The organism is Caballeronia glathei (assembly GCF_000698595.1).
Lineage (GTDB): Bacteria > Pseudomonadota > Gammaproteobacteria > Burkholderiales > Burkholderiaceae > Caballeronia > Caballeronia glathei.
On sequence record NZ_JFHC01000007.1, the window covers coordinates 57,240 to 113,780 of the forward strand.

The 56,541-nt window shown below is 66.0% G+C and carries 55 protein-coding genes (2 of these 55 running past the window's edge); 37 read left to right on the forward strand and 18 right to left on the reverse strand.

The window, feature by feature from the left end; genetic code table 11:
• The 7 genes from BG61_RS07275 to oxlT all read left to right on the forward strand — a co-directional run.
• On the forward strand, positions 1–893 hold the 3' portion of the coding sequence (locus tag BG61_RS07275) for a peptide ABC transporter substrate-binding protein (protein ID WP_035932950.1). The gene continues 670 nt to the left of window position 1, outside the view; 893 of the gene's 1,563 nt are visible here — the last part of the coding sequence; the start codon falls outside the window, past its left edge; it ends in the stop codon at positions 891–893.
• A gap of 55 nt (positions 894–948) precedes the next feature.
• Positions 949–1,869 carry an ABC transporter permease subunit gene (locus tag BG61_RS07280; protein ID WP_035932261.1) on the forward strand — a complete coding sequence of 307 codons (921 nt, stop codon included), beginning with the start codon at positions 949–951 and terminating at the stop codon, positions 1,867–1,869.
• Positions 1,870–1,883: 14 nt separating this feature from the next.
• On the forward strand, positions 1,884–2,783 hold the full coding sequence (locus tag BG61_RS07285) for an ABC transporter permease subunit (protein WP_051672349.1): 900 nt from the start codon (positions 1,884–1,886) through the stop codon (positions 2,781–2,783).
• 5 nt (positions 2,784–2,788) lie between these two features.
• Positions 2,789–3,790, forward strand: a complete 1,002-nt coding sequence (locus BG61_RS07290) for an ABC transporter ATP-binding protein (protein WP_035932259.1) — start codon at positions 2,789–2,791, stop codon at positions 3,788–3,790.
• On the forward strand, positions 3,783–4,766 hold the full coding sequence (gene oppF, locus BG61_RS07295) for a murein tripeptide/oligopeptide ABC transporter ATP binding protein OppF (RefSeq protein WP_035932257.1): 984 nt from the start codon (positions 3,783–3,785) through the stop codon (positions 4,764–4,766). Before BG61_RS07290 ends, oppF begins: the two co-directional genes overlap by 8 nt.
• A 292-nt stretch (positions 4,767–5,058) precedes the next feature.
• Positions 5,059–6,420: an OprD family outer membrane porin gene (locus BG61_RS07300; RefSeq protein WP_051672361.1), complete on the forward strand. Its 1,362-nt coding sequence runs from the start codon at positions 5,059–5,061 to the stop codon at positions 6,418–6,420.
• 403 nt (positions 6,421–6,823) lie between these two features.
• Positions 6,824–8,134, forward strand: a complete 1,311-nt coding sequence (oxlT, locus tag BG61_RS07305) for an oxalate/formate MFS antiporter (RefSeq protein ID WP_035932250.1) — start codon at positions 6,824–6,826, stop codon at positions 8,132–8,134.
• A gap of 330 nt (positions 8,135–8,464) precedes the next feature.
• Here oxlT and BG61_RS42725 read toward each other — a convergent pair whose 3' ends face one another.
• Positions 8,465–8,629: a hypothetical protein gene (locus BG61_RS42725; protein ID WP_158447169.1), complete on the reverse strand. Its 165-nt coding sequence runs from the start codon at positions 8,627–8,629 to the stop codon at positions 8,465–8,467.
• Positions 8,630–8,837: 208 nt separating this feature from the next.
• Between BG61_RS42725 and BG61_RS07310 the strand changes: the two genes are divergently transcribed.
• The 6 genes from BG61_RS07310 to BG61_RS07335 all read left to right on the forward strand — a co-directional run bounded on the left by BG61_RS07310 (position 8,838) and on the right by BG61_RS07335 (position 15,767).
• Positions 8,838–9,932 carry an ABC transporter ATP-binding protein gene (locus BG61_RS07310; protein WP_035932244.1) on the forward strand — a complete coding sequence of 365 codons (1,095 nt, stop codon included), beginning with the start codon at positions 8,838–8,840 and terminating at the stop codon, positions 9,930–9,932.
• Complete coding sequence (locus BG61_RS07315) at positions 9,919–11,010, forward strand: ABC transporter ATP-binding protein (RefSeq protein ID WP_035932238.1); 1,092 nt, start codon at positions 9,919–9,921, stop codon at positions 11,008–11,010. Before BG61_RS07310 ends, BG61_RS07315 begins: the two co-directional genes overlap by 14 nt.
• On the forward strand, positions 11,007–11,897 hold the full coding sequence (locus BG61_RS07320) for a carbohydrate ABC transporter permease (RefSeq protein ID WP_035941615.1): 891 nt from the start codon (positions 11,007–11,009) through the stop codon (positions 11,895–11,897). The genes BG61_RS07315 and BG61_RS07320 overlap by 4 nt, the downstream gene beginning before the upstream one ends.
• Complete coding sequence (locus tag BG61_RS07325) at positions 11,890–12,702, forward strand: carbohydrate ABC transporter permease (protein ID WP_035929523.1); 813 nt, start codon at positions 11,890–11,892, stop codon at positions 12,700–12,702. Before BG61_RS07320 ends, BG61_RS07325 begins: the two co-directional genes overlap by 8 nt.
• Positions 12,702–12,983, forward strand: coding sequence for a DUF2160 domain-containing protein (locus tag BG61_RS07330; protein ID WP_035929526.1), 282 nt, complete (start codon positions 12,702–12,704; stop codon positions 12,981–12,983). The genes BG61_RS07325 and BG61_RS07330 overlap by 1 nt, the downstream gene beginning before the upstream one ends.
• 1,041 nt (positions 12,984–14,024) lie before the next feature.
• A complete protein-coding gene (locus BG61_RS07335) occupies positions 14,025–15,767 on the forward strand; it encodes an ABC transporter substrate-binding protein (RefSeq protein ID WP_035929529.1) in 1,743 nt (580 codons plus the stop codon).
• Positions 15,768–15,955: 188 nt separating this feature from the next.
• On the opposite strand, the gene BG61_RS07340 is transcribed toward BG61_RS07335, so the two are convergent.
• From BG61_RS07340 to hmpA, 5 genes are all read right to left on the reverse strand, one after another.
• Entirely contained in the window at positions 15,956–16,339 is a 384-nt protein-coding gene (locus BG61_RS07340) for a hypothetical protein (protein WP_035941616.1), read from the reverse strand.
• Positions 16,340–16,494: 155 nt separating this feature from the next.
• Positions 16,495–17,712, reverse strand: a complete 1,218-nt coding sequence (locus BG61_RS07345) for an NnrS family protein (protein WP_035929533.1) — start codon at positions 17,710–17,712, stop codon at positions 16,495–16,497.
• A gap of 123 nt (positions 17,713–17,835) precedes the next feature.
• Positions 17,836–18,267: a cupin domain-containing protein gene (locus BG61_RS07350; protein WP_035929536.1), complete on the reverse strand. Its 432-nt coding sequence runs from the start codon at positions 18,265–18,267 to the stop codon at positions 17,836–17,838.
• Between the two features lie 11 nt (positions 18,268–18,278).
• On the reverse strand, positions 18,279–18,716 hold the full coding sequence (locus BG61_RS07355) for a carboxymuconolactone decarboxylase family protein (protein ID WP_035929538.1): 438 nt from the start codon (positions 18,714–18,716) through the stop codon (positions 18,279–18,281).
• Positions 18,717–18,919: 203 nt separating this feature from the next.
• A complete protein-coding gene (gene hmpA, locus BG61_RS07360; RefSeq protein ID WP_035929541.1) occupies positions 18,920–20,101 on the reverse strand; it encodes an NO-inducible flavohemoprotein in 1,182 nt (393 codons plus the stop codon).
• Positions 20,102–20,236: 135 nt separating this feature from the next.
• Between hmpA and norR the strand changes: the two genes are divergently transcribed.
• The 8 genes from norR to BG61_RS07400 all read left to right on the forward strand — a co-directional run bounded on the left by norR (position 20,237) and on the right by BG61_RS07400 (position 28,546).
• Positions 20,237–21,841 carry a nitric oxide reductase transcriptional regulator NorR gene (gene norR, locus BG61_RS07365; protein WP_035929545.1) on the forward strand — a complete coding sequence of 535 codons (1,605 nt, stop codon included), beginning with the start codon at positions 20,237–20,239 and terminating at the stop codon, positions 21,839–21,841.
• A 380-nt stretch (positions 21,842–22,221) separates the two neighbouring features.
• On the forward strand, positions 22,222–22,845 hold the full coding sequence (locus tag BG61_RS07370) for a c-type cytochrome (protein WP_051672362.1): 624 nt from the start codon (positions 22,222–22,224) through the stop codon (positions 22,843–22,845).
• A gap of 2 nt (positions 22,846–22,847) precedes the next feature.
• Positions 22,848–24,158, forward strand: a complete 1,311-nt coding sequence (locus BG61_RS07375; protein WP_035929989.1) for a c-type cytochrome — start codon at positions 22,848–22,850, stop codon at positions 24,156–24,158.
• A 7-nt stretch (positions 24,159–24,165) separates the two neighbouring features.
• Positions 24,166–24,339 carry a hypothetical protein gene (locus BG61_RS43215; RefSeq protein WP_035929552.1) on the forward strand — a complete coding sequence of 58 codons (174 nt, stop codon included), beginning with the start codon at positions 24,166–24,168 and terminating at the stop codon, positions 24,337–24,339.
• Between the two features lie 10 nt (positions 24,340–24,349).
• On the forward strand, positions 24,350–24,916 hold the full coding sequence (locus BG61_RS07385; RefSeq protein WP_035929992.1) for a cupredoxin domain-containing protein: 567 nt from the start codon (positions 24,350–24,352) through the stop codon (positions 24,914–24,916).
• The gene (locus tag BG61_RS07390) at positions 24,906–26,531 is read left to right on the forward strand and encodes a b(o/a)3-type cytochrome-c oxidase subunit 1 (protein WP_035929555.1); all 1,626 of its coding nucleotides are present in this window, start codon (positions 24,906–24,908) and stop codon (positions 26,529–26,531) included. Before BG61_RS07385 ends, BG61_RS07390 begins: the two co-directional genes overlap by 11 nt.
• Positions 26,528–27,328, forward strand: coding sequence for a c-type cytochrome (locus tag BG61_RS07395; protein WP_035929558.1), 801 nt, complete (start codon positions 26,528–26,530; stop codon positions 27,326–27,328). Before BG61_RS07390 ends, BG61_RS07395 begins: the two co-directional genes overlap by 4 nt.
• Positions 27,329–27,457: 129 nt before the next feature.
• On the forward strand, positions 27,458–28,546 hold the full coding sequence (locus BG61_RS07400) for an NAD(P)/FAD-dependent oxidoreductase (protein ID WP_035929560.1): 1,089 nt from the start codon (positions 27,458–27,460) through the stop codon (positions 28,544–28,546).
• A gap of 10 nt (positions 28,547–28,556) precedes the next feature.
• On the opposite strand, the gene BG61_RS07405 is transcribed toward BG61_RS07400, so the two are convergent.
• The 4 genes from BG61_RS07405 to BG61_RS07420 all read right to left on the reverse strand — a co-directional run bounded on the left by BG61_RS07405 (position 28,557) and on the right by BG61_RS07420 (position 32,476).
• On the reverse strand, positions 28,557–29,453 hold the full coding sequence (locus BG61_RS07405) for an ABC transporter permease (protein ID WP_035929562.1): 897 nt from the start codon (positions 29,451–29,453) through the stop codon (positions 28,557–28,559).
• Complete coding sequence (locus BG61_RS07410; protein ID WP_035929565.1) at positions 29,450–30,289, reverse strand: ABC transporter ATP-binding protein; 840 nt, start codon at positions 30,287–30,289, stop codon at positions 29,450–29,452. Before BG61_RS07410 ends, BG61_RS07405 begins: the two co-directional genes overlap by 4 nt.
• A 223-nt stretch (positions 30,290–30,512) precedes the next feature.
• Complete coding sequence (locus tag BG61_RS07415) at positions 30,513–31,574, reverse strand: ABC transporter substrate-binding protein (RefSeq protein WP_051672350.1); 1,062 nt, start codon at positions 31,572–31,574, stop codon at positions 30,513–30,515.
• 35 nt (positions 31,575–31,609) lie between these two features.
• Positions 31,610–32,476 (reverse strand): TauD/TfdA dioxygenase family protein, encoded by an 867-nt coding sequence (locus BG61_RS07420; RefSeq protein ID WP_232256082.1) that lies wholly within the window; start codon positions 32,474–32,476, stop codon positions 31,610–31,612.
• Between the two features lie 427 nt (positions 32,477–32,903).
• On the opposite strand from BG61_RS07420, the gene BG61_RS07425 reads away from it, so the two are divergent.
• Both BG61_RS07425 and BG61_RS07430 read left to right on the forward strand, forming a co-directional pair.
• Entirely contained in the window at positions 32,904–33,317 is a 414-nt protein-coding gene (locus BG61_RS07425) for a DUF3331 domain-containing protein (RefSeq protein WP_035929572.1), read from the forward strand.
• Between the two features lie 50 nt (positions 33,318–33,367).
• Positions 33,368–34,084, forward strand: coding sequence for an extensin-like domain-containing protein (locus BG61_RS07430; protein WP_232256077.1), 717 nt, complete (start codon positions 33,368–33,370; stop codon positions 34,082–34,084).
• 410 nt (positions 34,085–34,494) lie between these two features.
• Here BG61_RS07430 and BG61_RS42730 read toward each other — a convergent pair whose 3' ends face one another.
• Complete coding sequence (locus tag BG61_RS42730) at positions 34,495–34,641, reverse strand: hypothetical protein (RefSeq protein ID WP_158447170.1); 147 nt, start codon at positions 34,639–34,641, stop codon at positions 34,495–34,497.
• A gap of 174 nt (positions 34,642–34,815) precedes the next feature.
• On the opposite strand from BG61_RS42730, the gene BG61_RS07435 reads away from it, so the two are divergent.
• The 6 genes from BG61_RS07435 (at position 34,816) to BG61_RS07460 (ending at position 39,339) form a co-directional block, all read left to right on the forward strand.
• Positions 34,816–35,775 carry a GlxA family transcriptional regulator gene (locus BG61_RS07435; RefSeq protein ID WP_035929578.1) on the forward strand — a complete coding sequence of 320 codons (960 nt, stop codon included), beginning with the start codon at positions 34,816–34,818 and terminating at the stop codon, positions 35,773–35,775.
• A gap of 216 nt (positions 35,776–35,991) precedes the next feature.
• Positions 35,992–36,486: a hypothetical protein gene (locus BG61_RS07440; protein ID WP_035929581.1), complete on the forward strand. Its 495-nt coding sequence runs from the start codon at positions 35,992–35,994 to the stop codon at positions 36,484–36,486.
• 177 nt (positions 36,487–36,663) lie between these two features.
• On the forward strand, positions 36,664–37,608 hold the full coding sequence (locus tag BG61_RS07445) for a pyridoxal-phosphate dependent enzyme (protein WP_035929583.1): 945 nt from the start codon (positions 36,664–36,666) through the stop codon (positions 37,606–37,608).
• A gap of 185 nt (positions 37,609–37,793) precedes the next feature.
• On the forward strand, positions 37,794–37,997 hold the full coding sequence (locus tag BG61_RS07450; RefSeq protein WP_035929585.1) for a cold-shock protein: 204 nt from the start codon (positions 37,794–37,796) through the stop codon (positions 37,995–37,997).
• Between the two features lie 279 nt (positions 37,998–38,276).
• Positions 38,277–38,501: a hypothetical protein gene (locus tag BG61_RS07455; protein ID WP_035929588.1), complete on the forward strand. Its 225-nt coding sequence runs from the start codon at positions 38,277–38,279 to the stop codon at positions 38,499–38,501.
• 304 nt (positions 38,502–38,805) lie between these two features.
• Positions 38,806–39,339, forward strand: a complete 534-nt coding sequence (locus BG61_RS07460; RefSeq protein ID WP_035929589.1) for a hypothetical protein — start codon at positions 38,806–38,808, stop codon at positions 39,337–39,339.
• Here the strand turns inward: BG61_RS07460 and BG61_RS41800 are convergent.
• Positions 39,327–39,737: a hypothetical protein gene (locus tag BG61_RS41800; RefSeq protein WP_129572106.1), complete on the reverse strand. Its 411-nt coding sequence runs from the start codon at positions 39,735–39,737 to the stop codon at positions 39,327–39,329. The two genes, BG61_RS07460 and BG61_RS41800, sit on opposite strands and share 13 nt — an antisense overlap.
• 166 nt (positions 39,738–39,903) lie before the next feature.
• Between BG61_RS41800 and BG61_RS07465 the strand changes: the two genes are divergently transcribed.
• A complete protein-coding gene (locus BG61_RS07465; RefSeq protein ID WP_035929591.1) occupies positions 39,904–40,308 on the forward strand; it encodes a GFA family protein in 405 nt (134 codons plus the stop codon).
• Positions 40,309–40,314: 6 nt separating this feature from the next.
• Here BG61_RS07465 and BG61_RS07470 read toward each other — a convergent pair whose 3' ends face one another.
• Positions 40,315–41,325, reverse strand: coding sequence for a zinc-binding alcohol dehydrogenase family protein (locus BG61_RS07470; protein WP_035929593.1), 1,011 nt, complete (start codon positions 41,323–41,325; stop codon positions 40,315–40,317).
• Between the two features lie 188 nt (positions 41,326–41,513).
• Here BG61_RS07470 and BG61_RS07475 point away from each other — a divergent pair, with 188 nt between their 5' ends.
• Positions 41,514–42,350, forward strand: coding sequence for an NAD-dependent protein deacetylase (locus BG61_RS07475; RefSeq protein ID WP_035929999.1), 837 nt, complete (start codon positions 41,514–41,516; stop codon positions 42,348–42,350).
• Positions 42,351–42,375: 25 nt separating this feature from the next.
• Here BG61_RS07475 and BG61_RS07480 read toward each other — a convergent pair whose 3' ends face one another.
• The 5 genes from BG61_RS07480 to BG61_RS07500 form a co-directional block, all read right to left on the reverse strand.
• Positions 42,376–43,629, reverse strand: a complete 1,254-nt coding sequence (locus tag BG61_RS07480) for an aminotransferase class V-fold PLP-dependent enzyme (RefSeq protein ID WP_035929595.1) — start codon at positions 43,627–43,629, stop codon at positions 42,376–42,378.
• 207 nt (positions 43,630–43,836) lie between these two features.
• A complete protein-coding gene (locus tag BG61_RS07485) occupies positions 43,837–45,102 on the reverse strand; it encodes a mechanosensitive ion channel family protein (protein WP_035929598.1) in 1,266 nt (421 codons plus the stop codon).
• Positions 45,103–45,225: 123 nt separating this feature from the next.
• Positions 45,226–47,283 carry an FUSC family protein gene (locus BG61_RS07490; RefSeq protein ID WP_051672351.1) on the reverse strand — a complete coding sequence of 686 codons (2,058 nt, stop codon included), beginning with the start codon at positions 47,281–47,283 and terminating at the stop codon, positions 45,226–45,228.
• A gap of 229 nt (positions 47,284–47,512) precedes the next feature.
• Positions 47,513–48,493 carry an aldo/keto reductase gene (locus tag BG61_RS07495; protein WP_035929601.1) on the reverse strand — a complete coding sequence of 327 codons (981 nt, stop codon included), beginning with the start codon at positions 48,491–48,493 and terminating at the stop codon, positions 47,513–47,515.
• A 309-nt stretch (positions 48,494–48,802) separates the two neighbouring features.
• Complete coding sequence (locus BG61_RS07500) at positions 48,803–49,603, reverse strand: SDR family NAD(P)-dependent oxidoreductase (protein ID WP_035929604.1); 801 nt, start codon at positions 49,601–49,603, stop codon at positions 48,803–48,805.
• 107 nt (positions 49,604–49,710) lie between these two features.
• Between BG61_RS07500 and BG61_RS07505 the strand changes: the two genes are divergently transcribed.
• From BG61_RS07505 to gsiC, 6 genes are all read left to right on the forward strand, one after another.
• Positions 49,711–50,262: a MarR family winged helix-turn-helix transcriptional regulator gene (locus tag BG61_RS07505; protein ID WP_035929607.1), complete on the forward strand. Its 552-nt coding sequence runs from the start codon at positions 49,711–49,713 to the stop codon at positions 50,260–50,262.
• A 202-nt stretch (positions 50,263–50,464) separates the two neighbouring features.
• Positions 50,465–51,427, forward strand: coding sequence for a MurR/RpiR family transcriptional regulator (locus BG61_RS07510; RefSeq protein WP_035929609.1), 963 nt, complete (start codon positions 50,465–50,467; stop codon positions 51,425–51,427).
• Positions 51,424–52,401, forward strand: coding sequence for an isoaspartyl peptidase/L-asparaginase family protein (locus BG61_RS07515; RefSeq protein WP_035929612.1), 978 nt, complete (start codon positions 51,424–51,426; stop codon positions 52,399–52,401). The genes BG61_RS07510 and BG61_RS07515 overlap by 4 nt, the downstream gene beginning before the upstream one ends.
• Positions 52,402–52,419: 18 nt before the next feature.
• A complete protein-coding gene (locus BG61_RS07520) occupies positions 52,420–54,321 on the forward strand; it encodes a dipeptide ABC transporter ATP-binding protein (RefSeq protein ID WP_035929616.1) in 1,902 nt (633 codons plus the stop codon).
• 59 nt (positions 54,322–54,380) lie between these two features.
• Entirely contained in the window at positions 54,381–55,940 is a 1,560-nt protein-coding gene (gsiB, locus tag BG61_RS07525) for a glutathione ABC transporter substrate-binding protein GsiB (RefSeq protein ID WP_035929619.1), read from the forward strand.
• Positions 55,941–55,998: 58 nt separating this feature from the next.
• Positions 55,999–56,541, forward strand: the 5' portion of a protein-coding gene (gene gsiC, locus BG61_RS07530) for a glutathione ABC transporter permease GsiC (RefSeq protein ID WP_035929622.1). 378 nt of this gene lie beyond the right edge of the window; only the first 543 of its 921 coding nucleotides appear in the window; the start codon lies at positions 55,999–56,001; its stop codon lies off the right edge, out of view.

A 56,541-nucleotide genomic window follows, 5' to 3' on the forward strand; every position in this document is an offset into this window, starting at 1 on the left:
TGAGCCAGGTGACGTATCTGCCCGTCGAGGATGAAAATACCGACATCAAGCTTTTCCAGTCGGGCGAGAACGACTGGGTGAACCAGTTGCCGTCGGGCACGTACCAGAAGTACAAGCAGCAGTTCCCCGCCGAGATCCGCAACGCGCCGATGCTCGGGCTGCGCTACTACTCGTTCAACAACAAGGACCCGCTGCTGAAGGACGTGCGCGTGCGAAAGGCGCTTTCAATGGTCATCGATCGCGACATCCTCGCCCAGCGCGTGACCGCCGACGGGCAACTTGCCGCTTACGGCGTGATTCCGAAGGGCGTGAAGGGCGCCGACGTGACGGCCTACGACTGGGCCGCGTGGCCCATGGCAAAGCGCGTCGAGGAGGCGAAGAAGCTTCTGGCCGAAGCCGGCGTGAAGCCCGGCACGAAGATTCGCTTCGCGATGAACACCAGCGAATATCACAAGAAGATGGCGATTTTCGCGGCATCGGAATGGAAGACGAAGCTTGGTCTCGATACCGAGATCGAGTCGATGGAATTCAAGGTGCTCGTGAAGAAGCGTCATGACGGCGACTACCAGATCGCCCGCAACGGCTGGGTGGCGGACTACAACGACGCGACCACGTTTCTCACGCTCGTGCAGTGCAATTCGGAACAGAACGACAATGGCAACTGCAATCCGAAAGCCGACGCGCTGATCCGCGAGGCCAACGAGACCACCGACCAGGCGAAGCGCACCCGATTGCAGACGCAGGCGGCGAAGCTCGTGATGGACGACTATCCGCTGCTGCCGCTCCTGCAGTACACGCTGGTGCGGCTGGTCAAGAGCTATGTCGGCGGGTACTCGCTGAAGAACCCGATGGACCGGTACCGCAGCAAGGACCTCTACATCGTCAAGCACTGAGGCAGCCACGACGGCGCCGCGCCCGTGCGCGCGCCGTTCGCGAGGAGGAAAACACATGTGGTCCTATACCCTGAGGCGCGTGCTGCTGACGCTGCCCACGCTGCTCATCGTCGTCACGGTCTGCTATCTGCTGCTGCACGCCACACCCGGCGGCCCGTTCGACGGCGAGCGCAAGGTCTCCGCCGAAGTGCTCGCCAACCTGCAGGCGAAGTACCACCTCGGCGAGCCGCTGTGGAAGCAGTACCTGCTGTATCTCGGGAGCCTGCTGCACGGCGATCTCGGCGCGTCGTTCCGTTACGCCGACTGGAGCGTGAACGAGCTCGTGCTGCGCGCGCTGCCGGTGTCGCTCACGATCGGCGGCGTCTCGATGCTGCTTGCACTCGTGATCGGCTTGACGCTCGGCGTGCTCGCCGCGCTCTACCGCAACAGTCCCGCGGACTACCTGTTGATGCTCGTCGGCAACGCAGGCAGCGCGTTCCCGTCGTTCGTGATCGGGCCGGTGCTGATCCTCGTGTTCGCGATTCAGCTGAGGTGGCTGCCCGCGGGCGGCTGGAACGGCTTCGGGGTCCGCTACATGGTCCTGCCCGTCATTCTGCTCGTCACGATCAACGTGGCGACGATCGGCCGCGTGACGCGCGCGAGCCTGATCGAGACGATGAACACGAACTACATCCGCACCGCGTACGCGAAGGGCCTGTCGCGCCGGACCATCGTGTTTCGCCACGCACTGCGCCCGACGCTGATCCCGGTCGTCTCGGTGATCGGTCCGCTCGCGATTTCGTCGATCACGGCGGCGGTCGTCACCGAATCGGTGTTCTCGCTGCCGGGCATCGGCAAGCTGATCGTGAACGGCGCGGCGAACCGCGACTACACGCTCGTGCTCGGCCTCGTCGTGCTGGTGACCGTGGTGGCCGTGCTGCTCAACCTGCTCGTCGATCTCGCGTATGCGTGGCTCGATCCGAAAATCCGCTACTGATGATGAGGCCAGCGATGAAAGCTTCTCTCGCGCCGCTGCTGCAAAAGGCCGCCGACGCGCCGCTCGAAGGCCGCAGCCCCTGGCAGGACGCACGCCTGCGCTTCATGCGCAACAAGGCGGCCGTCGCGAGCCTCCTGATGCTCGCGGTGATCACGCTCGCGTGCATCGCCGGCCCGATGCTGCTGCCGAACCAGTTCGATTCCGCTGACTGGAACGCGATGAGCGCGGGGCCCACGTTCGCCGGCTGGCACCTCTTCGGCACCGATGAAACCGGCCGCGACCTGCTGGTGCGCTGCCTGATCGGCGGGCGCGTGTCGCTCATGATCGGCGCGCTCGCCACGCTCACCTCCGTCACGCTCGGCATCGTGTGGGGCGCGATCGCGGGCTTCGTCGGCGGGCGCGTGGACAACGCGATGATGCGCATCGTCGACATGATGTATGCGATTCCCTACCTGCTGATCGCGATCCTGATGGTGACGCTGCTCGGGCGCGAGTTCTACCTCGTCGTGCTGACCATCACCGTGTTCTCGTGGATGGACATGGCGCGCGTCGTGCGCGGCCAGACGCTTGCGATCCGCTCGAAGGAATACGTCGAGGCCGCACGCGCGATCGGCGTATCGACGGGCGGCATCATCGTGCGCCACGTCGTGCCCAATCTGCTTGGGATCGTCGCGATCTACACGACCGTGACCGTGCCCGGCGTGATCCTGACCGAATCGGTGCTGTCGTTCCTCGGCCTGGGCGTGCAGGAGCCGATGACCAGCTGGGGCGTGCTGATCCAGGACGGTGTCGGCGTGATGGAAACCGCGCCGTGGATCCTGCTGTTTCCGGCGGGGCTCCTGTCGGTGACGCTCTATTGCATCAACTTTGTGGGCGACGGGCTGCGTGACGCGCTCGACCCGAAGGACCGGTGAACGCCATGTCTTTGCTCAAGGTCGACCATCTTGCGGTCGAGTTTCAGACCCCCGATGCCGCCGTGCGCGCGGTGAACGGCGTGAGCTTCGAGCTGGAGGAGGGCAGCACGCTCGGTATCGTCGGCGAGTCGGGCTCGGGCAAGAGCCAGAGCGTGCTCGCGATGCTCGGGCTCCTCGCGCGCAACGGCCGTGCGAGCGGCACGGCGCTGTATCAGGGCGAGAACCTCCTGACGATGCCGCCGAAGGCGCTGAACCGCATCCGCGGCAACCGTCTTTCGATGATCTTCCAGGACCCGATGACCTCGCTCAATCCGTATCTCACGATCGAGCGCCAGATGACCGAAGTGCTGGAACTGCACAAGAACATGACGCGGCGCGCGGCGAAGAAGCGCGCGATCGGCATGCTCGAGGCGGTGCGCATTCCCGAGGCGGCGCATCGCATCGACCAGTATCCGCACGAGCTCTCGGGCGGCATGCGCCAGCGCGTGATGATCGCAATGGCGCTGCTCTGCGAGCCGCAGGTGCTCTTCGCCGACGAGCCGACCACCGCGCTCGACGTCACCGTGCAGGCGCAGATCCTGCAACTGCTGCGCAACCTGCAGCACGACTTCGGCACGGCGATCGTGCTGATCACGCACGATCTGGGCGTTGTCGCGGGCCTGTGCGAAAAGGTGATGGTGATGTACGGCGGACGCGTGATGGAGCATTGCAGCGCGGCCGACCTGTTCGCGCGGCCGTCGCATCCGTACACGATCGGCCTGCTGCGCGCGCTGCCGCGCCTCGATGAGGAGGGCGCCGCGTTGCGCGGCATTCCGGGCAATCCGCCGAACATGGCGCATCCGCCTGCGGGCTGCCCGTTCCAGGAGCGCTGCGTCGATGCGAACGCGCAGTGCGCCGAACGCATGCCCGCGCTCGATCCGCTGAACGGCGATGCGACATGGCTGCGCGCATGCCATCGGCCGGTCGAACAGATGAAGTCGCTGCACGAGGAACCGAGCCATGTCTGAGCAAACCATTCTCTCGGTGCGCGACGTGCAGGTGCACTTCAAGGTGAAGGCGAAGAGCCGCCTGCCGTGGGCGCCGCCGCGCACGCTGAAGGCTGTCGATGGCGTCAGCTTCGATCTGCGCGCCGGCGAAACGCTCGGCGTGGTCGGCGAATCGGGCTGCGGCAAGTCCACGCTGTCGCGCGCGATCCTCAATCTCATCCCTGCGACGCAGGGCGAGATCGTGTGGATGGGCGAAACGCTTTCCACGGCGTCGCCGCGCGCGTGGCACGACGTACGCCGCGACATCCAGATGATCTTCCAGGACCCGCTCGCCTCGCTCGATCCGCGCATGACGGTGGGGCAGATCATCGCGGAGCCGCTGCGGGAGCATCGGCGCGGGATGTCGAAGGAAGAAACGACGCAGCGCGTGCGCGCGATGATGGCGAAGGTCGGCCTGCGCGAGCAGATGATCAACCGCTATGCGCACGAGTTCTCGGGCGGGCAGTGCCAGCGCATCGGCATCGCGCGGGCGCTCGTCGTCGAGCCGAAGCTCGTGGTGTGCGACGAGCCGGTGTCGGCGCTCGATGTCTCGATTCAGGCGCAGATCGTCAATTTGCTGAAGTCGCTGCAAGCCGAGATGGGGCTCGCGCTGATCTTCATCGCGCACGATCTCGCGGTGGTGAAGCACATTTCCGATCGCGTGATGGTGATGTATCTCGGTCACGTGATGGAGCTTGCCGGGAAGCACGCGCTCTACGCCGCGCCGCGCCATCCGTATACGCGCGCGCTCCTCTCGGCGGTGCCGGTGCCCGATCCGGCGGTCGAGCGCGCGAAGGTGGTGCAGATCCTCTCGGGCGACATCCCGAGTCCGATCGATCCGCCGTCGGGCTGCGTGTTCCATACGCGCTGCCCGATCGCGCAGCCGCGTTGCGCCACCGAGGTTCCTTCCTTGCGCGCGGTGTCGGACCATGCCGCCGCGGCCTGTCACTTTGCATGAACCACTTTGCCTGAACCACCTTGCACGAGCCATTTTGAAACCATGACCTGAAAAATCTTCACCCCCGCTGACGCCGCCTCCGGACCCACGCCCCGCTGATATCGGGGCAGGGAGCCGCGTTTTCCCTCGCCGCCACGTTCGACGCTCCGACCCTTCCGGTCGCCGGGCGCGGCCCTTTACGTCCCTTCGATTTGAAACGGCTTTAGGCAGTAACTGAATCATCCAGTGGAGATCGTCCGTGAAAAAACAAAAGCATTCACTCGCCTTATCGATTTTGCTGTTCAGCGGCCTGATGGCCGGAAGTGTCATCGCGCATGCCGATGAAACGGAAACCGAGGCCGAATTGCCGTCCCGGCATACGGAAGCGCCGCCGAGTTCACCGCCCAATTCCGAAGCCGATGCGCCGATCAGCAATCAGGCGAAATCGAATGGATTTATAGAAGATTCACATTTCAAGCTGCTGTTTCGCTCCTACACCGAACATTTCGAGATGAAGGGCGGCGGGAAGAAGGATGCGTGGGTTCTCGGCAATCAGGCGGTTTTTGAATCGGGTTATACGCGCGGTCTTTTCGGTGTCGGCGTCGACGCCTCGCTTTTCAGCGCGCTGAAACTGAATGGCGGGGTCGGGGCCGGTAATCGCGTGCACCTGAATGCGGACGGCACCGGACAAAACCAGCTTGCATGGACGTATCCCGGAGTGTGGGACGTGAAGGCGCGCGTCTCCAATACGGTGCTCAAATACGGCCAGCAACTGTTCGATAATCCGTTTCTCGTGCCCCACGATAATCGCGCATTGCCGCCGACTTACCGCGGCTTTTCGCTCGCGAGCGATGAAATCAGGAATCTGACGATCAAGGCGGGCAGCGTGGACGCTGTGCTGGCGCGCGGCATGACGAGCACCTCGTCGCTTTCGACGGAGTACGGCGGCATCAGGTTCAGCCGGTTCACGTACGCGGGTGGCGATTATACGATCGGCGACGATACCTCGTTCACGCTTTACGGCAGCCGCGCCGAAAATGTGTGGGATCAGTATTATTTCAACGCGACGCACAGTATCGGCAGCCCTTCGGCGATACGCTGGACCGGCGCGCTGAATTACTATTACACGCACAATGTCGGGCAAAGCCGAAGCGGCCCGATCAATAACCACGCCTATAGCCTGGCGCTTTCCGGACAACATGGCGCCCATACGGTTCAGGTCGGTTTCCAGCAGATTGCGAGCAATCAGTTCTTCGATTATGTCGGCCAGTCGGCGGGGGATTATCTCGCCAACTCGCTCGACGTCGATTACAACGCGCCGCATGAAAAGTCGATCAGTCTTTCCTATTCGCTCAATTTCAAGGATTACGGCGTTCCGGGCCTGAAAATGACGGCATGGACCGCGTATGGCTGGGGTGCCGACGCGACAACTTCGGCGAATCGCTATGCCGATCCGGATAGCGCGCTTCACGGACTTTACTGGAAAGACGGACAGCCGGTTCACGGCACGCATTACGAATTCGGCGTCATTCCAAGCTATACGGTGGCGAGCGGCAAGCTGAAGGACACCAGCATCAAGTTTTATTACATGCATCACCACGGCAGCAAATACTATTCGGACAGCACGAGCGACGTGTACCGTCTGATGATCAACGTGCCGGTGAACGTGTTCTGACCATCCGGCGACGGTTCGGCCCGCACGGACGGCCTCGGAAGCTTGCCGTAAACTTCGGGTCGACGCATGCTAGGGAAACCTACAATAAGAAAGTTAAACATTACGTTTGTCTTTCATATATAACTGCAACGTGTGCTGCGGATCGCCATGTCTCGCATCACGCCTCCGGCCCGTCAGGCTTTCCTGCGGGCCTTTTTTTATGCATCCGCTGAAAGCAGTAAGCACTGGCTTTCAAACCATTACAAATCCGGTGTGCCTAGTGAAAACCCCATCGATTCTTTCGCTTGACTTACTTGATATATCACATACTGTGTATATCTGATCGCTCATGAAAAGTTGAGCTTCGATGGAGGTGCCAATTCGGCATCGAGACAAAGGCAAACAATGCCAAGGAGACAGGCAAATGGAAACGGATCGCCAAGTGGGAGCGTCGCGGCTCGCGTCGCCGTGGGTGCAGCTCGTGTTCGGTGTGATTTGCATGGCAATGATCGCGAACATGCAGTACGGCTGGACCCTGTTTGTGAACCCCATCGATGAAAAGTACCACTGGGGGCGGGCTGCCATTCAGGTCGCGTTCACGATCTTCGTCGTGACCGAGACCTGGCTGGTTCCCGTCGAAGGCTATCTCGTCGACAAATACGGTCCACGGCCGGTGGTCGTCATCGGCGGCCTGCTGTGCGCGGTCGCCTGGGTGCTCAACTCGGTGGCGTCGTCGCTGCCGATGCTGTATTTCGCGGCGGCCGTAGGCGGCGTCGGCGCCGGTGCGGTGTACGGCACCTGCGTGGGCAATGCGCTGAAGTGGTTCCCGAATCGCCGGGGGCTCGCGGCGGGCATCACAGCGGCGGGTTTCGGCGCGGGTTCGGCCGCGACCGTCGTGCCGATCGCGACCATGATCAAGCAAAGCGGCTACGAGTCGACCTTCCTCTGGTTCGGTCTCGGCCAGGGCCTGATCGTGTTCCTGCTCGGCATGGCGCTCTACCACCCGCCGGCGAGCCTGCTCGAGCCGGCCAAGAACGCGCTCAAGCGTGCGGTGTACAACGCGACGCCGAAGCAGGTGCTGAGCTCGCCGATCTTCTGGGTCATGTACCTGATGTTCGTGATGATGGCGGCCGGCGGCCTGATGGCGACGGCGCAGCTCGGTCCGATCGCGAAGGACTTCGGCCTGCACGATGCGCCGGTGTCGATCCTCGGCCTGGCCTTGCCGGCGCTCACGTTCGCGCTGACCATCGACCGCGTGCTCAACGGGCTGACCCGGCCGTTCTTCGGCTGGATCTCGGACCGCATCGGCCGCGAGAACACGATGTGCCTGGCATTCGCGATCGAGGCGGTCGGCATCGTGGCGTTGTCGAAGTATGGTCACAGCCCGGTGGCGTTCGTGATACTCACGGGTATCGTGTTCTTCGCCTGGGGTGAGATCTACAGCCTCTTCCCGGCTACCTGCGGCGACACGTTCGGACCGAAGTTCGCCGCCACCAACGCGGGCCTGCTCTACACCGCGAAGGGAACGGCCGCGTTGCTGGTGCCGTTCAGCAGCGTGATCACGACGATGACCGGCAGCTGGCACGCCGTGTTCATGGTGGCGTCGGGCATGGCGGCGCTGTCCGCGTTCCTCGCGATCTTCGTGCTCAAGCCGATGCGCAATGCGCACGCGCAGAAGCATTCGAACTCGTCGAGCGCGGTCGACATTCAGTATGGGCATCCAGTGAAGGACTGATGCTCCGGAACAAACCGACGCTTCGAACCTGAGACGGCAGGCGGCGCACGCAACGTGCGCCGCCTGCTTTTTGCATTTTTGCGGTTCTGAGCGGTGCCCGGATGGTGCACGGACGGTGCGCGAATCGCGCCGGGAGGCCGCGCCGCATTGCCGTGTTTTCCCTCAGCCGTTCAATACCTTGTTCCCACATCGGCGCCGCGCCAGTATCGTGTGCAAGGCGCACGCTGCGCCCGGCCCCGCGTGCCGGTTTTCGCTCTCTTTACGTCCGCTTTTGCTGGTGTCGGCAGTTCGTCGGTCTCACTGCGCGAATTTGTATGGTTAACCCCGATTTCAACGTAAACGAACAAAAAGGAACATCCTGATTGTTGTTTTGGTTTCCTTTTTGAAAATAAGGGCCACGAACTGCAGCATCGGTGTCCAAATAAAAACGAACGAGACATGGATGATCCCAACGCCCAGCCGAACCACCGGCAGCGCCCCGATCAGGGCGCGCATGCGTTTTTCCCGGGTCCGCTATTGCGCGCGCCCGGCGAGTCCGTTTCAAGCATCGACAAGCAGTCAAATGAATTCACGCGATGGCTCGCGCGCCGAGTGTGAGCCATTTCCATGAACCGGCGATGACGCCGCGCGGCCGCGGCGTGCGCGGCATCGCACCGACCGGGCAGGACGAGCGCAACACAGGCATCGACACAAGGAGCGGAATTTGGTCTTGGAACTGGAGCGGATCACCGTCGTTTCGGGCGGGCAGACGCATCTGTACAGCGTCGATCTCCGCTTGACGCCGGGCGCCATCAACGTGCTGCTCGGGCCCACCCAGGCGGGCAAGACGACGCTCATGCGCGTGATGGCGGGCCTCGACAAGCCGAACGCGGGCCGCGTCATCGCCGACGGCCGGGACGTGACGGGCGTCGGCGTCCGGGAGCGCAACCTCGCGATGGTCTACCAGCAGTTCATCAACTATCCGGCGATGACGGTGTTCGAGAACATCGCGTCGCCGCTGAAACTGCAGAAGACGGACGCGAAGCAGGTGCTCGAGCGCGTGAACGAGGTCGCGGCGAAGCTGCATATCGAACATTTGCTGCAGCGCCGGCCGGGCGAGCTGTCGGGTGGACAGCAGCAGCGCTGCGCGCTCGCGCGGGCGCTCGTGAAGCGCTCGTCGCTCGTGCTGCTCGACGAGCCGCTCGTCAATCTCGACTACAAGCTGCGCGAAGAGTTGCGCGCCGAGCTGGCGACGCTTTTCGCCGACGGCAAGACGACCGTCGTCTACGCGACCACCGATCCGCTCGAGGCGCTTTTGCTCGGCGGCTACACCGCGGTGGTCGACAAGGGTCGAGTGCTGCAGTACGGCCCCACGCTCGACGTGTACAACGCGCCGGCCACGGTCGACGTCGCCGCCGTATTCAACGATCCGCCGATGAACATGCTGACGAGCGAGCTCACCGCCGGGGGCATCGCGCGCCTGCCGATCGGCATCGACGTGCCGCTCGAGCGCGGCATCGCGAACGGCGGCATGTGCCGCATCGGCATTCGCCCGGGGCACCTGCGGCTCGCGCCGCGCACGCAGCGGGCGATCGCCGTGCCGTGCCGGCTCGAACTCGCGGAGCTGAGCGGCTCGGAAACCTATCTGCACGTGCACACCAGGGACGGAGGCATCGACCTCGTCGCGCAACTGCAGGGCGTGCACCAGATCGCGCTCGGCACGGCGCTCGACGTGTTCGTCGAGCCCGACGAACTGTTTGTATTCGACACGGACGCGAAACTCGTGTCCGGACCGGAGGCGGGACATGGCGCGCATTGAGTTCCAGAATCTCGCGCACGCCTACCGGCCAAACCCGGCGACGCTCGACGACTACGCGCTCCAGCCGATGAGCATGGTGTGGGAAGACGGCGGCGCCTACGCGCTGCTCGGGCCGTCGGGTTGCGGGAAGTCGACGCTGCTCAACATCGTGTCGGGCCTCGTCACGCCGTCGGAGGGCAAGGTGCTGTTCGACGGCCGCGACGTGACGGGCCAGAGCGCGCGCGCGCGCAACATCGCGCAGGTGTTCCAGTTCCCGGTCATCTACGACACGATGAGCGTGTTCGACAACCTCGCGTTCCCGCTGCGCAACCGCAAGCTGGCCGCGGCTGAAGTGACGGCGCGCGTGCACGAGGTGGCCGAGATCCTCGACATGACGCGCGAACTCAAGCGCAAGGCGAGCAACCTGTCGGCGGACGCGAAGCAGAAGATCTCGCTCGGGCGCGGGCTCGTGCGCAAGGACGTCGCCGCGATCCTGTTCGACGAACCGCTCACCGTCATCGATCCGCACATGAAGTGGATGCTGCGGCGCCAGCTGAAGAAGATCCACCAGCAGCTGAAACTCACGCTGATCTACGTGACGCACGATCAGGTCGAAGCGCTGACCTTCGCCGACGAAGTGGTCGTCATGACCAACGGGCGCGTGGTGCAGAAGGGCGGCCCGCAGGCGCTTTTCCTCAGCCCGGATCACGCGTTCGTCGGGTATTTCATCGGCAGCCCGGGGATGAATCTCTGCCCGATCGAGCTCGATGCGCACGGCGTCAGGATCGGCGGGCAGCGCTTGCAGGTGGATGCGGACACGCTCGCGTCGCTCAGGCACGCGAGCGGCGAACTGAAGCTCGGCATCCGCCCCGAGTTCACGCGCCTCGCGGCGAGCGAGGAGCCGGGCACCGTGAAGGCGCAACTCGTGCGCGCGCAGAGTCTCGGCAACTATCAGCTCGTGACGGCCGCGTGCGACGGCCACGTGTTCAAGGCGAAGGTCGAGCCGCACGTGACGCTGAACGAAGGCCCGGTGTGGCTGCGGCTCGCCGCGCCCGAAACGGTGTTCTTCAGCAACGACGAAAGGATCGGACGAGGATGAAGCCCATCAATCAGAAAGCGTGGCTGCTGGTCGTGCCGGTGTTCATCTGCGTCGCGTTCTCCGCGATCCTGCCGCTGATGACGGTCGTGAACTACTCGGTGCAGGACATCATCAGCCCGACGCAGCACGTGTTCGTCGGCACGGAATGGTTTCGCAACATCATCAACGACTCGGACCTGCGCGGCGCGCTGGGGCGCCAGGTGATCTTCTCGCTGTGCGTGCTGCTGCTCGAGATTCCGCTTGGCGTCGGACTCGCGCTCGCCATGCCCGCGTCGGGATGGCGAGCGTCGGCGGCGCTCGTGATTCTCGCGATGCCGCTTTTGATTCCATGGAACGTCGTCGGCACGATCTGGCAGATTTTCGCGCGGCCCGACATCGGCCTGCTCGGCTACTGGCTGAACCACGCGGGCATCGACTACAACTACACCGCGAGCCCGTCGGATGCGTGGGTGACGGTGCTCGTGATGGACGTCTGGCACTGGACGCCGCTCGTCGCGCTGCTCTGCTACGCGGGGCTGCGCGCGATTCCCGACGCCTTCTATCAGGCCGCCGAAATCGACGGCGCGAGCCGCTTCGCGGTGTTCCGCTACATCGAGTTGCCGAAGATGCGCGGCGTGCTGATGATTGCCGTGCTGCTGCGCTTCATGGACAGCTTCATGATCTACACCGAGCCGTTCGTGCTGACGGGCGGCGGTCCGGGCGACTCCACCACGTTCCTCTCGCAATACCTCACGCAAAAGGCGGTCGGCCAGTTCGACCTCGGGCCGGCGGCGGCTTTCTCGCTGATCTACTTCCTGATCATCCTGCTGCTCTGCTTCATCCTCTACAACTGGATGGAGCGCGTGGGCAAGGGCGGCCCGGCGACGACAGGAGACGATCATGCGTGACGACCGCCGCTGGATGCGCACGCTCGTGATCGTCGTATACATCCTCTTTGCGCTGCTCCCGCTCTACTGGATGCTGTCGATCTCGCTGCGCACGAACGAGGAAACGCTCTCGTCGTTTTCCACCTTGCCGCAGCACGTCACCTTCGACAACTACAAGGTCATCTTCACCGATCCCTCGTGGTACTGGGGCTACATCAACTCGATCATCTACGTGCTGATGAACACGGTGATGTCGGTGCTGGTCGCGCTGCCGGCGGCGTATGCGTTCTCGCGCTACCGCTTTCTCGGCGACAAGCACATGTTCTTCTGGCTGCTCACGAACCGCATGACGCCGCCCGCCGTGTTCCTGCTGCCGTTCTTCCAGTGGTATTCGAGCGTCGGGCTGATGGACACGTACATTGCCGTCGCGCTCGCGCACATGCTCTTCAACGTGCCGCTTGCGGTGTGGATTCTCGAAGGCTTCATGTCGGGCGTGTCGCGCGAGATCGACGAGACCGCGTATATCGACGGCTACTCGTTCCCCACGTTCTTCATCAAGATATTTCTGCCGCTCATCAAGTCGGGCGTTGGCGTGACGGCATTCTTCTGCTTCATGTTCAGCTGGGTCGAGCTGCTGCTCGCGCGCACGCTCACCACCGTCAACGCGAAGCCGATCGCCGCCGTCATGACGCGCACGATCTCGGCGGCGGGCATGGACTGGGGCGTGCTGTCGGCGGCGGGCGTGCTCACCATCATCCCTGGGGCGCTCGTCATCTACTTCGTGCGCAACTACATCGCGAAGGGCTTTGCGATGGGGAGAGTGTGATGATCACGTGGATGTACTGGACGCCGGAAGTGGCGATCTTTTTCGGGTGCGTCGCCGTGATGCTCGCGGGCATGACGGTGTGGGAGATCCGCTCGCCGACCATCGAGCGCAAGGGCTTCTTGCCGATCGCGACGACGCGCGGTGACCGGCTCTTCATCGGACTCTTGACGGCGGCGTACATCAACCTCGCCTGGATCGGGATCAGCGCCGAAGGCGCGAGCGCGTGGCCGGGGTTTGCTGTGTCGATGCTCGTGGTGATTTTTATCATGTGGAAGGGGTAGGGGTGTTTGATCCGCTCGCGCTCCTATGAAACTTGTTTTGTTATTGGTCTATTAGCTTCGCCCCTGTGCGGGGCGGCAGTCACTTTCTTTGCTGCTGCAAAGAAAGTAACCAAAGAAAGCAGCTTTTCAGCCATCAGTCTCAGGAGGACAACGCACTCGCAATCCTCATCGGCACAGCGCCTAAGTGTCGCCGTCACAGAACTACCGGGCTTGGTGCGCGGCAAGCACCGTGACATCGCGCAGCGAACAGATCGGCACAGCAGTCATCCACCCATCTTCGCTTCGCTCAGACGTCGGGTACACCTTGTCGCGTATTTGAGGTTTTCCGTTCTGTTTGAAATTGTCGTTGTGGTTGCTGTTGCGTTGCGGTTGGGTTCGGCGTTGGCGTTCGGGTTGCGGTTTGGGTTGGGATTGCGTGGGCGGTGGCGAACTGCTGGTTGTTGGTTGTGCCAGACGTCCGAGCGAAGCGCGGACGGAGCGGAACGGAGTGCATACCGCTTCGGGGGAATGTGAGTGGTGTCGGTGCGTGCCGCGCACCAAGCCGGGTGGTCTTATGAGGGCGACACTTAGGGGCTGAGCCAATTGGTATTGCAAATGAGTTGCCGTCCTAAGACCGATGACTGAAAAGCTGCTTTCTTTGGTTACTTTCTTTGCAGCAGCAAAGAAAGTGACTGCTGCCCCGCACAGGGGCGAGCAAATAGACCGCGAACGATACAAGTTTCATGGGAGCAAGACCGCATCAAACGGTTTAAGAAACAGGCGACCCGAGCGCAAGCGGCCTCCTTGTGCAAAGAAAGTGACTGCCCCGCACAGGGGCGAGCAAACAGACCGCGAACGATACAAGTTTCATGGGAGCAAGAGCGCATCAAACGGTTTAAGAAACGCGCGACCCGAGCGCAAGGCGAGCTCAGCAGAAGCGCATCGAAATCAAACGGTGTAAACACGAACACGCGCTAGCAGTCAAATGTGTCCGGTTCCGTTGTTGCCCCGAGCGGGCGCCGGCAGATGATCCAAGGGGTGCGGAGAACTGAGGAGAAGACAATGAAACACAGGAGACGGATCGTCGCGCTTGCGGTGGGGAGCATCTTCGCGGGGTCGCTCGCGAGCAGCGCCGCGTTCGCGGACACGGCCGCGGCGCAGAAATGGGTCGACAGCGAGTTCCAGCCGAGCACGCTCTCGAAGCAGCAGCAGATGGACGAGATGAAGTGGTTCATCGACACGGCCGCCAAGCTGAAGTCGCAAGGCGTGAAGGAGGTGCACGTGGTGTCGGAGACGCTCGACACGCACATGTACGAATCGAAGACGCTCGCAAAGGCGTTCGCGGAAATCACCGGCATCCAGGTGAAGCACGACATCATCCAGGAAGGCGACGTCGTCGAGAAGCTGCAGACGTCGATGCAGTCGGGCCAGAGCATCTACGACGGGTGGATCTCGGACTCCGACCTGATCGGCACGCACTATCGCTATGGCGTGATCGTGCCGCTCTCCGACTACATGGCAGGCGAAGGCAAGGCGTACACGAATCCGGGCCTCGACATCAAGGACTTCATCGGCACGAGCTTTACCACCGCGCCGGACAAGAAGCTCTACCAGTTGCCCGACCAGCAGTTCGCGAACCTCTACTGGTTCCGCGCCGACTGGTTCGCACGCAAGGACCTGCAGGACAAGTTCAAGGCCAAGTACGGCTATGACCTCGGCGTGCCGGTGAACTGGAGCGCGTACGAGGACATCGCGGACTTCTTCACGAACGACGTGAAGACCATCGACGGCGAGAAGGTCTACGGCCACATGGACTACGGCAAGAAGGACCCGTCGCTCGGCTGGCGCTTCACCGACGCGTGGCTTTCGATGGCGGGCGAAGCCGACAAGGGCATTCCGAACGGGATGCCGGTCGACGAATGGGGCATCCGCGTGACGCCCGACGGCTGTCATGCCGTGGGCGCCTCGGTGTCGCGCGGTGGCGGCACGAACAGCCCCGCGGCCGTGTACGCGACCACGAAGTACATCGACTGGCTGAAGAAGTATGCGCCGCCGGAAGCGTCGGGCATGACGTTCAACGAAGCCGGCCCGGTGCCCGCGCAGGGCAGGATCGCGCAGCAGATCTTCTGGTACAGCGCGTTCACGGCGTCGATGCTCAAGCCCGGCAACGTGACGAACCCGGACGGCACGCCGAAGTGGCGCATGGCGCCGTCGCCGCACGGCCCGTACTGGAAGGACGGCATGCAGAACGGCTACCAGGACGTCGGCTCGTGGACCTTCTTCAAGTCCACGCCCGCCAACCAGCGCGCGGCCGCCTGGCTTTATGCGCAGTTCGTGACGTCGAAGTCGGTGTCGCTCAAGAAGTCGATCGTCGGTCTCACGTTCATTCGCGACTCCGACGTGCATAGCGAGTACTTCACGAAGAACGCGGACAAGTACGGCGGGCTGATCGAGTTCTACCGGAGTCCGGCGCGCGTCGCGTGGACGCCGACCGGCAACAACGTGCCCGACTACCCGAAGATGGCGCAGCTGTGGTGGAAGAACGTCGCGACGGCGGTGGCCGGCGAGAAGACGCCGCAGGCTGCGATGGACAACCTCGCGAAGGAGATGGATCAGGTGCTCGCCCGTCTGCAGCGCGCGGGCATGAAGGTGTGCGCGCCGCAGCTGAACGCCGAGAGCGATCCGTCGAAGTGGCTCTCCGACCAGCACGCGCCGTGGAAGAAGCTCGCCAATGAGAAGCCGAAGGGCGAAACGGTGAAGTACGACGAGCTGCTGTCCGCGTGGAAGAGCGGGAAGGTGCGTTAAGCGGGGAAGCGAGCGCCGCAGAGGCGCCGATGAGGCAGGAGGCGGGCGACCCCGGCAAAGTCGCCCGTTTTTTTATGAGCACGCGCGATCGGACGGCTCACGGGCCGCGCACGGATGCGCGCTGATTTCGCGTTTGCCGGCGGATGGTCTCCTCGCTCATATTCGAGCGGGTCCGGCGACGCGAAACGTCAGCTTGGCATCCGTGCTTCCGGCATGCGCGGCGCGATCCGGTAGGTCCACGTATCGCAGACATTCACCGCGCGGTCTTCGATGACGTGCCCGCTGGAAAGCACCGTTTCGAAGTCGAAGAGACAGACGCCGCTTGCGTCGTCGGTGTCGACCACGGCGGAGAAGCGGGGCGGGAGCATGTGCCGCCACAGCAGGTTGGGCCCGGGATCGGGGTCGAAGATGTTCGTCGCGTGGAAGGCGCGGATTGCGAGCCCCGTCTCGTTGACGAGCTTGATCCGGTAATCGTTCACGCTGGCCTGGGCGGGAAGCGCTGCGAGTGCCGCCGACGTTGCGGCGATCGACATTGCGGCGAGCTTCGAAACCAGATTAACGTGAGCGTTCATGCCTTTCTCCAGTCATTTCGCAGGGCACCGGTCGTTGAACCGATGCGCCAGTGTCGCCGCCCGCGGCCGGCATTGAAACCCGGCACGCGGAGGGGGCCGCGAATATTCAGGAGATAGGCGGACGTATCCCTGCGAAGGGGGGCATCGGCACGGCTTCAGCCCGGCTTTCCGTCCGCGCGCGGCCGCAGGAGCGGGCGCGCGTAGGCCGCCACGTAGATCGTGAAGCCGGCCGCCCAGCACAGGCCCGCCCCCCAGATCCAGACCGGATGGAGCTGCGGCGCCGCGAGCGGGCCGAACACGCGCATCGCGGACCCGGCCATGACGAGGGCGTAGCTCAAGAGGTCGGCGGTATCGGCGACGAGCGGCCTGCCCGTATGCCCGCGCGCCGTACGCGTGATCATCGCGATGATCGCGCCGCCGATCGCGCCCGCCGTGAATGCGTGCATCGCGAGCGTGTGCGGCACGTAACCCCACGCGCTCAGCGCGAGAAGCGCGAAGCCGAGCGGAATCCACGCATAGGCGATGTGCAGCACGGCGAGGATCGCGGGCCCGCGCACGGCGAACGAGCGCCAGCCGGCAAGCCGCGCCGCGTGCGTCGCGCAGGCGATTCCAGCGAGCACGCCCGTCGCGCGCGGATCGAGCCCGAACGCATCGGCGAAGAGCGCGAGCAGCGTGACGGGCGCCACGGCCAGTTCGATCAGGCGCCACCTGCGCGTGACGAAGCCGGGAATCGCGTTGGCGGTGAACATCGGAATGACGCGTCCGCCGATCACGCTGACGAGCACCACCACGATGCCCGAGGCCGCATAGACGCAGCGCATCGCGAGATCGGGGCGTGCGTCGATGGTGAAGAAATGGAAGGCCGCATTGAGCGCGCCGAAAAGCAGCACCACCGGCACGATGAAATAGTTGCGCCGGTTGCCGGCCGCGAGCAGGACGCGAAGCAGCAGGAGCGCCGCGAACGGCAGGAACGCGCTGTCGACGAGCGCGGCGGGCAACGCCGGGCCGCTCCACACGAGCACGCGCGCGAGAAGCCAGAGCGCCGCAAGCGCGGCGAGCGTCGCGCCCTTCGCCGTGTCCCGGCCGGTCCACGCGCGCACGGCAGTCAGCAGGAAGCCGGCCACGATCGCCGCCGCAAAGCCGAACACCATCTCGTGCGCGTGCCACGCGATCGGGCTCGCGCGCATCAGGTAGCCACCCGCCAGCGGTGCTCCGCCCAGCACCATCAGCCAGACGACGAGCGCCACCGCCGCGCAGGCGGCGCCGCCGAGGTAGAACGGCCTGAAGCCGAGATTGAAGAGCGCGAAGCTCCCCGGCGGCTGACGCCTGCCGGGAGGCGCGATGTACGAGGTGGCGGGCTCCGTGATCTTCATGCTGTTCTCCTGCGATGCGTGTGGCTTCATCCGTCAGTATGGCCCGCGGCATCGCTCGCCTGGCGCGTCGGAAGGTCGCGTGGCCGTGCCGTGCATGTCACGGCCACGCGGGCTTGCATCGCTTCACTTGGGGATGGGCTGCTTCACCGGATCGCCTTCGCCGACGATCGCGAACACCAGCAGCTTCGCGGGCTTTGTCCTGCTCGCGTTGCGCGACACGAGGTGATGGTCGCCGGGCTTTTCGTACCACGATTCGCCCGGTCCATAGGTCTTCGCGGGCGAGCCTTCGAGCTGCGAGACCACGTGTCCTTCGAGCACGTACGCGAAAATCGAGCCGGGGTGCATGTGCGACTCCGAAGCCTGCCCCGGCTTGTAGGCGACCGTCGCGATCAGCACGCTCTTGCCGGCCGCCTCGGGGATCGCCTGGCGCATGACCGGCGTCACGGTTTCCTCGGCCGCGTCGTGGGCGCGGGCCGCGCCCGCGCCGAACAACGCGAGCGTTGTCGCGAGTGTGGCGGCGGCGCGTCGCAGGCGCGGATTGCGGGAAATGCTCATCGCTCGCTCCTTCAGGCCGGCAGCTTGCGAAACGCGATCGCAAAGCGGTTCCAGCTGTTGATCGCCGAGACGAGAAGGGTGAGATCGACGATTTCCTCGTCGCTGAAATGCGGCCTGACCGCGGCCCAGACCGAGTCGGGCACATGCTCGTGCGACACCAGCGTGAGCGCTTCGGTCCATTCCAGCGCGGCGCGCTCGCGGTCGGTGAAAAACGGCGTTTCGCGCCACACGACGACGGTGGCGAGGCGCCGGTCAGTTTCGCCGCCCTTGCGCGCGTCGGCGGTGTGCATGTCGACGCAGTAGGCGCAGCCGTTGATCTGCGAGGCGCGCAGCCGCACCAGTTCCATCAGCGATTTTTCGAGCGCCGATTTGCCGATGCGCTCTTCGAGGCCGATCATCGCCTTGATGGCTTGCGGGCTGGCTTTGTAGAAGTCGAGACGGGGTTCCATGGACGAGTCCTCTTTTCAGGTTGAGCGGCACGCCACAGTGGCGCGACAGGAACAAGATTAGGCTTCGGACTGGCTTCTGAAAATAGCCGTTTCTGGAGATTTTCAGGTAACCAGTGAGCTGCTTGCGCGACGCGCCCCCAAGGCGCGCAGAAGGCAAAAATGCGCCGCCTGCGCGCCCTGCGCGCCCTGCGCGGCCGCCTTCGTCACTCCAGCGCGGACGCGGGGCCGAAGAACTCGTACCGGCTCTGCGACTCGGGCACGCCGAGCGTCCTGAGGTGCTTCTTCACCGCCTTCATGAAGGGCACGGGGCCGAGGAAATACGCATCGACGTCGCGCGTCTTCGGCAGCCATTCGTGCAGCCGCGCTTCGTCGAGATAGCCGAAGCCGTGCGCGCCGGCGTCGCCGTCGCGCTGCAGTTCGTAGCAGTAGAAGCGCTTGAGCTGCGGATGGCGCGCAGCGAGGTCGTCGATCGTGTCGCGAAACGCGTGCACGCCGCCATGCCGGGCCGAGTGGATGAAGTGCACGGGGCGCTCGGTGCCGAGCGCGGCCTGCAGCATCGCGAGCGTGGGCGTGATGCCGACGCCGCCGCTGATCAGCACGAGCGGCTTCTCGCTGGGTTCGAGCCGGAAGTCGCCGGACGGCGCGAAGAGTTCCATCCGGTCGCCTTCATGAACGTTTGCATGCAGATGGTTCGACACCTTGCCGTCCGGCTCGCGCTTCACGCTGATCCGGTATTCGTGCCCGTTCGGCGCGGCGGAGAGCGAGTAGTTGCGGCGCATTTCCTCGCCGTCGATCACCACGCGCAGGCCGATGTACTGGCCGGGATGAAAGTCGAGCACCGCGCCGCCGTCGTCGGGGCGGAAGTAGAACGACGTGATCTCGTCGCTTTCCGGCACCTTGCGCGCAACGCGGAACACGCGCGTGCCGCGCCATCCGCCGGGCGCGGCTTCGCGCTCGCTGTAGATTTCCTCCTCGAGACCGATGAGCAGGTCGGCGAGCTGCTGGTACGCCGCGGCCCATGCTTCGATCACGGCGTCGGTTGCGACCTCGGCGCCGAGCACCTCGCGGATCGCCCTGAGCAGGCACCGGCCAACAATCGGATAATGCACCGGCAGGATGTTGAGCGCGACGTGCTTGTTGATGATCTGCCCGACGAGGCCGCCGAGCTTCTCGAGCTGGTCGATGTGGCGCGCATACATGAGCACGCCGTTCGCGAGCGCGCGCTGCTGCGAGCCGCTCGCCTGGTGGGCCTGGTTGAAGAGCGGCCGCACCTCGGGGTTTTCGCTGATGAGGATCTTGTAGAAGTGCGTGGTGAGCGCTTCGCCGCCGCTTTCGAGAAGCGGCACGGTGGCTTTGACGATTGCACGGTGTTCGGCTGACAGCATCTTGACGGTTCCTCGTGGTTTCCGGTTGATGTGGGCCGTGTGGATCAATGCGGCCCGGGGTAAAGTTGCCTCGTCTACAATCCACGATTCGTGCCAGAATAGAATGTCAATAAAATCAATGACGTACCGCCAATAATGGTCAATCGGACACTGGTCAAAGAGACTCCATCCGAGGTCAAATCGACTGCACGGGAGCTGCTGGACGCCCTCGTGCCGCTGATGCAGGACCTTTCGCGCGACCTGCCGGACACCGAACGCTACCGGCGGCTCCTGCAAGGCCTGCGCGCGCTGGTGCCGAGCGACGCCACCGCGCTCCTGCGCCTCGACGGCGACACGCTGGTGCCGCTCGCCGTCGACGGCCTGAGCAGCGACACGCTCGGCCGGCGCTTTCGCGTGGGCGAGCATCCGCGCTTCGCGCAATTGCTGTCGCAGACAGGGCCGACGCGCTTCGCCTCCGATTCGGATTTGCCGGACCCCTACGACGGCCTCGTGACGGGCCTCGCCGGCCATCTCGAAGTGCACGACTGCCTGGGCTGCCCGCTCGTGATCGGCGGGCGGCCGTGGGGCCTGCTCACGCTCGACGCGCTCGACCCGGCGCGCTTCGACGGCGTCGACATGGCGTCGCTGCAGGCCTTCATCAGCCTCGCCGCGGCGACGGTGAGCGTGGTCGAGCGCATCGATGCGCTCGAGCGCAGCGGCGAGGAGGAGCGCCGCCGCGCCGAGGCGTACCGGCAGGCAAGCGGCCAGGCGAGCGGGCCGGGACACCGCGAGATGGTCGGCAGCAGCGCCGTGCACAAGCGCTTGCTGGAGGAAATCGCGATCGTCGCGGCGAGCGACCTGACCGTGCTCGTCACCGGCGAGACGGGCGTCGGCAAGGAACTGGTGGCGAACGCGATCCATGCGCTTTCGCCGCGCGCGGGCAAGCCGCTCATCAGCCTGAACTGCGCGGCGCTGCCCGATACGCTGGTCGAGAGCGAACTGTTCGGGCATGTGCGCGGCGCGTTCTCGGGCGCGTCGTCGGACCGCGGCGGCAAGTTCGAACTCGCCGACGGCGGCACGCTCTTTCTCGACGAGGTCGGCGAACTGTCGCTCGCCGTGCAGGCGAAGCTGCTGCGCGTGCTGCAGAACGGCCAGCTTCAGCGCATCGGCTCGGACCGCGAGCATGCAGTCGACGTGCGGCTCGTCGCCGCGACCAACCGCGATCTCGCGGAAGAGGTGCGCGAAGGCCGTTTTCGCGCGGACTTCTATCACCGCCTGAGCGTGTATCCGCTCGTCGTGCCGCCGCTGCGCGAGCGCGCGCGCGACGTGCTGCTGCTCGCGGGCTACTTTCTGGAGGAGAACCGCTGGCGGCTCGGCCTGCAGAGCCTGCGCCTTTCCGCCGACGCGCAAGCCGCGCTGCTCGCCTACCGCTGGCCGGGGAACGTGCGGGAGCTCGAGCATCTGATCGGACGCAGCGCGCTGAAGGCGCTCGCGTCGCATCGCGAACGTCCGCGCATCCTGACGCTTCACGCCGGCGACTTCGGGCTGTCGGATGCATCGCCGCCGGGCACGGAGCCTGCGAGCGTGCCGCCGCGTGACGAGGGCACGCAGGACTTCCGCTCCACGGTGACGTCGTTCGAGCGCACTGTGCTGTTCGACGCGCTCGCGCGGCACGACCGGAACTGGGCATCGGCCGCGCGCGAGCTCGGCATGGACCGCGCGAACCTGAACCGGCTTGCGAAGCGGCTCGGCCTCAAGTAGCACGTCACGGCCGCCGTGCGGTTGCGGTATCCCGGAGCGAAGTTCGATTGTTGCCGGCATCAAAAGAATGCCTGTGATTGTTCAAACGCAACGTCGCGCTTGCGCATTCGGGCATTCGTAGTTATTGATGGCATAAACTTGGGAAAAGCCCCGCAGTCTTCTAAGATCAGAACAGCCAAGCCGCACCCGTAGCCGTCGTACGTATCGCCTGAAAGAAGCGCCGCCGCCGGATCGCCGCGATCCGCCCGTGGCCGACCATGGCAAATCGAAACGGGGGACATGTGGGAAAACGCAGCGCCCTTTTCGTCTTCGCGCTCCTCGCGTTTTTCAGCCTCAAGGGCTTCGCCGCGGACCCGGTACAGGAGCGCGCACCGGATACGATGGCCGCGCGTGTCCTCGCATGCGCCGCCTGTCACGGCGCGCGGGGCGAAGGAACGGACGACGACTACTTTCCGCGCCTCTCGGGCAAGCCCGCCGGATATCTCTACAACCAGTTGCTGGCGTTTCGTGACGGCCGTCGCAAGTATCCGCCGATGAACTATCTGCTGGCCTATCTCCCCGACGCGTACCTGAAGCAGATTGCGGACTATTTCGCCGCCGAGCATCCGCCGTTTCCGCCGCCGAGCCCCGTCACCGTCGACGCCAAGACCCTCGCGCTCGGCAAGGCGCTCGTGCTGAACGGCGACGCGTCGCGCAAGGTGCCCGCGTGCGTTGCGTGTCACGCGGCGGCCATGACCGGCATGGAGCCCGCGATCCCCGGGCTGCTCGGCCTGCACGCCGATTACCTCAGCGCGCAGCTGGGCGCGTGGCGCTACGGCACGCGCAGCACCGTCGCGCCGGACTGCATGAAGGTCGTCGCGTCGCAACTGAGCGACCGCGACATCACGGCGATCGCCGCGTTTCTCGCGTCGCTGCCCGCGCCGGCCAACCCGGTGCCCGTCGCCGCCGGTTCGCTCAAGATGCCGCTCGCGTGCGGCAGCGTGACCAACCAGCCGAGGGATTGAACGTGCTCAGTCTCCGACAACTCAAGGCGCTCGCGGTCCTGACCGGCTGCATCGTCGCGGCATGCCTCGTGCCGCTTGCCGGCGCGCACGCGCAGGCGAGCGCGCCCAAAACGCCGGCGGGCGCGGCCAATGCGGCGGGCGGCGATGCGGCGCTCATCGCGCGCGGCGAATACCTGGCTCGCGCGGGAGATTGCGTCGCGTGCCACACGCTGCCGGCGGGCAAGGTGTTCGGCGGCGGACGCCCGATGGACACGCCGTTCGGCACGCTCTTCACGCCGAATATTTCCTCCGACAAGGAAACCGGCATCGGCAAATGGACCGCCGAACAGTTCTACACGATGATGCACACCGGCAAGTCGAACGACGGCTCGCTGCTCTATCCCGCGATGCCGTACACCTCCTACACGAAGGTCACGCGCGCCGACTCCGATGCGATCTACGCCTACCTGCTGGCGACGCCGCCCGTGAAGCAGCCGAACCGCCCGCACGAACTGCGCTTTCCGTTCAACAAGCGGCAACTGCTGATCGGCTGGCGCACGCTCTTTTTCCGGCAGGGCGAGTACGAGCCCGATCCGAAGCAGTCGGCGGAGTGGAACCGCGGCGCGTATCTGGTCGAAGGTCTCGGGCATTGCTCGATGTGCCATACGGCGATCAATGCGCTCGGCGGCAACGTCACGTCGAAGGAATTCGAGGGCGGGCTGATCCCGCTGCAGAACTGGTACGCGCCCTCGCTCACGTCGAACAAGGAGGCGGGCCTCGGCGACTGGAGCATCGAGGACATCGTCGGCCTGCTGCATGCGGGCGTCTCGAATCGCGGGGCCGTGTACGGGCCGATGGCCGAAGTGGTCTACAACAGCCTGCAGTATCTGACCGAGGAGGACGTGCGCGCGATGGCCGTGTACCTGAAGGCGCTGCCCGCGCGTTCGGGCGACAAGCCCGCGCCGCCGAGCGCGGCGGTCGCCGAACAGCGCAGCAGTCTCGCGCCGCTCGGCAAGAAGGTGTACGACGCGGAGTGCGCGGTCTGCCATGCGGCACAGGGGCAGGGGAAGCTTCCGCATTTTCCGCCGCTCGCGAACAACCAGTCGATCGAGATGGACTCCGCCGTCAATCCGATCCGCATGGTCCTGAACGGCGGCTACCCGCCCGGGACGAAGAAGAATCCGATGCCCTACGGCATGCCGCCGTTCGCGCAGTCGCTCTCGGACGTGGAGGTGGCGGCCGTCGTCACCTATATCCGCACGGCGTGGGGCAATCACGGCGCGCCCGTGACGGTCAAGGAAGTGAACGAACTGCGCTCGGCGCCACTTTATTGAGGACGCGATGACGAAGCCATTCACGGATGGGGACGCGGACCACGACGAAACCGTTGACAAGATCGTCGAGAGCGGGCCCGGCGGCGCGATCGCGCTTGCGGGCATCTCGACGGCGATCGTCATCGGCATGTGGTTCGCGTTCTACTTCATGGTTTTCCTGCCTCGCGGCGTGATCCAGTGAGGCGGCGCACATGGCCATGAATTCCTCATCACACGATGTCGCCGAGCGCGTCGAGAGGCGCTGGGCGACGCTCGTCATCGTGATCATCCTGGTGCTCATCGGGATGGTGGTCTACACGGGGCTGCAATGGGCGATGATGCCGCCGTCGCGCGTCGAGACGGTGAGGCCCGAAACGCTGCACGTGTCGGGCGAGTTCATCGAGAGCAACCTCGGCAGCGCGGTCGAGCCCGACGGCTCGGTGACCGTGCGCATCGTCGCGCAGCAGTACTCGTTCACGCCGCAGTGCCTGCTCATCCCGGCGAACACGCCCATCACGTTTCGCGCGACGAGTTCCGATGTCGTGCACGGCTTTCTCATCACGAACACGAACATCAATTCGATGCTCGAACCCGGCTACATCGCGACGTTCCGGACCACGTTCAACCAGACCGGCGAGCATCTGATGCCGTGTCACGAGTTCTGCGGCGTGGGACATCAGGGCATGTGGGCGCACGTCAAGGTGATCGACCGCGCCGCGTTCATGCAAATGGCCGAGAGCATGCCGGCGAATTCGCGGAGGCTCAGCTGTGTTAAATAGCAAGCGACTCGTGCTCTGGCATTTCTGGCTGGCGTTCGCGGCATTCGGACTCGCACTCCTGCTCGGCGCGTGGCAGATGCTCGTGCGCAGCCCGCTGCATCCGTGGCTGCAGGACCCGGAGATCTACTACCGCTCGGTCACGGCGCACGGCTCGGCGATGGGCTACGTGTTCCCGACGCTCGTCGCGATGGGCTTCGGCTATGCGGTGAGCGAGCTCGCGCTGAAGAAGGCGCTGATCGGCCTGCGCTGGGCGTGGATCGGCTTCGCGCTGGTCGCGATCGGCACGGTCATGGCGATGGTGCCCGTGGCGATGGGACTCGCCTCGGTGCTCTACACGTTCTATCCGCCGATGATCGGCAACGTGTTTTATTACCTCGGCGTGGTGCTCGTCGTGGTGGGCTCGTGGATCTGGGTCGCGCTGATGTCGGTGAATCTCGCCGCGTGGAAGCGCGAGAACCGGGGCAAGCCCGTGCCGCTCGCGATGTTCGCGACCGTTGCCGGTGCCTATCTGTGGGGGTGGACGGCGGTCGGCGCGGCGCTCGAAATCATCTTCCAGATCCTGCCCGTCGCGTTCGGCTTCAAGTCGACCATCGACGCGGGGCTCGCCCGCGTGTTCTTCTCGTGGACGCTGCACGCGATCGTCTACTTCTGGCTGATGCCGGCCTACATTGCGTATTACACGATCATTCCGCGCGCGATCGGCGGGCGTCTCTACAGCGATTCGATGGCGCGCATCTCGTTCATCCTGTTTCTCGTGGTGTCGATGCCGATCGGCATTCACCATCTTTTCGCCGATCCGCAGGTCGGCTCGGGCTTCAAGTTCCTGCATTCGGTGTTCACCGCGCTCGTCGCCGTGCCCACGCTCCTGACGGTCTTCACGATCTGCGCGTCGGTCGAGATCGCCGCGCGCCTGCGCGGCGGCAAGGGCGCGCTGCGCTGGATCGGCGCGCTGCCGTGGCAGAACCCGATGATGCTCGCGGTGGCGTTCTCCTTCGTGATGCTCGGCTTCGGCGGCGCGGGCGGCATCATCAACATGAGCTATCAGCTCGACTCGACGATCCACAACACGCAGTGGATCACCGGGCATTTTCACCTGATCTTCGCGGGCGCGATCGTGATCATGTACTTCGCGATCGCCTACGACCTGTGGCCGCATCTCACGGGCCGCGCGATGCTGAGCGTGAAGCTCATGCGCGCTCAGCTGTGGCTGTGGTTCATCGGCATGATCGTGCTGACGTTTCCGTGGCACTACGTCGGCATTCTCGGCATGCCGCGCCGCATGGCGTTCTACGACTACACCAATCCCGAGATCGCGGCGCAGGCGTTCTCGGTAATCCTTTCGGTGATCGGGGGATTCATCCTCGTCGTCTCGGCGGTGCTCTTCTTCATCATCCTGATCCGCGCGCATCGCGCCCCGCGCGTCGTGCCCGAGGAGTTCCGCTTCAGCCGCGCCGTGCATGAGCCGAGAACCCTCCCGGTGGCGCTGAACAGCTTCGGCCTGTGGCTCGCGCTGATGATCGGCCTCACGCTCGTCAACTACGGCTATCCGATCGCGCAGCTGATGACGCGGGCCGAGACATCGGTGCCCGCCGTTCCGATCGGAGTGCAGCGATGAGCGAAGAGAAACTCTTCACGTTTCGGAACCGCTGGTTCGCGACGAGCGTCGGGATCGCGGTAGGCGTGGCCGTGGTGTCGGCGCTCATCGGCTTTGTGTGGCTGCCCTCGGTGCAGCGCGACACGCCGTTCCAGGGCATCTGGAACGCGATCTGCAGCGCGGCCGGCGTCCCGCAGAAATGGTTCGCCGCCGAAACGCCCGTCGAGCCGCGCGTGCGCATGAGTTCCGTCGAAGTCACGCCGCAACTGCTCGCGGTTTCCAGCGCCAATTCCATCGGACGCGGCGCGACGCTCGCGCTTCGCTGCACCATGTGCCACGGCGAGCGCGGCATGAGCGACGCGAATTCGCCGAATCTCGCGGGCCAGTACGCGGTCGTGATCTACAAGCAGCTGATCGACTTTCAGACCGGCGCGCGCAAGAACGCGGTCATGTCGCCGATGGCGATGAACCTGAGCGATCAGGACATGCGCGACCTGTCCGCGTATTACGCAAGCCTGCCGAAGCCGGCCGCGACGCGCGCGGTGAGCGCGACGCACGTGCCGGACATCGTCGCGCACGGTGCGCCGATGCGCAATATCGCGCCTTGCGCCGCGTGTCACGGCGGCATCGACAACAAGGCGGGCAGCCCGTGGCTCGAAGGGCTTTCCGCCACCTACACGAAGGCGCAGTTGCAGGCGTTCGCCAGCGGCGCGCGCAGCAACGACATCAACGCGCAGATGCGCAACGTGGCGCGCAACATGACGCCCGCCGAGATGGACGCGGCCGCGGCCTACTACGCGGGCGCCGGCGAGCGCTGATCCGCGCCGCCTCGCGAGGCGCCGTTCGTCCACACCGCCCGCGGTGTTATCGTTGCCCGCGCCTGGGGCTTTCTGTATCTTGGGCTCGTCGACGCGTGAGTTTGCACGCGTCCAAGCCAGGTAGAGCCCATGCAATCCGATGCAAATCCCGTTGAATACGCGCAGAAACCAGCGCAGGAACACGCTCCGCTCCGCACCGACGTGCTGATCGTCGGCGCCGGTCCCGTCGGGCTTTTCGCCGCATTCGAGGCGGGTGTGGTCGGTCTTTCGTGCCAGATCGTGGACGCGCTCGGGCGCGTCGGCGGGCAATGCGTGGAGCTGTATCCCGACAAGCCGATCTACGACATTCCCGCGATTCCCTCGTGCACCGCACGCGAGCTGGTCGAGCGCCTGATGCAGCAGTGCCGCCCGTTCGACGTGCCGATTCATCTCGACCAGCGCGTGATGGACGTCGTGCAGCGCGACGACGGCCGCTGGACCGTGCGCACGGAGCAGGGCATGGTGTTCGATGCCGCCGCGGTCATGCTCGCGGCCGGCAACGGCGCGTTTCTGCCGCAACGTCTGATGCTTCCCGAAGCGGCGGCGCTGGAAGAGCGCGATGTTCTCTACAGCGTGCCGCGCCTCGCGGACTTCGCCGGCAAGGACGTGGTCGTCGCGGGCGGCGGCGACTCGGCGCTCGACTGGGCGCTCGCGCTGCGCAAGGTCGCGCGGCGCCTGACGCTCGTTCACCGGCGCAGCGGGTTCAGCGCGACGGCGTCGTCGGTGGAGAGCATGAAACGTGCAGTGGCCGCGGGCGAGATGGATTTCGTGGTCGGCATGATCGGCGGGTTGAAGGCACCCGGCGGCACGCTGCAGTCGATCGAGATCAAGCAGGTGGAGGGCGTGAGCGAACGCGCGGCGGACAAGCTCGTCGTGCTGTACGGGCTCGTCGCGGATCTCGGTCCGATCGCCGGCTGGGGCCTCGATATTCGCGGCGGCCGCATCGAAGTGGATACGTCGAATTACGAGTCTTCGCGTCCGGGCATCTTCGCGGTTGGCGACATCGCGAACTATCCGAACAAGCAGAAGCTCATTCTCTCGGGCTTTCACGAGGCGTCGCTCGCGCTGCGAAAGGCCTATTCATACGCGTATCCGGAGAAGAAGCGCGTGCACGTGCATTCGAGCTACGACACGAAACTCGCCGAGCGCGTTCAGGCCAGTGCGACGGCGGCCAACTGAGCGCACGCGCCTAGTGCTGCACGCCCCAGCGCCTGACGGTCACGCGTTCTAGCGTATCGAACACCACATGCTCGACGATCAGCCCGATCACGATCACCGCGGCGAGCCCCGCGAACACCCGATCGGTGTAAAGCTCGTTGCGGTTCTGAAAGATGTACCACCCCAGTCCGCCGTTCCCCGAACTCGCGCCGAACACGAGTTCCGCGGCGATTAGCGTGCGCCACGCGAACGCCCAGCCCACGCGCAGGCCGGCGAGAATCGAGGGCAGCGCGGCCGGCACGAGGATCAGTAGCACGTGACGCAGGCCGGTGAGCCCGTAGTTGCGTCCTGTCATGCGCAGCGTCTGCGGCACCGCCTGAAAGCCCGAATACGTGTTCAGCGCGAGCGGCCACAATACCGAATGCACGAGCACGAACAGCAGGCTGCCGGTGCCGAGCCCGAACCAGAGCAGCGCGAGCGGCAGCAGCGCGATCGAGGGCAGGGGATTGAACATCGCGGTGAGCATGGAAAGCAGGTCGCGGCCGAAGCGCGTCGACACGGCAAGCGACGTCAACGCGAACGCGAGCGCGGCGCCGATCAGGTAGCCGCGCAGCAGCACCGACATCGAGATCGCGGTCTTGCTCAGAAGCTCGCCGGACATCACGCCCTGCACGAAAGCGGCGAGCGTCGCGCTGAACGTGGGCAGCAGCAGATCGTTATCGACGGCGCGTGCCGCGATCTCCCACACGGCGATGAGCACGAGCGCGATCGCTGTCTTGCGCAGCCATGTCTGGTCGACGATGCGTCTTGCGAGCGGCAGCGGCGCCTCGGCAGCGACATCGCCGAGCGGTTGCAGCGGCCGTTCGTATTCGGCGCGCACGGGCGGCTCGAGCGGGGTATGCGGGGCGGTCGGGGCGGGCGTGCTCATCGTGCGGGTTCCGTTTCTTCGAAGAGGAGCCGGTGGATGCGCGCGACGCTCTGCTGGAACTCGTGCCCGCCGGACTCATGCGTGTATTGATGGCTGTTCAGTTCGGCGCGCACGCGTCCGGGATGCGGGCTCAGCAGCAGGATGCGATTGCCGACGATCAGCGCCTCCTCGATCGAATGCGTGACGAAGAGGAGCGTGAAGCGCGCGTCGTCCCAGAGGCGCAGCAGCTCTTCCTGCATCCGCCGGCGCGTGAGCGCATCGAGCGCGGCGAAGGGTTCGTCCATCAGCAGCACGCGCGGCTGCATCGCGAGGGCGCGCGCGATTGCGACACGCTGCTTCATGCCGCCAGACAGCGTGTGCGGATACGCATGGGCGAACTGCGCGAGCCCGACCTTGTCGAGGTAATGCAGCGCGCGCTCGCGGGCCTCGGCGCGGCCCAGCTTGCGCGCGACACGCAACGGAAACGCGACGTTCTGCAACACCGTCTTCCACGGCGGCAATTGATCGAACTCCTGGAACACGACGATGCGATCGGCGCCCGGTCCGCGAACGGGCTTGCCGTCGAGCGCGATGCTGCCTGCGCTCGGCTCGATGAAGCCCGCGACTGCCTTGAGCAACGTCGATTTCCCGCAGCCGGACGGGCCGAGCAGCACGAAGCGGTCGCCGCCGTAGACGTCGAAGCTGACCTGATGCGTCGCGCGCACGATGCGCTCGCGGGTGCGGTATTCGAGGCTGACGTTGTCGACGGCGAGCAGCTTTTCGCTCGAGCGTTGCTCGCGCGACGGTGCGGCGCTTTGCGCGGCGGGAGAGTAGAGGACTGCGGGATCGGCCACCATGAATTGTGCGACTCGTGCTCAAAGCATCAACATAAGGCCGCGGCGCGCGCCGGCAAACCAATCATTGCGCATATTCAAAACAGGCTGACGCATAAGCGCCGGTTGCGCTGCTTTATCGACGCAAGCCGCAAGCCGCAAGCCGCAAGCCGCAAGCCGTAAGCGCAGAAGTAGAAAGGCCCGCTGGGGAGCGGGCCTTCTCACATGCAGGTGCCGGAGCGCCCCGTCAACTGCCCTTGCTTGTCGCCGGATCGGTGAAGAAATAGTCCTGCCACGACTTCGGCTCGTTCCTGATCGCGCCCACGCGATGCATGAACTGCGCGAGCGCGAACGTGTTCTGCGGCGCCACCTTGAACTCGACCTCGGGGTTCCGGATGATCTTCACGAGCAGGTTGCGGTCGATCTTCGCGTTGTTCACGCGGATGTAGATGTCGGCTGCGTCTTCCGGGTGCTGCGTGACGAACTGCGCCGCGTCCGCGAGCGCCGCGACGAACGCGCGGTAGGTCTTCGGGTTCTCGTCGCGGAATTTCTCCGTCGCGTAGAGCACCGTCGCGGAACTCGGCCCGCCCAGCACGTCATACGAATTCAGCACGACATGTGCCTTCGGATTGCCCGCGAGTTCCTGATCCTGGAACGGCGGGTTGCCAAAATGGCCGCTGATCTCCGTGCCGCCCGCGATGATCGCGGCCGTCGCGTCGGGGTGCGGCACCGCCTGCGTGAGCTTGTCGAGGCGGTTGTACTCCTTGTCGCCCCAGCGCTTCGCCGCGGCGAACTGCAGCACGCGCGACTGCACCGACACCGAGACGGCCGGCACCGCGATGCGATCCTTGTCGCTGAAGTCCGCAATCGTCTTCACGCGCGGATCGTTCGACACGAGGTAGTACGGCAGATTGCCGAGCGAGGCGACGCCCTTTACGTTCTGCCGTCCACGCGTGCGGTCCCAGATCGTGAGAAGCGGACCGACGCCCGCGCCCGCGATATCGATCGAGCCGGAGAGCAGCGCATCGTTGACCGCGGCGCCGCCCGAGAGCTTCGCCCATTCGACCTTGATGTCGAGCCCTTCCTTTTTGCCTTCCTTCTCGATGAGCTTCTGGTCGCGCGCGACGTTGAGCAGCAGATACACCACGCCGAACTGCTCGGCGATGCGGATCGTGCCTTCGGCGCGCGCGGGCGCCGCCGTGCCGAGCGCGGCAACGCCGATCGACATCGCAACGGATGCCGCGACGGCGCGGCGCGTGACACTTTTATGAATGTTTGACGAATAAAGCGAAAAAAGCGCAAGCAGCATCGGCGGTCCTGTGGTCGGTCGTTGATTTTGTCGGTTCAGAACGGCACGTCGCCTTCGATGGTCGTGCGGTACAGCTTGCGGCGCAGGTGATCCGGCGTGCCCGCCGCGAGATGCATCAGCGAGCGGTTGTCCCAGAAGACGAGATCGTGTTCGCGCCAGCGGTGACGATAGATGTGCTCGGGCCGCACGCTGTGCGCGAAAAGCGCGGCGAGCAGCGCCTGGCTCTCGTCTTCGGGCAGGCCGATCACGCGCGTCGTGAAGTGCTCGCTCACGAAAAGCGCCTTGCGGCCGGTCTCCGGATGCGTACGAACGATCGGATGCACGACCGGCTCGACCTGCGCGATCTGCTGCGTCGATAGGTTCGGCCGCCAGGGGCTGCGCTTTTGCAGCTCCGCGTATTTCGCGAGATACGTGTGCTCGGCCGAACGCCCTTCGACGGCATCGCGCAAATGCGCGGGCAGCGTGTCCCAGGCGAGGTGCATGTTGGCGAACAGCGTGTCGCCGCCTTCGGCGGGCAGTTCCTGCGCGTGCAGCAGGGAGCCGAGGCTCGGCTTTTCCTTGTAGGAGAGGTCGGAGTGCCAGAAGTGCCCGGCGTCGCCGAGGCCGATCGGCTGGCCATTCTCCAGAATGTTCGAGACGATCAGCATCTCCGGATGGCCCGCCAACTGGAACTGGTGCAGCACGTGAATCTGCAGCGGCCCGAAGCGCCTGCTGAACGCAATGTGCTGTTCCGGCGTGATGCGCTGGTCGCGAAAGACGAGCACATGATGATCGAGATGCGCGCGGTGAATGCGCTCGAAGTCGGCCGCGCCGAGCGGCCGCGACAGGTCGAGGCCGATCACCTCGGCGCCGACGGGGGCATCGAACGGACGGATTTCCAGCGCCCCGGACGGGCCGTGGATCGGAGCGCCTGCCTCGGGTTCATGCGGCGCCTGAGCGGATCGGGAAGATGTGGTGGTCAAGATCGGGGGGCGCAAAAGCGCGGCTTGTCATTGTTCGAAAGATGGAATCTATTGCGCCGCGCAAGCAGGGTCAACGAAGGAAAAGCCATACGTTTATCTGTTTTGGCGATTAGCCGTTCGCTCGAGCAGCGAAGGTTCGCCCTACACCTACGTGCTATTACCTATACGTAGGTAGCATGGTGCGCCTCTTTCGATCGCGATAAGGTTTGGCCATCGCGGCGCGTCACTGGCTGCATCTACCGCGTGGCATCGGGTCGTGACGCCCGGCGCAGCAATGCCTTCGACGCCGCCGCTTCGTTTCGACTTGCTGTCAATGCCCGGTGCGCGCCGCGCCGGGGCTTCCTTGTCTGACGAGAAGAGGTGCCACATGAGTGGACAAGCCATCGGTATCGATCCGTGGTTGCAGACGGTCGGCTGGCTCACGAAGCTGTCGGCCGCGACGAACGCGCGCGCGCGCGATACGCAGCGTGCCGGAGAAAAAGTCGCGAAACGGCTGCGTGCCGAGATGGACAGGCCGCAACATGCGGACGTAGTGGTGAGCGTAATCGACCGCCCGACGTCCAGCACGGCGACTGTCGCATGGTGCGATCCGCGGGCGTGCCGCTACGGCGACCAGGTATGGCGCGCGAGCATCGCGCGGCAGCCCGGCACGTGCGCGGTGAGCGGCAAGAGTATCGGGCGCGGTGACGCGATCTACCGTCCGCGCGCATGCAGGCCGTCGCCGCTCAATGCGAGCGCGATGATTCTGGCTGCGATTGTCGAAGACGTCCCGCGCGGATAGGCACGCCTCATGCTCCCCCGGTCGGTATCGATCGGATTCAGGAGCAACAGGTGGGCGCAACCATTGTCCGGGGGCTGCTGCTCATCTTCCTGATTGCCGCCATCATGTCGGGATACGCGATCCACTCCGGACGCGTGAAGGTGCCGCCGAAGTGGAATCCATTCGCGCCGCTCGATGTGCGCGAACCGCCGGGACCGCTTACCGCAATCAAGCTGTGGCGAACCACGCGCGATCCTGCGACGTGCGCGGCTGCGCTCGAAACGTCGGGCTTGACGTATCGTCCGGTTGCCGATTCCTCGGCGCCCGCCGGCTGTGAGCTAAAAGATGCAGTGCGTGTGACGCATTCGGACGCCGGATACGGCGGACCGTTCATAGCGAGCTGCCCGCTCGCGATCGGCATGGCGCTTTTCGAGCGACAGTATCTGCGGCCCGCGGCCGGGGAATTCTTCGGGCAGGGCGTGAAAAGGATCGATCACGTCGGAAGCTACGCCTGCCGCAACGTGAACAACAGCCCGAATAACAGGCAGGACGGTCGGCTGAGTCAGCACGCGAGCGCCAACGCGATCGACCTCACGGGTTTCGTGCTCGAAGACGGCCGGCGCATCACGCTCGCGCGCTGGGACGAAGGCTCCGCCGACGCGGCCTTTCTGCGCCGCGTTCACGAGGGCGCGTGCCGCGTGTTCAACACGACCCTCGGACCCGACTACAACGCGCTGCATCGAACGCATTTTCACGTCGACATGGGACCCTACCGCATGTGCCGCTAGGGAGCGATCAGCGGCGCCGGTGCGCGGGATTGCGGCAGGTCGCGAAGTCGCGGAAGCCGCCGTTTCAGGCCGAGGCCGGGATGGTGCTGCATGACTTCGGGCGCATCCAGGCCGGGTCGCCTTCATGTTGCCATGTTGCCGGACGTCGACTCCGGCTTCTGCCGCGTGCTTTCGCGCATGCGTCGATGATCGCCTTCCTGAAGCTGATCTCCCGCGGATGCGCCGCTGCCACGAGCCTGCGCTCGTCTTCGGTGAAGTCGTCAGGCGAGACCGGGCACATCCATCCCACATCCATCCCGCGTCCATCCCGATACCCGCCGTCCCAAGCGGGCACATGCGGCGACGCAGTCATCGAACCGCCGGCCCTTGCTACAATCGTCGGGCCAGGCGCGAGACGTCGAGAGTGCACTTCAGTAGAAGACGCTCGGCGAAATCGGATCGCTCGCAGGAAAGGTTGCCTCGAGGGCCTGGTCGAGCAGGCGGTTGTGCCGGTCGTCGGAGACTTCGGCGAATTGAGGCGTCGGCTGGAACGCCGGGGTGTCGGTTTGCGGGTTCATGTGCGGCTCTCCGGAAGGTTGAACGAACAGTGCTTCGTTGAATTCAGTTTGCGTGCTGGCGTCCTTCACGGCAATCGAAAGGACGCGTCCAACACTGCCAATCGCACGACGTCTCCTGCCACGCGTGCCGGCCGTCGAAAGCGGGCGAGTCTTCTCACTCTTCAGGCATTGGTCATGCGAACCGTCGCAATAGCAGTCTTTCCGGGCGTGCAGGCGCTCGATGTTGCGGGACCCGTGGACGTCTTCGCGGAGGCCAACGGATTCATAGGCTCCGGCGACGGATATCAAATCACGCTGGTCGCGCCGCAGGAGGGGCCGGTGCTGGCGTCGAACGGCACGCGGCTCTGTGCCGACGTGTCGTGCGAGCGGGCGAATGCGCACTACGACATGGCGCTCGTCGCGGGCGGCCCGGGGCTTCCGGTCGCGGCGCCCGATCCGCTTCTCCTCGACTGGCTCAAGGGCGTCGCGTCGAAGTGCGAGCGCTACGGGTCGATCTGCACCGGCGCGTTCGCGCTCGGTCATGCGGGCCTGCTCGACGAGCGCAGCGTCACGACGCACTGGCAGAATGCGCAGCAGCTTGCGCAAAGCTTTCCGCGCGCGCGTGTCGAGCTCGACCGCATCTACATGCGCGACGGCAACCTCGTGACGTCGGCGGGCGTGACGGCGGGTATCGATGTGGCGCTCTCGCTCGTCGCCGAGGACCACGGCGCGGGCATCGCGCTCGCGGTGGCGAAGCGCCTCGTCGTGTTCGCGCAGCGCCGCGGCGGTCAATCGCAGTTCAGTCCGTACCTCACCGCGCCCGCCGACGACACGTCGCCCGTCGCGAAGGTCCAGGCGTATGTGATGGAACACATCGGCGAGCGGCTCTCCGTCGAGAAGCTCGCGCAGGTGGCGGGCATGAGCGAGCGCAACTTCGCGCGCGCGTTCGTGCAACTCGCGCAGATGACCCCGCACGAGTTCGTCGAGCGCGCGCGCGTGGATGCGGCGCGCAATGCGCTCGAGAGCAGCGACACGCCGCTCAAGACGGTCGCCTACGAATGCGGCTTCGGCACGGCCGACCGGATGCGCATCGTGTTCACGAGGCGCCTCGGCGTGTCGCCGAACGACTACCGGACGAGCTTTCGCAAGGTCTGACGCGATCTTTTTTTTCGCGCGGCGTGGCGCACGTGGCGCACGAATTGCGGCTTCCGGAATCACATGCAGGCGCCCGGCGATTTCGCGATCCCGCGACTCACTGTCTCGCGCGCGAGTGGCCCGCCCTGGCGGGTTCGCTAGAATTACGCGAAACCGAGCGCCGCACGCCGCGCGTGCGAGCGCCATTTCATACATCGAATCGAACAAGAGGCCGCCATGGACGATCCCTACGAACGACGCGCTTTGCTGCTCCATCTCGGCGACGTGCTCGAAGCCATCTTCTGCCTGACAAAATGCGCGGAAAGCCGCGCGAGCATCGGCGAGGCACTGAAGCAGGACGACTCGCTGGTGAGTTTCAGCATTCTCGGTTTTGTCGATACGGGCATGCATCCGCAGGACTTCATCCGGCGCGCGACGGGCGCCTTCTTCGTGTGGCCGAAGGCGCTGCTCGATGAGACGCTCAACCGCCAGTTGCTCGCGCATACGGTGCAGCACGATCTGTTCGCAGGCAATGCGGCGGGCTGGGACGCCTATGTGAGCGAGCGGCGCAAGGAAGTGCCGTGGTTCGGCGAGGACTTGCCGAAGGTGCCGCAGGCACAAGCGTCCGCGGACACGCGCGACGAGGAGGAGGCGAAGGACAAGCAGGACGGCCCGCGTCCCTCGCGCTATTCGACCTGGCCGTGGCAGCCGGACGACCCGAGCGGCGCCTAGATCGTTCCCGCTCATGCCGCGCGCCTCGACATCATGCCGGGGCCTTGGGGTCACCCTGGCCGGCTCTTCAATGCGCTCTCTCGCGACAGAGACCGCGTGACGACAGCGGCCAGCACGCCAATGCACATTGCGCTCGCGGAGTAGAATCACCGCTCCGCGCAATCCATCGCTCACACCATGTTCATCGAAACGCCGCTCCTCGAATCACGCGCCCTGTCGCAACGTCTGAACAAGTCCGTCTGGCTCAAGATGGAAGCCATGCAGCCGACCGGTTCGTTCAAGGCGCGCGGCATCGGCCATGCGTGCACGGTCTACAAGGAGCGAGGCGCGCGGCGGTTCGTGTCGTCCTCGGGTGGCAACGCGGGACTGGCGGTCGCGTATGCGGGGCGCAAGCTCGGCGTGCCGGTGCTCGTCGTCGTGCCGGAGACGACGTCGGAACGCGCGAAGCACCTGATCGCGAGGGAAGACGCCGAGGTCGTCGTGCACGGCAAGTCGTGGCAGGAGGCGAACGAGTTCGCGCTCGCGTCGCGCACGTCCGCCGATGCGTTCCTGCATCCCTTCGACGATCCCCTCATCTGGGAAGGCCACGCCACGATGATCGACGAGGTCGTGCGCGCGGGATGCACGCCCGATGCGCTCGTGCTGTCCGTGGGCGGCGGCGGGCTCCTGTGCGGCGCGATCGAGGGCTTGCGGCGCAACGGCCTCGCCAGCGTGCCGGTCGTGGCCGTGGAGACGCTCGGCGCCGACTCCTACGCGCAATCGCTCGCCGCGGGCGCACGAATCGAATTGCCGGCCATCACGAGCATCGCGACATCGCTCGGCGCGCGCAGCGTGTGCGAAGAGGCGCTCGCGCTCGCGCGGCAGCGTCCGGTGTCGAGCGTCGTCGTGACGGACCAGCAGGCCGTCGCGGGCTGCCTCGAGTTGCTCGACGAGCATCGCATCGTCGTGGAGCCGGCGTGCGGCGCGTCGGTCGCGGCGCTCGATTCGGACGACGCAGCTCTGCGCGATGCGCGGAACATCCTGCTGATCGTGTGCGGCGGCGTCGGCGCGAACGTGGATCAACTGACGCGCTGGCAGGCCGGCTGGCAGGCGGAAGCGGGCGCTGCCATACAATCGAGATAGCAATGCGATAGCGAATTACCTTGACAGAGAGTCGGTGAGGACGTAACGTACAGGTCGAAGTGTTCAAGAAGTCCGATTGCTGTTCATCATCCTCCGTTTTACCGCGGTATTTGTTGTCCTTCTTTCCCTCCTTGATACTTCCTTCGCCCCAGTCCGGGGTGGCAATCTTTCATTCAGGGAATCTCATGGATACCGGTATCGTCAAGTGGTTCAACGACAGCAAGGGCTTCGGCTTCATCACGCCCGACAACGGCGGCAACGACCTTTTCGCGCATTTCTCGGAAATCCGCACGGAAGGTTTCAAGACGCTCGCTGAGAACCAGAAGGTCAGCTTCGAAACCAAGCAGGGCCCGAAGGGCCTGCAAGCGTCGAACATCACGCCGCTGTAAGTAGCAGACACGACGCTCGTCGCGGACCGGCAATCCGGTTCGCGACAGTCGCTGAAACCCTCGCGGAGCACGAGCTCCCGCCACGGTTGCGACGCCGGCAAATACGGCCACGCAATCATCGCAGCGCCCCTTCAGCATCTCCCCAGCGTTTCTCTTGCGTAGTTTTCGCGTGCTTTCTCGCGATCTCCTGCCGCTCTTCAGCTCCAGCATCACCCTCATTCAAGGCGCTCACGCTTCGGCCCGGCCATTTGCCGCGACCGCGCGCACGCCCGCAACATCATGCACAACCCATACATACACAACTACAACGGCTACAAGGTCGTGCCGTCGGCGCATCGTCTGCCTGACGGATCATTCGCATCGAACCTCCTGCTCGAGCGCCATGGCGGCGCGGACCGGGCGATGCGCTATCAGTTCCACGCACTCGACTATTTCGACGACGAACACGACGCGCTCGGCCACTCCTGCCAGTGGGCACGCGAGTGGGTCGACTGCCGCGGATGAGCGCAACGGCCGCGAACGCCGCTCCTTTCACCGAAGCGTGTCACGGCGCACAGGCGCCGCGAGGCGATTCGTGCTCAAGTCTTATTGCGCAGGGATGCCGCGCGGCGGCGGGCTGAATAATGGCGGAATAAGCCAGTGTTTGCGGCGAGGCACGGCCGGAGGGCACGGTATCCTTGACTGCAGGCCGGGCGGCGCACCAGGAGGATTCGACGGCAGGGCTCCAACGGCAGGCCAGGCCGCCAAGCCGCCACGTGCCGGCCACAGCCGCAACGATTAAAATACATAGTTCGGGGTTCGCACGCCAATGAGACATTCCGCTTTCGCTGGGATCGCACTGCTGGTCGCGAGTGGCACTGCCCTTGCGCAGATGCCGGCTACCATTCCCGGGCGCAGTCAGAACCCGGGCCAGCAGGCCGTCGACAACGCCGCCTGTTACGCCTACGCGAACCAGACGACGCACGTCGTCATGGCCCGCGAATCGCAGACACCACCGCGCGACCAGCCGCGGGAAGCCCGCCCGCTCGCACCGCCGCGTCCCGTGGAGCCGCCGCTTCCGCCGGCGGCTTCGGGCGCTGCTGCGGCGTCGGCTGCTTCCGTGCCATTGCCCGCGAGCGCGACGATGCCCGCGAGCGAGCCCGCCACAGCGGTGGCCGCGGGCGCGTCGGGGCCGGCAGCGGCGTCGGACGCCGCCGCTTCGGCCGTGGCCGCGAGCCAGGCGTCGGATGCGCACTACGCGGAAATGAAGATGCCGCCGCTCCCCCCGCCCGAGCCGCCGATGGCCCGCTACTGGCGCGCCTACGGCGACTGTATGCAGGGTAAGGGGTACTACGTGCGCTGAATGGCGCGGCGTGGTTGAACCGGTGTGCGTGAACCGTGGCGCCGCCGTGCGGTGCGGTAACGCCCGCCGCCGTCCACTGGGCAGCACGATCGCAGTTGCGCCGCCATGCACGCGGCGCGGGCCGCGTGTGTTCGCATGACTGCTGTCGTCGCGCGGCGCGAGAGATCGCCTGCGCCGCAGGCTTGCCCCGCGCAGATTGCACCGAACGCACCAATTACACCCACTGCACCGATTGCACCGATTGCACCGATTGCACCGATTGCACCGATTGCACCGATTGCACCGATTGCACCAATCGCACCAATCGCACCAATCGCACCGATTGCGCAGATTGCACCGATCACTCCGATCACACCAATCACACCGTCTTCCAGCTTCCACACGAAGCGGTCGCCCACGCCGTGCGTCCCGATTGCCAGCGTCGCGCCCGAACAGGGGAACGTCAGCGGGGTGCGGAGAGCCCAACCTTCACGGTCACGAATGTCGAAGCCGGCGCGCGCCGCACCAACCGATTCATCAGTCGATTAAATCGCGGCGGCGCGCGCAAGACGAAGGAGGCAATGCATGAATCATCAGCCGATTCACGAAGGCGGTTGCGCGTGCGGCGCGGTGCGCCTGCGGGTGAGTGCCGCGCCGCTGGAAGTGAACCTCTGCCACTGCATGACGTGCAGGCGAATCCACGGTGCGCCTTTCGGCGTCTACGCGGTCTTCGCGCGCGACGCGGCCGCATTCTTCGGCGAAACCCGCGCGTGGCCAAGCTCGCGCACGGGGCGAAGGCATCATTGCGCGACGTGCGGCTCGCCCATCTTCCTCGAGTTCGACGGGGTGCCCGAAGTGGAAATTCCGACCGGCCTCTTCGACGAAGTCGGTCTCTTTCCGCCTACCTACGAGATCTGGACGAAAACGGCCGAGCCGTGGCACGACGCGCAGACCCGGCCGCAATACCGCGAAAGCGGGCCAGCTGCATAGCGCGGCTCAGCACTCCACGATCGCCTTCACGACGCCCGCCGTCGGATCGAGCAGGCTCGCAAACGACGACGGCACATCGGCCAGTTGCAACCGGTGCGTGTTGAGCGCCGCGCTCGGCACTTCGCCCGCGCGCATCGCGTCGAGCACGGTCTCGAAGTCCTCGGGGGTCGCGTTGCGGCTCGCGATCAGCGTCGCCTCGCGCTTGTGGAACTCCGGGTCGGCGAACGAGATCCGCTCCGGCACGATCGACACCAGCACGTATTTTCCCCCGTGCGCGATGAATTCGAAGCCGCGCTCCATGGCGCGGGCGTTGCCGGTGGCGTCGAAGACGACGTCGAAGAACTCGCCGTCGGTCAGACGCGAGAGTTCCTCCTTGTCGCCGTCGCCGATCGCCACCGTTGCGTGCGCCTTCAGCTCGCGGCGGCAGAATTCGAGGCGGTCCGCGCGCGTGTCGAGCGCCGTGACCGCCGCGCCGCGCAGGCGGGCGAACGTGAGCGCGGCCATGCCGATCGGCCCGGTGCCGACCACCAGCACACGCTGTCCCGCCTGCACGTCCGCGCGCCGCACGGCGTGCGCGCCGATCGCGAGGAATTCGATCATCGCGGCCTGATCGAGCGTCACGCCTTCCGCCTTGTGCACGAACTGCGCGGGCAGGCTCAGATATTCGGTGAACGCGCCGTCGCGATGCACGCCGAGCACCTGGATGCTCACGCAGCAGTTCGTCTTGCCCTGGCGGCACGCGATGCACTTGCCGCACGACAGATACGGCATCACGTAGACGGGATCGCCGGCGGCGAGGCCGCTCGCCGCATCGGCTTCCTCGACGACGCCCGACAGTTCATGCCCCATCACGCGCGGATAGGCGAGGTACGGCTGGTTGCCCGTGTAGATGTGCAGATCGGTGCCGCAGACGCCGACGCGCTTCACGCGCAGCAGCACTTCGTTTGCGCCGCGTTGCGGCTTCTCGCGTTGTTCGGCGCGCAGGGTGCCGGGTGTTTCGCAGATGACGGTGAGCATGTTCGTATTGGATTGATGGGGCAGCGACAAATCTAGCGATACCACGGCTTTTGGTCAAGCCAATTATTATATTTGGTAAAGTGGTAAGGCCGGTAGGGGTGTCAGTAGAAGCGCCGGTAGAGGCCGGGTCCGGCGCGCACGCGCTGCGGCGATTCGCCGTATATTTCCAGCATTCTTCGGCCCGGAGCATTTCATTGAGCGACATATACGACTTCGTGCAGCGCCATCCGCGGCTCTTCGTGCTGTCGGGCGCGGGCATCAGCACGGATTCGGGCATTCCGTGCTACCGCGACCGCGAGGGCCTGCGCACCGGCCGCTCGCCGATCCTGCTGCGAGATTTTCTCGGCTCCGAGCACGCGCGGCGGCGCTACTGGGCGCGCAGCCTGATTGGCTGGCCGGTCGTCGCGCTCGCCGAGCCGAACGCCGCGCACCACGCCGTGCGCGGGCTCGCGTCGCGCGGGCGGGTAGGCCGGCTCGTCACGCAGAACGTGGACGGCCTGCACATCCGCGCGGGCAATGCCGACGTGATCGAACTGCACGGCAACATCGCGCGGGTGCGGTGCATGGCGTGCGGCGCGCCGCATTCGCGTGCCCTCGTGCAGCGCATGCTGGAGGCGGCCAACCCCGCGTTCGCGGGCCTCACCGCGCCCGCCGTGCCGGACGGCGACGCGCACGTCGAGGATATCGACTTCGGCGCGTTCCACGTGCCCGCCTGCACGCATTGTGGCGGCCTGCTCAAGCCGGACGTGGTGTTCTTCGGCGAAAGCGTGCCGCGTACGCTCGTCGCCGACGCCGCGCGCGCGCTCGAATCCGCCGACGCGATGCTCGTGCTCGGGTCGTCGCTGATGGTGTACTCGGGGTATCGCTTCTGCGAATGGGCGCACCGCGCGGGCAAGCCGATCGCCGCGATCAACATGGGCCGCACGCGGGCCGATCACCTGCTCGCGCTGAAGGTGGAGGAGCCGTGCGCGGCGGCGCTCGGGGCGCTCGTCGAGCGGCTCGACGACCGCGAATTCGCGCGCTGACGGCGAAACGCCGCCCGCCTGCGCGCTAGCCTTCCCGCGCAAGCACCGAGAGTCCTTCGACAAGCCGCTCCGCCGCCGAAAAGTGCGTGAAGATCGCGGGCGTCACGCGCACGACGCTGCCCGCGTCGGGGCCGGGCCGCGCCACGGTGAACACGCCGAAGCGCTCGCGCAGGGCGGCGACGACCGCGTCGTTGTCGGCCTTCGAGGTCTTGCCGTGCAGGCGGAACCCCGTGATCCCGGCGACCATCGAGGGATCGTCGGGCGTCAGGACCTGCACGCCGGGCAGCGCTCTTGCTGGCTCGACCCACGCATTGCGCAGCGCGCGCAGCCGCGCTTCCTTCGCGTGCGCGCCGAGGCGCCGATGAACCTGCAGCGCGGCCGGCAGCGTCAGCCAGGCGGCGAAATTCGGCGAGCCGGTGTGGATGCGCGAGCGGACGTCGTCGGCGGGCCAGGTGCGGTCGCCGAGATGCGTGTCGATCGCAGCGACGCTGCCGCGGCGGATATACAGCGCGCCGCAGCCGAGCGGCGCGCCGATCCACTTGTGCAGGTTGAACGCCGCGAACGGCGCGTGAAGGGCGGGAACCTCGAAATCCAGCATGCCCCACGAATGCGCCGCGTCGACGATCACGCCCGCGCCCGCCGCTTCGGCCATCGCGGCGATGTCGCGCACCGGCATCACGAGACCGGTGGCGAAGCACACGTGCGAGACGAGCACGAGGCGCGTGCGCGGATGCGCGCGCAGCGCGGCCGCGTAGGTGTCGAGCACGTTCTCGCGCGTCGCGGGCTCGGGAATCGAAAGGCGCACAGGCACGACGCCGCGGCGCTCGCGCAGCCACTCCATTGCGTTGCGCCCGCACGGGTAGTCGAGGTCGGAATAGAGTACCGTGTCGCCGGGCGCGAGACGGTTGTAGCCGCCGATCAGCGCGAGCAGCGACTCGGTCGCGTTGCGCGTGAGCGCGATTTCGTCGACGCCGCAGCCCATCGCCCCGGCGACCTCGGCGCGCACGGCCTCCTGCATGTCGGCCCAGTGGTCGCGGATCAGCACGGTCGTGTCGAAATTCACGCGATCGGTCCAGTACCGGAACATCGCCTTGACCGGCTCCGCCATCGCACCCCAGAAGCCGTTTTCCAGGTTGACGAGCGTGTCCGACTGCCGATAGAGCGCGTGGACGGCGCGCCAGAACGGCTCGTCGGAGGCGGCGCGCCCAGCGGCGGGCGTGGCGGGCAGGGCCGCGAGCGCGGCGTCGAATTCGGGCAGGCGATAGTCGAGTAAGGGCATCGGTAGATGGGACGAGGTCGCGCTGCGGCGCAGCGCGTGTCCTGAACGATAGCGCGTCGCGCGGGAATGATCTACTTAATGAAAAGATGCGCGCCTCTGCGGGTGGCGGCGGCGGATCGGGGACCGGGGACCTGCTGGCCCCGCGCCGCGGCTCCCGCGAGCGGGCGCGTGAAGAAAGCCTTTCGCCCGAAGAAAGGGCTGGGCGCGTCAGAGCGTCGGCATTTCGCCGCGCAGGCGGCCGGAGAGACCGGTCATGTCCGCACCGGAGGGCGCCTGATAGAGCCGCAGACCCATCTCGGGCAGGATCGACAGCAGATGGTCGAACACGTCGCCCTGAATGCGCTCGTACTGCGTCCAGGCGGTCGTCGCGGTGAAGCAGTACACCTCGATCGGAATGCCCTGCGACTCCGGCTCCATCATCCGGACCATCATCGCCATGTCCTGCCTGATCTCCGGATGCCTTTGCAGGTACGCCAGCCCGTACGCGCGAAACGTGCCGATGTTCGTGAGGCGCCGCCGGTTCGCGGGCTCGCTCGCGAGCTCCCCGAGGTTGCGGTTCGCCTGCTCGACTTCGGTCTGCTTCTCTTCCAGATAGTCGTGCAGGAAGCGAAAGCGCATGAGCCGCCGCGTTTCGTCGTCGGTGAGAAAGCGCACGCAGGTCGCGTCGATGCGCAACGTGCGCTTGATGCGCCGTCCGCCCGACTCGAACATGTGCCGGTAATTCCGGTAGCTCTCGGAAAAGAGCTTGTAGGTCGGCACGGTGGTGACCGTGTTGTCCCAGTTCTGCACCTTGACGGTGTGCAGCGCGATGTCCTTCACGAAGCCGTCGGCATTGGACTGCGGCATCTCGATCCAGTCGCCGATGCGCAGCATGTCGTTCGACGTGAGCTGCGTGCTCGCGACGAGCGACAGCAGCGTGTCCTTGAACACGAGCAGCAGCACGGCCGAGAGCGCGCCGAGCCCGGAAAGCATCCAGAGCGGCGAGCGGTCGATCAGGATGGACAGCACGAGCACGCCGCAGATCAGCGCGAGCGCGAGCTTGCCGATCTGGATGTAGCCCTTGATCGAGCGCGTCTGCGCTTCCTTGCTCGCGGCGTAGACGTCCTGCCATGCCGACAGCGCGCTGCCCGCCGCGAGGAACACGCAGATCCACGCGCCGGCATGCGCGAGCCGCTCGACGACGCCCGCCGCGTGAGCGGCGTGGGGCACCTCGCCAATGCCGAGCGCCACCGTCGCGAACGGCACCGCGTACCAGAGCCGGTGATAGGAGCGGTGCTTCGTCAGCGCCTCGTCCCATGCTTCGTGGCCCGCGAGCACGAGCAGGCGGTGCGCGAAGTACAGCACGATCCGCGCGACCACCCACTGCGCGAACAGCGCAACGACGACGAGCGCAAGGAGGCCGACGGCGAGTTGTGCCCAGGGATGCGTGGGGAGATGCTGCTGCAACTGGTCAGGCAGGGCGTCGAAATTCATGCGGACGTGAGGTCGAAAGGGAGGGGCGAACCGGCGCGACCCGTATTGTGCATGAAGGCGCACGCTCAGGGTTCGCCGCCGCGCCCGGGCTGTGTCGACCCGGCCCGGCCCCGTCCCGTCACTTCATCGCGCGCCCGGGCCTGACAGTTCCCCGATGCGCCGGCGCAACCCCTCGCCATGGCGGTGCTTCAACTGCAGCGCGAGTTCCAGCAACGTCGCGCGCGCGCTCAGCACGCGCTGGTCGGCAGCCATGTTGGCGCAGACGAGCGTCGCCTCGGCCACGACGAGACGGGCGTACCAGTTTTGCGCTTCGAGCCGCCCGAGGTCGGCGAAGAGCCGCACGATCGTCTCCCGCGCGGACGGCGGAAACGCATCGGCGTGCACGCAGTCGCGCAGCTTGACGAACTCCGTGCCGATTTCGATCCAGGCCATGCATTCGTCGACGTCGTCGTCGGATGCGGCGGGCAGGGCGAAGCGCACCAGCGCGTCGATGTGCATGCTCTGCCACGCATGGCTCGCACCGGCCGCAAGGGGCGCCGCGGGCGAGGCGATCAGCGCCCTGATGCTGGTCGCCACCTGCGCGAGCTGCTCTCTGCGCCACAGGCGTTCGCGGGCGCGGGACGGCGCGAGATGGAACGCGAGCGCGGCGAGCGCCGCACCGGCGAGGACGCCCAGCGCGTGCTGGCTCACGGCGGTGAGGCTTGCATGCGAGATCGACTCCGGATCGGATACGACCAGGAACACGAGAGAAAAGCCCGACGCCCAGAACGGGTTCGACAGCAGCGCCGCGACGACGATCGCCAGGAAAACGACCACGCCTTCCGCGAGCGCCACGCCCGTCGCGTGCGCGATGTGCGGCGCGATCCAGAAGGAGAAGAGGAGCGCGGCGCCCGCGCCCAGCGCGCCCGACGCGAGAAAGTGGATGCCCGTGTGCCGCGGGTCGGGCCGCAGCGCGAAGAGGGAGACCGCGATGCCCGTGAACGCGACGAAGAGCGGGCCGCCTTGCCAGCCCGTGGCGATCCAGAGCGCACCGGCGGCGAGAAGCGCGCATGCGGCGCGCAGCGCCGCGACGCACGCGTATCGCCTGTCGCGCGTATAGACCGGCGGCGGATACCGCACGGCTTCGACGGCGTGCGGCTCGCCGGCGAGGGTCGCGTAGGTCGTGAGCGCCGCGGCGGTCGCACCGAGCAGCGCCGCGAGGAGATCGATGCGCCGGCGCTCGATCACGCTTGCCGCCTGCATCGACATCAGCATCGTGCGCAGCGCCTGCGCCTGCCGGCGCAGGACCCTGAGCTTCACGATCTCGTCGGCGGGTTCGCCGCGCATCGTCCGGGCGACCGATTCCAGCAGCGCCGACGCCTCCGCCATCGTGACATCGACGGCGGCGCTGGTGCCGCCAAAGCTGCAGGCAGCGGCGCTCACGTTGCGCTCGACGCTCCTCGACACGACCAGCAGATCGACCAGTGCCGTCACGAGCCTGTGCATGCACGAGGCTCGCGTCCACAGTGCGGGCGACTCCGCGACCGCGCTGTGCACCGCGCCATCGAGCGACAGGATCTCGATGAACTGGCCGCGCAGCCGCAGCGGCCTGCCGTCGTCGGTCCGCTCGCGCGGCAGGCCCGCGAGCCGGGCGGCGGCCCAGTCGCATGCGGTCGCGATCGCGTGGCGAATGCGCTGGCTGGCGTGGCCGCCCGGCACGTGACGTGACAGCAATAGCAGAACCAGCGCGCACGCGATGCCGGTGAAGATTCCGGCGCAACGGTCGCGCGCCATGTCGAGCAGCCCGCCGCTTCCGTGAACGAGCGACGTCGCGACGATCACCGCGGTGTAGCCGGCGAGGACCGCCGCGTACGCGCGGTGGCTGCGCAACGTGACGCCCGCGTAGACGCACGCCGCGAGCCATAGTGCGAGCAGGCCGACGAGCCCGGGCGCGCTGCCGTGCGCCGCGACGATCAGCAACACGCCGACGGGCGCGCCCACCGCCGTTCCGAGTGCCCGGTTGAATGCCTTCAGCAGGCCGTCGCCGCGCGCGGGAAGCCCGACGGATATGACCGTCCAGGCGGCCCAGTGCGGCTCGTGCAGGCCGAGCGCGAGCGCGCAGCAAAGCGCGAGCGCCGCGGCGAGGGCGGTGCGGCCGGCGAACATCAGGAGATTGCGAGACGGTATCCACGAAGATGGCATTGCTTTACTTTCCAGACTTTTCAGTCGACCGCCGGTGCGCGGTCATGAAACGCGTGCTGCGTTGAATGCAGGGGGGTGACTTCGGGTGCGCCTTGCGCATCGGCGCGCCTGAGGCAAGAAACGGGGGCGCTCGCGGCCGCTGGCGCCGGACGCGATGCCGCGTACGGCGCCCTCGCGCGGCGCGGTCAGTCAGCCGCCCCGGCTGCGGACGCCGGGGACGCCCGCGGTTCTACTCGAATCCCGCGATCCGGTGGGGCACGTACGGCTCTTCCAGCGCGGCAATCTCCTCGCTGCCGAGGGTCAGCGAAAGCGCGGCGATCGCATCGGTCAGATGGTGGGGTTTCGACGCGCCGATGATCGGCGCCGTGACGCCGTGCTTCTGCGCCACCCAGGCAAGCGCCACTTGCGCGCGTGGCACGCCGCGCGCCCGGGCGACCTGCGCCACGGCGTCCACGACCTTCCTGTCCGCGTCGAGCGATGCTTCGTAGAGGCCGCTGCCGTAGGCATCCGTCGCCTGCCGCTCGGACGTTTCATTCCAGTCGCGGGCAAGACGGCCGCGCGCGAGCGGGCTCCACGGAATGACCGCGATGCCCTGGTCGTCGCAAAGCGGCAGCATTTCGCGCTCTTCCTCGCGATAGAGCAGGTTGAGGTGGTTCTGCATGCTCGCGAACCGGGTCCAGCCGTTGAGCTTCGACACGTAGAGCGCCTTGCTGAACTGCCACGCGTGCATCGACGATGCGCCGATGTAGCGCGCCTTGCCCGCCTTCACGACGTCGTGCAGCGCTTCGAGCGTTTCCTCGATCGGGGTGCCGTCGTCCCAGCGATGGATCTGGTACAGGTCCACGTAGTCGGTGCCGAGGCGCCGCAGGCTGTTGTCGATTTCGTTGAAGATGGCCTTGCGCGACAGGCCCGCGCCGTTCGCGCCCGGGCGCATCCGGTTGAACACCTTGGTGGCGATGACGATGTCGTCGCGGCGCGTGAAATCACGCAGCGCGCGGCCGACGATTTCCTCCGACGTCCCGTCGGAATAGATGTTCGCGGTGTCGAAAAAATTGATGCCCGCTTCGATCGCCTGCCGGATCAGCAGGCGGCTGGCTTCTTCATCGAGCGTCCACGGGTGCTTGCCGCGCCCCGGCACGCCGAAGGTCATGCATCCGAGCGCGAGCCGCGATACTTCCAGGCCCGTGCGGCCGAACTTCACGTAGTCCATCAGTCGATCCTCCTTGAGTTGAGACCCGCGGGCGAGCGCACGGCGCGTTCTTCAGTGCAGAGCGATCGTGCACCCGCACGGCCGGCAGCCTTTCAGCATTCGCACGAAGTCTTTTCAAAACGCCCGACCGGGCGGCGGCGCGTGCCCGGTCGAAGCGCACGCGTGCCGCAAGCCGTGAGACTTTTCGTCCGGCACGCTTGCCCGTAAGCGATCCTAGGGGATGCAGCGAGGTGCGCTCAAACGATATTTTTTGCATCGACGATGGACTTTTTGTCGGCCGGGGAACCCGGCGCGTTCCCTGAACGATATTCAGGCGAGTTTGTAGCGCGGCGCTGGCTGGCCGACCTGGGTCGCGGCGAAGAGCGTGGAGCGGGCCGTATCGAACTTTTCCCAGAGGGTCGCATCGGCGAGCGACGGCCACGTGATGGCTTCGCCCTGGTCGAAACCGGCGAGGGCGGCATCGACGAGGTTTTCGGTCGTCATGACCGCATCCTGATTCAGCGACGCGAGCGGCACGCCCGACCCGTCCCAGATTTCCGTGGCAGTCGATCCCGGGAGCACGAGGTGAACCTTCACGCCGGTTCCGGCGACCTCCTGCTGAAGGCCGAGGGTGTAGTTCAGCACGAACCCCTTCGTGCCGCTGTAGACAGCGCTGACCGGCAGCGCGTGGACCGCGAGCACGGACGCGATGTTGACGATCGCGCCGTCGTTGCGCGCGAGGAACGCGGGGAGAGCCGCCTGCGTGAGACGCGCGAGCGCGGTAACGTTGAGCGCGATCTGGGACATCGAATCCTCGACCGAAGACTGGGCGACCGGGAGCAGACGGGCAAGCCCGGCGTTGTTCACGAGCACCCGCACCGACGGGTTGGTCGCGAGAATTTTCTCGACGCGGGCCAGATCGGCTTCGTTCGTCAGATCGGCGGTGATCAGATCGACATTGACGCCGTGCGCCCTCGACACCTTCGCCGCCAGCGCTTCCAGACGCTCGATGCGCCGCGCGACGAGCACGAGGTCGTAGCCGCGGGCGGCGAGGCGGTCCGCGTAGACCGCACCGATGCCGGACGACGCGCCGGTCACGACAGCAATTGCTCTGGAACTGGAATCGGACATGGAAAACTCCTTAAGGGTGAGTGCTCAATCATTTTGATTGAGGGCTCAAGTATATATCGTGTACTTCCCCTCTTGTCAATGGTGCAGTACTCAACCATCCTATAGGGATGGGAAACAAAACTGATTCGTTAAGGCTGGTGGACGACCTGGACCCGCCGTATGCCGAGGAGCCGGACCTGCTGGCCGACCTCGTCTGCACCAATTCGGTGCTGCGCCGCGCGGCGCGCCAGCTCGGCCACCTGTACGACGAGGCGCTCGCGCCGCTCGGGCTGAAGGCCACGCAGGTGGGACTGATCGCGGAGATCGGCAAGCTTTCGGCAGCCGCCGCCGATAAGCGGGAAGAAGGGCCGACGCTGCAGGATCTGGCGGCTCGGCTCGCCATCCAGATTTCGGCGCTCACGCATGCGCTGCGGCCACTCGTGCGCGACGGACTCGTGGAATTGCGCCAGGACACGCAAGACCGGCGCACCAAGCACGCCGTCCTCGCGCCGCTGGGCCAGCAGCGGCTTCACGAGGCGCTCGTGCTGTGGGCGGCGGCGAACCAGCGTGTGGAAGACGTGCTCGGCGCGTCGTCGGCCGAAATGCTGCGGGGGCTGGCGGAGCGGGTCGCGTCGGACGAGTTCGCCGTTGCCTATCGCGGCGGGCCCGGGCGGCCCTGATCCGGACCTCACCTTCATTTCACCTTAATCGCAGGCGGGGCACGCGTCCGCCTTCCGCCGGTTCGCACCTTTGCGAAGAACCGGGGCATCCGCACGCCCGGCGTCAGCAAAAACCCGAGGTCGATGAAAATGAATTTTTTTTGGCGACGGATTTGAGTAAACATAGTTTCATTCAAATTCGCCTCGGGGTCTCGCTGCCGGTATGGCTCGCACGCCGCCCGCCTTTATTCCGTCGTCCGGAGCATCGTCCGACGATGAGCTGATCTCCGCGCGCATCGCCGCCGCGATGCCCACGCTCACGCCCATCCATCAGCGCATGGGCGCGTTCGTGCTGGCGAACCTGTTTCGCTCGGCGACCATGCGCATCGACGAACTGGCGCGCGCGGTCGGCGCGTCGGTGGCGACGGCCAACCGCTTCGCGCGGGCGCTCGGCTTCGACGGCTACCCGGCTTTTCGCGAAGCGCTCGTGCGCGGTTTCGAAGCGACGATCGCGCCCGTCGAGCGCCTGCGCACGGCGCTCGAATCGCCCGCGAGCGGCGAGCAGGTCTTCGATGCATCGCTCGAACAGGCCGCGTCCAATCTGCAACTGACCCGTAGCACGATCGACGGCGCCGTCGCCCACGCGCTCGTCGATGCCATTCTCAACGCTCGGCGCGTCTTCGTGCTCGGCTACGGCGCGAGCGCGTTTCTCGCCGGGCTGATGGAGCACGGCCTCACGCCCTACTGCGCGAACGTGCAGTCGCTCGCACTCGCGGGCGGGCCGTCGCACGCGGCGCGGCGGCTCTTCAATGCATCGCCGGGCGACCTGCTGATCGCGATCGCCTTCCCGCGCTACGTGCACGACACCATCGAACTCGCGCGGCTCGCCGCGGGCCACGGCGTGCGCGTGGTCGCGCTCACCGACAGCGCCGCGTCGCCGCTCGCGCAGTTCGCGGACCTGATCCTGACCATTCGCACGGAGCGGCGTCTCGCCGCGAACTGCGACACGGCGGTGCTCGCCGTGATCGAAGCGCTCTGCGACGCGGTCGCGCATCGCGCGAAGGACTCCGTCGAAACCGCCTCGGGCCTCGCACAATTCGTGCTGCCCTGGCTCGTCAGGCCGCCCGCCCCGATTCCGGGCGCAACGCACCACGCAACCGCCAAGAACCCCACGCGCAAACCATGAAAACGACAGCCGTCATCGCCATTCACGGCGGCGCGGGCACGATCCTGCGCACCGCCATGAGCACCGAAGCCGAAACGCAGTACCACGCGGCGCTCTCGGGCATCCTGCATGCCGGCGAGCGCGTGCTCGCGGACGGCGGCAGCGCGCTCGACGCCGTCACCGAAGCGGTGCGCCTGCTCGAAGACTGCCCGCTCTTCAACGCGGGGCACGGTGCCGTCTTCACGGCGGCCGGCACGCATGAACTGGACGCATCGGTGATGGACGGCGCGACGCTCGAAGCCGGCGCCGTGTGCTGCGTGACGCGCGTGAAAAATCCCGTGCTGGCCGCGCGCCGTGTGCTAGAACATAGCGAGCACGTGATGTTCACGGCGGCGGGCGCGGAGGCGTTCGCGGCGGCGCAGGGCCTCGAATTCGTCGATCCGTCGTACTTCCACACCGACGCGCGCTATCGCCAGTGGCTGAAGGCGCGCGGCACCGAGGGCACGATGCTCGATCACGACGCGGCCACGTTCGCCGCGACGCGCCTGCCCGGCGAGCACGATCCGATCGATCCCTCGAAGAAGTTCGGCACGGTCGGGGCCGTCGCGCTCGACATGCACGGCCACGTCGCCGCGGCCACGTCGACGGGCGGCATCACGAACAAGCAGGCGGGCCGCGTGGGCGACGCGCCGCTGATCGGCGCGGGCTGCTATGCGAACGACGCGACCTGTGCCGTATCGACCACCGGCACCGGCGAGATGTTCATGCGCATGCTCGCGGCCTACGACGTATCGGCGCAGATGGAGTATCGCGGCGCGACGCTCGAAGCGGCGGCGCATGACGTCGTGATGACGAGGCTCCCGCGCATCGACGGGCGCGGCGGCCTCATCGCCGTCGATGCGAAGGGCAATGTCACGCTGCCGTTCAATACGGAAGGGATGTATCGCGGATTCGCGCGCGTGGGCGAAACGCCGGTCACGGCGATCTACCGCTGAAACGAAGGGACACAGCCGATGCTTTCCAGCCAGTCGTTGCCACCGTCGCGCGTGATCGAAGTGAACGATCTGTCGGTGACGTTCCGCTCCGGGGCGAAGCTCGTCGAAGCGGTGAAGCACCTCTCGTTCACGGTGGACCGGGGCGAGACGCTTGCGATCGTCGGCGAGTCGGGCTCGGGCAAGTCGGTCACGTCGCTCGCGCTGATGCGGCTCGTCGAGCATGGCGGCGGCCGGATCGCGTCGGGCAGCATCGTGTTCAGGCGGCGCAACGACACGCTGATCGACCTCGCGAGCGCCTCGAACGCGGTGATGCGCACTGTGCGCGGCGCTGACATCGCGATGATCTTCCAGGAGCCGATGACCTCGCTCAACCCGGTGTTCACGGTCGGCGACCAGATCGCCGAGGCGATCGCGCTGCATCAGCACAAGAGCCACGGCGAGGCACGCACCGAAGCGCTGCGTCTGCTCGACCTCGTGCGCATTCCCGAGTCGAAGCGCGTGTTCGCGCGCTATCCGCACCAGCTTTCCGGCGGCATGCGCCAGCGCGTGATGATCGCGATGGCGCTCTCGTGCAAGCCCGCGCTGCTCATCGCCGACGAGCCGACCACCGCGCTCGACGTGACGATCCAGGCGCAGATCCTTCAGCTCATCCGCGCCCTGCAGGACGAGATGAACATGGGCGTGATCTTCATCACGCACGACATGGGCGTGGTCGCCGAAGTGGCCGACCGCGTGCTCGTGATGTATCGCGGCGAGAAGGTGGAGGAGGCGGTGTCGGAGACGCTCTTCGCCGCGCCGAAGCATCCGTACACGAAGGCGCTCCTCGCGGCCGTGCCGAAGCTCGGCGCGATGAACGGCACCGATCGCCCGGCCAAGTTTCCGATTCTCGAAGTGGAGGCGCCGGCGATCGCCCCGGACGATGCGAGCGCGCTGCGGCCGTCGGCGGCGGTCGAGGCGCAGCATCAGCCGGCCGTCGATCCGGCGAGCGCGCCGATTTTGCGCGTGCGCGACCTGGTCACGCGGTTTCCCGTGAAAAGCGGGCTGTTCGGGCGCGTGACGGGCGCGGTGCACGCCGTCGAGCGCGTGAGCTTCGACCTGCATCCCGGCGAGACGCTCGCGCTCGTCGGCGAGTCGGGCTGCGGAAAATCGACGACCGGGCGCTCGCTGCTGAAGCTCGTCGAGAGCCAGAGCGGCTCGATCGAGTTCGCCGGGCGCGACATCAGCTCGCTTTCCGGACCCGCGCTGCAGTCGCTGCGGCGCGACATCCAGTTCATCTTCCAGGACCCGTTCGCGTCGCTCAATCCGCGCCTGACGGTCGGCTTCTCGATCATGGAGCCGCTCCTCGTGCACGGCGTCGCGAAGGGCAAGGAGGCCGAGGCCCGCGTCGACTGGCTGCTCGAGAAGGTCGGCCTGCCCGCCGAGGCGGCGCAGCGCTATCCGCATGAATTTTCCGGCGGCCAGCGTCAGCGCATCGCGATCGCCCGCGCGCTCGCGCTCAACCCGAAGGTCGTGATCGCGGACGAATCGGTGTCCGCGCTCGACGTCTCGGTGCAGGCGCAGATCGTCAACCTGATGCTCGACCTGCAGCGCGAACTGGGCGTCGCGTATCTCTTCATCTCGCACGACATGGCGGTGGTCGAGCGCGTGAGCCATCGCGTCGCAGTGATGTATCTCGGGCAGATCGTGGAGATCGGCCCGCGCCAGGCCGTGTTCGAGGCGCCGCGCCATCCGTATACGCGCAAGCTGATGGGCGCGGTGCCCGTCGCCGATCCCGCGCGGCGCCATGCGAAGCGCATGCTCGCCGCCGACGAGATTCCGAGCCCGATCCGCAGGCTCGGCGACGAGCCGGATGTCGCGAAGCTGGTTGCGGTTGGCCCGGACCATTTCGTCGCCGAGCATCATGTCGGCGGGGCTTATTGAAAAAAGAAGCGCGCAGTACACATTCCGCGAACCACAACGTAAAGCCAAGGAGTCCAACGATGCCGTCTTCGAAGTCAAGCCTCTTGCGCGTGCGCGCGCTGATCGCCGCGGGCGCGTGCGTGTTCGCGACGCTCGCCGCCGCACCCGCCATCGCGCAGACGACCGCCGTGATGGCCGTCGCCTCGACCTTCACGACGCTCGATCCGTACGATGCCAACGACACGCTCTCGCAGGCGGTGGCGAAGTCGTTCTACCAGGGCCTGTTCGGCTTCGACAAGGACATGAAGATCGTCAACGTGCTCGCGACGAGCTATGAGGCGAGCCCCGACGCGAAGGTCTACACGATCAAGCTGCGCACCGGCGTGAAATTCCACGACGGCACCGACTTCGACGCGAACACGGTGAAGGCGGTGTTCGACCGTGTCACCGATCCGGCGAACAAGCTGAAGCGCTACAACCTCTTCAACAAGATCGAGAAGACGGAAGTAATCGATCCGCAGACGGTGAAGATCACGCTGAAGATTCCGTTCTCGGCGTTCATCAACGTGCTCGCGCATCCCTCGGCGGTGATGATCTCGCCCGAGGCGCTCAAGAAGTACGGCAAGGACATCGCGCTGCATCCGGTCGGCACCGGCCCGTTCGAGTTCGTCGAATGGAAACAGACCGACGACCTGAAGGTGAAGAAGTTCGCGGGCTACTGGAAGAAGGGCTATCCGAAGATCGACATGATCGACTGGAAGCCGGTGGTCGACAACAACACGCGCGCCGCGCTCATGCAGACGGGCGAAGCGGACTTCGCGTTCCAGGTTCCGTTCGAGCAGGCCGCCGTGCTCAAGGCGAGCCCGAAGGTCGACCTGATCGCGGCGCCGTCGATCATCCAGCGCTACATCAGCATGAACATGATGCAGAAGCCCTTCGACAATCCGAAGGTGCGCGAGGCACTGAACTACGCGATCAACAAGGAGGCGCTCGTCAAGGTGGCGTTCGCGGGCTACGCGGTGCCCGCCGAGGGTGTCGTGCCGCAGGGCGTGGACTATGCGCTGAAGACGGGTCCCTGGAAGTACGATCCGGCCAAGGCGCGCGAGCTGCTGAAGGAAGCGGGCTACCCGAACGGATTCGAAACGGAGCTGTGGTCGGGCTATAACCACTCGACCGCGCAGAAGATCATCCAGTTCGTGCAGCAGCAGCTCGCGCAGGTCGGCGTGAAGGCATCGGTGCAGGCGCTCGAAGCCGGGCAGCGCGTGGCGAAGGTCGAGGGCGCGCCGGACCCGGCCACCGCGCCGGTGCGCATGTACTACATCGGCTGGTCGTCCTCGACGGGCGAAGCGGACTGGGCCATCTCGCCGCTGCTCGCGAGCGCCTCGTTCCCGCCGAAGCTCTCGAACACCGCGTACTACAAGAACGAGAACGTCGACGCCGATCTGGCGAAGGCGCTCGCGACCACCGACCGCAAGGAAAAGGCCGCGCTCTACGCCGATGCGCAAAAGCGCATCTGGGCCGATGCGCCGTGGATCTTCCTCGTCACGGAGAAGGTCGTGTATGCACGCAGCAAGCGTCTCTCGGGCGCGTACGTGATGCCTGACGGCTCGTTCAGTTTCGACGAGATCGCCATCAAGTAACTGCGCAGGCGGCCGGGCGTCGCGCGTTCGCGGCGTCCGGCCGAAACGGGTTTTCCTCATGCTGAACTTTTTTGTCAAACGCCTGTTCGGCTTGCTGCCGACGCTCCTGATCGTCGCGGTGCTGGTGTTCCTGTTCGTGCACCTGCTGCCGGGCGACCCTGCGCGCCTTGCCGCGGGCGCGGAAGCGGACGAAGCCACGGTCGCGCTCGTGCGCGCCGACCTCGGCCTCGACAAGCCGCTGCCGCAGCAGTTCGTCAACTTCTTCAAGAAGGTCGTGCAGCTGGACTTCGGCGTGTCCACGCGCAGCAAGCGCCCAGTCAGCACGGAGATCGCCGAGCGCTTCATGCCGACGCTCTGGCTCACGCTCGCGAGCATGACGTGGGCGGTGGTGTTCGGCATGGCGATCGGCATTGCGTCGGCGGTATGGCGCAACAGGTGGCCGGACCGCATCGGCATGACGCTCGCCGTGTCGGGCATCTCGTTTCCCGCGTTCGCGCTCGGCATGCTGCTCATGGAAATCTTTTCGGTGAAGCTCGGCTGGCTGCCGATCGTCGGCGACGGCTCGTGGCAGAGCTACGTGCTGCCGTCGATCACGCTCGGG

Bases quoted from the DNA above. Each gene is read 5' to 3' on its own strand.
- BG61_RS07280 (WP_035932261.1), top strand. From the start codon at position 949: ATGTGGTCCTATACCCTGAGGCGCGTGCTGCTGACGCTGCCCACGCTG.
- BG61_RS07285 (WP_051672349.1), top strand. From the start codon at position 1,884: ATGAAAGCTTCTCTCGCGCCGCTGCTGCAAAAGGCCGCCGACGCGCCG.
- BG61_RS07290 (WP_035932259.1), top strand. From the start codon at position 2,789: ATGTCTTTGCTCAAGGTCGACCATCTTGCGGTCGAGTTTCAGACCCCC.
- oppF (WP_035932257.1), top strand. From the start codon at position 3,783: ATGTCTGAGCAAACCATTCTCTCGGTGCGCGACGTGCAGGTGCACTTC.
- BG61_RS07300 (WP_051672361.1), top strand. From the start codon at position 5,059: ATGGCCGGAAGTGTCATCGCGCATGCCGATGAAACGGAAACCGAGGCC.
- oxlT (WP_035932250.1), top strand. From the start codon at position 6,824: ATGGAAACGGATCGCCAAGTGGGAGCGTCGCGGCTCGCGTCGCCGTGG.
- BG61_RS42725 (WP_158447169.1), bottom strand. From the start codon at position 8,629: ATGCGCGCCCTGATCGGGGCGCTGCCGGTGGTTCGGCTGGGCGTTGGG.
- BG61_RS07315 (WP_035932238.1), top strand. From the start codon at position 9,919: ATGGCGCGCATTGAGTTCCAGAATCTCGCGCACGCCTACCGGCCAAAC.
- BG61_RS07320 (WP_035941615.1), top strand. From the start codon at position 11,007: ATGAAGCCCATCAATCAGAAAGCGTGGCTGCTGGTCGTGCCGGTGTTC.
- BG61_RS07325 (WP_035929523.1), top strand. From the start codon at position 11,890: ATGCGTGACGACCGCCGCTGGATGCGCACGCTCGTGATCGTCGTATAC.
- BG61_RS07330 (WP_035929526.1), top strand. From the start codon at position 12,702: ATGATCACGTGGATGTACTGGACGCCGGAAGTGGCGATCTTTTTCGGG.
- BG61_RS07335 (WP_035929529.1), top strand. From the start codon at position 14,025: ATGAAACACAGGAGACGGATCGTCGCGCTTGCGGTGGGGAGCATCTTC.
- BG61_RS07340 (WP_035941616.1), bottom strand. From the start codon at position 16,339: ATGAACGCTCACGTTAATCTGGTTTCGAAGCTCGCCGCAATGTCGATC.
- BG61_RS07345 (WP_035929533.1), bottom strand. From the start codon at position 17,712: ATGAAGATCACGGAGCCCGCCACCTCGTACATCGCGCCTCCCGGCAGG.
- BG61_RS07350 (WP_035929536.1), bottom strand. From the start codon at position 18,267: ATGAGCATTTCCCGCAATCCGCGCCTGCGACGCGCCGCCGCCACACTC.
- BG61_RS07355 (WP_035929538.1), bottom strand. From the start codon at position 18,716: ATGGAACCCCGTCTCGACTTCTACAAAGCCAGCCCGCAAGCCATCAAG.
- hmpA (WP_035929541.1), bottom strand. From the start codon at position 20,101: ATGCTGTCAGCCGAACACCGTGCAATCGTCAAAGCCACCGTGCCGCTT.
- norR (WP_035929545.1), top strand. From the start codon at position 20,237: ATGGTCAATCGGACACTGGTCAAAGAGACTCCATCCGAGGTCAAATCG.
- BG61_RS07370 (WP_051672362.1), top strand. From the start codon at position 22,222: ATGGCCGCGCGTGTCCTCGCATGCGCCGCCTGTCACGGCGCGCGGGGC.
- BG61_RS43215 (WP_035929552.1), top strand. From the start codon at position 24,166: ATGACGAAGCCATTCACGGATGGGGACGCGGACCACGACGAAACCGTT.
- BG61_RS07385 (WP_035929992.1), top strand. From the start codon at position 24,350: ATGGCCATGAATTCCTCATCACACGATGTCGCCGAGCGCGTCGAGAGG.
- BG61_RS07395 (WP_035929558.1), top strand. From the start codon at position 26,528: ATGAGCGAAGAGAAACTCTTCACGTTTCGGAACCGCTGGTTCGCGACG.
- BG61_RS07400 (WP_035929560.1), top strand. From the start codon at position 27,458: ATGCAATCCGATGCAAATCCCGTTGAATACGCGCAGAAACCAGCGCAG.
- BG61_RS07405 (WP_035929562.1), bottom strand. From the start codon at position 29,453: ATGAGCACGCCCGCCCCGACCGCCCCGCATACCCCGCTCGAGCCGCCC.
- BG61_RS07410 (WP_035929565.1), bottom strand. From the start codon at position 30,289: ATGGTGGCCGATCCCGCAGTCCTCTACTCTCCCGCCGCGCAAAGCGCC.
- BG61_RS07415 (WP_051672350.1), bottom strand. From the start codon at position 31,574: ATGCTGCTTGCGCTTTTTTCGCTTTATTCGTCAAACATTCATAAAAGT.
- BG61_RS07425 (WP_035929572.1), top strand. From the start codon at position 32,904: ATGAGTGGACAAGCCATCGGTATCGATCCGTGGTTGCAGACGGTCGGC.
- BG61_RS42730 (WP_158447170.1), bottom strand. From the start codon at position 34,641: ATGAACCCGCAAACCGACACCCCGGCGTTCCAGCCGACGCCTCAATTC.
- BG61_RS07435 (WP_035929578.1), top strand. From the start codon at position 34,816: ATGCGAACCGTCGCAATAGCAGTCTTTCCGGGCGTGCAGGCGCTCGAT.
- BG61_RS07440 (WP_035929581.1), top strand. From the start codon at position 35,992: ATGGACGATCCCTACGAACGACGCGCTTTGCTGCTCCATCTCGGCGAC.
- BG61_RS07445 (WP_035929583.1), top strand. From the start codon at position 36,664: ATGTTCATCGAAACGCCGCTCCTCGAATCACGCGCCCTGTCGCAACGT.
- BG61_RS07450 (WP_035929585.1), top strand. From the start codon at position 37,794: ATGGATACCGGTATCGTCAAGTGGTTCAACGACAGCAAGGGCTTCGGC.
- BG61_RS07455 (WP_035929588.1), top strand. From the start codon at position 38,277: ATGCACAACCCATACATACACAACTACAACGGCTACAAGGTCGTGCCG.
- BG61_RS07460 (WP_035929589.1), top strand. From the start codon at position 38,806: ATGAGACATTCCGCTTTCGCTGGGATCGCACTGCTGGTCGCGAGTGGC.
- BG61_RS07465 (WP_035929591.1), top strand. From the start codon at position 39,904: ATGAATCATCAGCCGATTCACGAAGGCGGTTGCGCGTGCGGCGCGGTG.
- BG61_RS07470 (WP_035929593.1), bottom strand. From the start codon at position 41,325: ATGCTCACCGTCATCTGCGAAACACCCGGCACCCTGCGCGCCGAACAA.
- BG61_RS07480 (WP_035929595.1), bottom strand. From the start codon at position 43,629: ATGCCCTTACTCGACTATCGCCTGCCCGAATTCGACGCCGCGCTCGCG.
- BG61_RS07485 (WP_035929598.1), bottom strand. From the start codon at position 45,102: ATGAATTTCGACGCCCTGCCTGACCAGTTGCAGCAGCATCTCCCCACG.
- BG61_RS07490 (WP_051672351.1), bottom strand. From the start codon at position 47,283: ATGCCATCTTCGTGGATACCGTCTCGCAATCTCCTGATGTTCGCCGGC.
- BG61_RS07495 (WP_035929601.1), bottom strand. From the start codon at position 48,493: ATGGACTACGTGAAGTTCGGCCGCACGGGCCTGGAAGTATCGCGGCTC.
- BG61_RS07500 (WP_035929604.1), bottom strand. From the start codon at position 49,603: ATGTCCGATTCCAGTTCCAGAGCAATTGCTGTCGTGACCGGCGCGTCG.
- BG61_RS07505 (WP_035929607.1), top strand. From the start codon at position 49,711: ATGGGAAACAAAACTGATTCGTTAAGGCTGGTGGACGACCTGGACCCG.
- BG61_RS07510 (WP_035929609.1), top strand. From the start codon at position 50,465: ATGGCTCGCACGCCGCCCGCCTTTATTCCGTCGTCCGGAGCATCGTCC.
- BG61_RS07515 (WP_035929612.1), top strand. From the start codon at position 51,424: ATGAAAACGACAGCCGTCATCGCCATTCACGGCGGCGCGGGCACGATC.
- BG61_RS07520 (WP_035929616.1), top strand. From the start codon at position 52,420: ATGCTTTCCAGCCAGTCGTTGCCACCGTCGCGCGTGATCGAAGTGAAC.
- gsiB (WP_035929619.1), top strand. From the start codon at position 54,381: ATGCCGTCTTCGAAGTCAAGCCTCTTGCGCGTGCGCGCGCTGATCGCC.